Raw genomic sequence first — 41,417 nt, 5'->3', positions numbered from 1 at the left:
ACCCGCAAACGCCTCGAAGCCCTGACCGCCGGACTCTCGATTCCCGAGCCTCCGGCCGCCGCGAGCCCGGCCCCCTCGCAGGCGCCCGGCATCGCGCCGGCGACGCCCGTTCCGCCGGCACTGCCCGCTGCGGCCGCGGCGGAGACCCGGTTCCCGCCGGCCCAGACCGGCCAGTTCGCGCCACGCACCGGCCCCGGCCAGATGCTCGCATTCCGCGGCCAGATGCAGGCGGTCGAGGGCGAACTCGCCACGCTGCGCGAACGGCTGCGCCAGTACGACGGATCGACGCCGACGCGCAAGCTGGACCCGAAGACGATCCGCGTCTCGCGCTGGGCCAACCGCCATCCGGCCGCCTTCGAGAACGCCGATTTCGCCGGGCTCAAGGCCGACATCGAGCAGGCCGGCGGCAACGTCCAGCCGATCCTGGTGCGCGCGCTGCCGGACGAGCCGGATCGCTACGAGCTGGTGTTCGGCCACCGGCGCCACCGCGCCTGCCTCGAACTCGGCATCCCCGTGCTCGCGGCGATCTGGGTCGACGAACTCGGCGACGCCGAGCTGTTCGCCGCCATGGACCGTGAGAACCGCGAGCGCGCCGACCTGTCGCCCTACGAGCAGGGCGTGATGTACCAGCGCGCGCTCGAGGAGCAGCTGTTCCCGACGCAGCGGCAGATGGCCGAGAAGCTCGGCGTCAGCCACACCTGGGTGCGCAAGGCGCTGATCGTCGCGCAACTCCCGTCGGCGGTGGTCGAATGCTTCCGCAGCCCGCTCGAGATCCAGTACCGCCACGCCGAGCAGCTCAACGCGGCGCTCGACAAGGACCGCCGCAGCGTGCTGAAAAGGGCCGAAAAGGTCAGGGGCCAGAAGCTGCTGCCGGCGGTGGTGGTGGCCCGGCTGCTCGGCACCGAGCCCGGCGCCAAGCCGCAGAAGATCGCGATCCAGAGCGAGGGGCGGACCCTGGGTTCGTGCGTGCGCGCGACCGACGGCACCGTGACGCTGACACTGCTGCCCAGTGTTGCGGGCGAGCCGCCGTCGGACGCATTGATGAAGTCGCTGGCGCAGGCGCTGCAGAAGGTGCAACTGCTCGGCTGAGCACGCGGCCCTGCGGTAAATGTGAGTGCCGTTGGGATTTGCCGGCGCTCGTGAAAGCCGCCGCCGAGACCTGCGGCGCGGGCGCCTCACGCGGGATCTGTACCGCAGCGCTCGCGCCCGGTTCACGGTCACGCTACGCCGTTGGCGGCGGGAGGCGATCGAAGGGGGATCGTCGCACCGTCCGTCCAAGCGCGCAGGACCAACGAACTTCAACGCCGGCAACGACTTGGATGACATAGCCCAACGACTACCTTCAGACCCGCATGCAAGCGGCTGCGCGGCCCGAGCACGCCAGTTTGGCGGAGGGGGAAAGTCGAATGCGGACAACAACTTAGCTAAATTCCTGGCTGCTGCTTCTTGAATCCACGCCATAAATCATCCAGAATTCGCATTGATGATTATGCGATTGCACAATGTCGCAAATGAATGGGCAGGGGGCCCCCGATGCCGGGTTCCGCGCCGATAGCATCCATCCGCCGCCCCTATTGCATGCAGAGATGACCTTGAATCGGACCCCCCACCCGCGCGACCTGCCGGGAATCGACCGGTGCACCGCAGCGCCCGCCATGCCCGCCGGGAACAGCCCGCGCGTGGAGCATCCATGAGCCGTGCGCCGATACCGAGCGCCGACGAGCTGGCGAGCCTGGAGGACGCCGAGCTCGAGCAGCTGGCCGTGGCATGGCGGGGCCGCGCCTCGCGCGGCGACCGTGACGCCTATGGCGTCGCCCATGCCCTGGAGGTGGAGCTGCGCCAGCGCATCCGCGCGAGCAACCTGCAGCAGCTGCCGCCCGAAGCGCCGGCCGCGCCGCGGCCCTGGTGGAAGTTCTGGCAGCGGCCAGGCAGCGAACCGACGTCCGCCACGTGAAGAAGCCGCCGCCGCGCAAGCTCCATCGCGGCCACTTCGCGTTCATGCGGGCGCTGGCCCAGGGCGTCGACGAGCGCGCAAGCTGGGAGCGCTACCTGCGTCTCGAGGGCGAGCATGTGGACCTGCGCACCGTGCGGCGCACCATCGCCTGGATCCGTGATGCCTTCGCCGCCGCGGCGCGGCGCGAGCACAAGCCCGGCACCGCGCGGCTGATCCTGCTCGACCCCGAACGTTTCAGCGCCGCGCCGGCGCTGCCGAGCCTGGCCGAGTTCGCCGCGGCGCGCGGGCTCGAGGACTTCTCCGAAGCGGAGCAGGTCGAGGCCTATCAGGCCGCCTACCCGCAGGCGCGCGCAGGGCAGGGCGGCGCGAGCGCGCAGCCCTCGCGTCGGGCGCGCGTGATCGCGCGCCAACTCGAGGCGCTGCGCTGGCTCGAGAACCTCGTCGCGCAGAACCCCCGGCCCGGCGACAGCGTGGCCGCGTGGCTGCATCCGGCACTGGCGGAACGGCTCGAGCGCGCGGGCATTGCGACACTCGAAGCGCTCGTCGAGCGCATCAACGCACGCGGCGCACGCTGGTGGGTGCAGGTGCCCGGCGTGGGGGAGCGCAAGGCGGCTCGGATTCTGGACTGGCTGCATGCCAACGAGCAGGTGCTCGGCCTCCGGGTCGGTCCGCACGCGGTGCAGCCGCGCGCACAGGCGAGCGCCGAGGTGCTGGCGGCGGTGGTGCCGGCCGCGACCGCCCTGGTGCCCTACGAGAAGTTCGTGCTGCCGGCCGGGCTCGACGGCCGCGCGGGCTGCTTCCGCGCACCCACTGCGGCGTGCCGCCTGCGCGCGGCCAACGATCACGAGGCGATCGGCGCCTGGCTCGCCGCGAAAGGGAAGGGCGCGGGCACGGCCGTGCTCTCGGCCACGCAGCGTTCCTACCGCCGGGAGGCGGAGCGGCTGCTGCTGTGGGCGGTGCTCGAGCGCGGCAAGGCGCTGTCCTCGCTCACGCCGGAGGACGCGTTCGCCTACCGCGCCTTTCTTGCCAATCCGCCGCCCGCCTGGTGCGGACCCCGGCACCACCAGCGTTGGTCCTCCGGCTGGCGGCCGCTCGAAGGTGCGCTCACGCCGGTGGCGCTGCGCCAGTCGCTGGTCATCCTGCGCAGCCTGTTCGAGTTCCTGGTGAGCCACGGCTATGCCCTCGCCAACCCGTTCGCGCAGGTGGCACTGCCGGCGCAACGCCCGGTGCCGCTCGGTGCGCGCCGCATGCTGAGCATCGCGCAATGGGACCGCGTCGACGACATGCTGAGCCGCCATGCGGACACCCAGCCGGGACGCCGCCTGCGCCGCGCGATGCGCTGGCTCTATGCCACCGGCCTGCGGCTGGCAGAGGTCACGGCCCTGCGCTGTGGCGACCTGGCGCGGGTGGACGCTGCGGGCCACGGCGCCGAGGCGGGGTCGCGCTGGCAGCTGGCGGTGGCCGGCAAGGGTGCGCGCCGCCGCCAGGTCCCGGTGCCGGCCGAACTGGTCGAGGAACTCGGGGCGGAACTGGCGCGCCACGGCCTCGACCGGGAGGTGGACGCGGCCAGCAACCGCGAAATTCCGGTGCTCGCGCGCTTCGATGCCGAGCTGCGCCCCCTGTCCTGGTCGGCCTCGGGGCTTTATCAAGCCATCAAGGCTTTCCTTGCAAGGGCTGCCGAGGGCCTGGAAGAGTCGGAGGCGCAGCAGTTGAGGAAGGCCAGCACGCACTGGCTGCGCCATTCATGCGGCGCCCACGCCCTGCAGGGTCGCGACGGGCAGCCCGCGCTGCCGTTGAAGGTCGTGCAGGCGCAGCTCGGCCATGCGTTTGCTGGCACGACCTCGATGTACCTGCGTGCCGGCGCCGGCCCTGCGGAGCAGCCGCCCGGTCAGGGCGCGAGCTCGGGCGAGCGCGGTGAGCATGTTCGCGGGTAGATTCGCGTGAATGCGACGAACGGACACGGTCATATGGCGTTGCGAGCATCGGACATTGTTCCCATCAGCGAAGCGCGCGCCCGCCTTGCGGAACTGGCCGAGGACGTTGTCGGCAGCGGCTGCGAAAAGGTGCTGACCAAGAACGGGGCAAGCTACGTGGCGTTGGTCGATGCGCGACGGCTTGATTACTACCATGCGCTTGCCGCGGAGCACGCCAACCTCGTGCTGGCCGCGGACGCCCTCGTCGGCCTGCAGCAGGCCTCGGCGGGGCAGTTCGTGTCCGATGAGGCGTTGGACCGGGCACTCGGCGTCGCACCGCCGTCGTGAGCATTCCCGTCAACGCGCAAGTTCGAGCGGTTCGAGACATCCTGGCGTGCCTGCAAACTGCACGCGGCTTCATGGAGGAACAGGCCCGGCGCGCTTCGAGAAGCTGCAGATGGAAGTGATGAGAGCGCGGACACTTCTCTCCTTTGCGCCCGCAGGCGCCGGCCCGCCCGATCCCTTGAAGCCAGATGGGGTTGAGGACCATTGCCGCCCGTCTGAACCCTGGACCACCGGATACCGTTTCTCAGTAGGGGCTGGCCGTGGGCCGCACGATGATCTCGCTCGTGTCCACATCGGCCGGCTGCTCGATCGCGAACGCGACGGCGCGCGCGATCGCCTCGGGCGCGATGGCGATCCGACGGAAGTCGCGCATCACCTCGCGCGCGCCGGCGTCGGAGATGCTCTCGGCGAGTTCCGATTCGGTCACCCCGGGCGAGATCACAGTCACCCGGATGTCGCCGCCGACCTCCTGGCGCAGGCCTTCCGAGATCGCGCGCACCGCGAACTTGGTGGCGCAGTAGACCGCGGCCGTGGGCGACACCGTGTGCGCGCCGATGGAGGCGATGTTGACGAACTGCCCGCTCTTCTGCGCGCGCATGCGCGGCAGGCCCGCGGCGATGCCGTGCAGCACGCCGCGGATGTTCACGTCGATCATGCGGTCCCACTCGTCGACCTTGGCTTCCTCGAGCGCGGACAGCGGCATCACGCCCGCGTTGTTGACCACGACGTCGATGCGGCCGAACTCCCGCTGGGCGAAGGCGATGAAGGCCTCGACGTCCTCGCGGCGCGTCACGTCGAGCGCGCGGATGCGTGCCTGGCCGCCGGCGCGCTCGATGTCGGCCGCGATGGCCTCGAGCTTCGCCGTGCGGCGCGCGCCCAGCACGACCCGCGCGCCGCGCGCGGCCAGCAGGCGCGCGGTGGCTTCGCCGATGCCGCTCGAGGCGCCGGTGATGGCGACGACTTTGGCTTGGATTCCGGACATGAGAAATCTCCTGAAGGTGTGGGTGGGAAATGAGGTTCCTCTCGTGCTCGAAAGGATGGCTTCAGTCTAGGAACGCAGCGCGGGAACCGCTTGGCGTTTCCTCGCGCATGCTTGCCTGTTCCTCGCGAGCCCGGCCCGCGCCCGGCGCCTACCAGGGCTGCGTCGTCGGAAGGACGAAGACCTCCGCGACGTTGACATGCGCCGGCGCCTGGAGCGCGAACAGAATCGTGTCGGCGATGTCCTCGGCCTTGAGGAAGGTCATCTGGTCCTTGAGCTGCTCCATCTGTTCGCGGTACTTGGCATCGCTGATGTGCTCGAACAGTTCCGACTCGACCGCACCGGGCTGGATGCAGGTCACGCGGATGTTGTGCCGCGGTGCGACCTCCAGTCGCAGGCCCTCCGAGAAGGCGGTCACCGCATGTTTGCTCGCGCAATAGACCGACAGGCCCGGGAACACCTTGCGGCCCGCGATCGACGAGGTGTTGACGATGTGGCCGCCGCCCTGCTTCTTCATGTACGGCAGCACCGCCGCCGTGGTGTTCATCAGGCCCTTCACGTTGACGTCCATCATGCGGTGCCATTCGTCGGTCTTCAGGCTCTCGAGGTCCGAGATCGGCATCAGGCCCGCGTTGTTGAAGGCGATGTCGATCGCGCCGAAGGCCTGCGCCAGCGCGGCCACGCCGGCCGAGACGGCCGCGGGGTCGGTGACGTCCATCGCGATCGGGAGCGCCTCGCCGCCCGCGGCGCGGATCTCGGCCGCGAGCGCTTCGAGACGGTCCGTGCGCCGCGCGGCCAGGCCCACCTTGACGCCGCGGGCGGCCAGCCTGCGTGCCGTGGCGGCGCCGATGCCGCTCGATGCGCCCGAGACGAGTGCGACTTTTCCTTGGAGTTCCATGACAGTTCCTTTCTTCCATTGGTTGGTCGGGATGCGTGCCCCGACACCGTGTCGAAGGCACGGATGAATGGTCGCGGCGGGGCGCCTTCGGCGCGCTCGCCGGCTTGCGCAAGCTGTCGGGCTTTTGCGGTGGAAGAGGGCTCAGGCCCCTGCGCGGTACGCGCTCGGCGCGACGCCGACCTCGCGCCGGAACACCTGCGCGAAGTGGCTCGGGCTTGCATAGCCCACGTCGAGGCCGATCTCGATCACCGGCCTGTCGGTCTCGCGCAGCAGCCGGCGCGCCCGGTCGATGCGCAGGCGGATGAAATAGCGCGAGGGCGAGAAACCCGTGCTCTTCTTGAAGGCCCGGCAGAAGTGGAACTCGCTGAGCCCTGCCGCGCGCGCCAGCGGTGCGAGGCGGAACTCGCCGTCGAGGCGCTGCTCGAGCAGCGCGAGCACGCGGTGCAGCTTGAACGCCGGCAATCCGCCGCGCGGCGCCTGCGAATGCGCGCCCGCGTCGGCATGGGCGCGCACGAGGTGCACCGCCAGGGCCTGCGCGAGCGCCTGGACCATCAGCGCACTCGGCCGCGCCCCACTCACGAGTTCGCTGCGGATGCGGTCGAGGAACATGGACAGCGCCGGGTCGCTCGCGCCGGAGATCTCGCGCAGCGCCACCCCCGACGCCTCGCCGCCCTGCAGGTCGCGCTGCGCGCGCTTCATCAGGTCCAGCCCGAGGTAGACATGCATCACCTGGAACGGCTCGGCGCCCTCGGTGCGCCATTTGAGCTCGCAGGGCCGCGGCGAGTGGGTCAGGAAGAAGTCGCCGGCGCGCACGCGGTTTGCCACCCATGCGCCGCCGAGCTCGCGCTCCTCCACCACCGCGCTGCCCGAGAGCACCCAGACGATCAGCGGTTCGGGCACGGCCGGGATGATCAGGCTCTCCTGCACCGCGCGCCGGCGGAAGATCTGAACCAGCAGGTCCTTCCACGGCCGGCCCCTGCTGCTAGCGAGCAGTTCCCCGGGCACGCGCTCGTCGAGTGCCTCGGCGGTGGATCGTTCGTGCAGTGGGGTCATTCGCGTCGTGTGTGGATCGTGCGCCGGGCCTCAGCGGGTGGCGCTATATTTTGCGAGATCAACCATCGCGAAGGACGATAGATGCTCGACGGCGTTTCCATGGACCAGCTGCGGACCTTCATCGCGGCGGCCGACGAGGGCAGCTTCTCCGCGGCGGGCCGCAGGCTGCGCCGCGCGCAGTCGGTAGTGAGCCAGACGCTGGCCAACCTCGAAGGCCAGCTCGGCGTGCTGCTGTTCGACCGCAGTGCGCGCTACCCGCGCCTCACCGAAGAAGGCGCCGCGCTGCTCGCCGAGGCCCGGCTCGTGGTCAACGGCATGGACGGTTTCAAGGCGCGGGCGCGCACCATCTCCGAAGGGCTGGAGCCGGAGCTCTCGGTGGTGGTCGACGTGATGTACCCCATGGATTCGCTGACCGTGAGCGTGGGCCTGTTCCGCGCGGCTTTCCCGCACACGCCGGTCCGGCTCTACGTGGAGGCGCTCGGCGCGGTCCTCCAGCCCGTGCTGCAGAAGAGCTGCCGCATCGGCATCGTCGGATCGATGCCGCTGGTGCCGGAGCAGGTGGACGCCGAGAAGCTGACCGACGTGCCGATGGTCACCGTCACCGCGGCCTCCCATCCGCTCGCGGCCGCGAAGCGCGTCATCCGGATGCGCGAACTCGAGTCGCATGTGCAGCTGGTCCTGACCGACCGCACCTCGCTGACCAGCGGCAAGAACTTCGGCGTGTTCTCGCCATCGATCTGGCGGCTCGCCGACCTCGGTGCGAAGCATGCGTTCCTGCGCGCGGGCTTCGGCTGGGGCCACATGCCGCTCGCGATGGTGCAGGGCGACCTCGACGCTGGCACGCTGGTGCGGCTCCGGCTCGAGGCCTTCCAGCCGGCAACGCCGCCGATCGCGATGTTCGCCGTCTACCGCAAGGACGCGCCGCCCGGCCCCGCGGGCCGCTGGTTCCTGGACCAGCTCAAGCAGGCGGCCGCGCCGCGCTAGCGAGACACGCTGCACGGGGTGCTACGGCACGAGGATGGCCGCGTCGGTGCGGCGCCGCGCCGCGATGTCCGCGTGGGCGCGCGCGGCGTCCGACAGCGCATAGCGCGTGACCGCGAGCGTGCCCAGCGTGCCCGCGCGCAGCGCCGCGAAGACCGCGCCGGTCGCCTCCTCGCGCGCCGCGCCTTCGAGGTGCTGCGCCATCGGGCCGCCGCGCACCGTCACGCCGCGCGCGGCGAGCGTGGCAGCATCGATCTGCGGCGCGCCCGACGCCGCCCCGATGTTGACGATCGTGCCGCCGTCGCGCACCGCCTCGACCGAAGCCGCGAAGGTCGCCGCGCCGACGAATTCGTAGACCACGTCGACGCCCCGCGGCGCGATCGCGCGGACCTGTGCCGCGAGCGCGGGGTCGCTCGAGACCAGCGCATGGTCGACGTCGGCCGCAAGGGCCTCGCGCTTGTCCGCGCCCGCGGTGCCGATCACCGTGGCGCCGAGCGCGCTGGCCCAGCGCGCGACCAAGCGGCCCACGCTGCTCGAGGCGCCCTGCACCAGGACGACCTCGCCGGCCGCGAGCCTGTGAAAGCCGTGCAGCGCCGTCCACGCGGTCAGGCCCTTGGTCAGCACCGCGGCGGCCTGCTCGGCCGACACGTCGTCGGGCAGGCGGACGAGCTGCGCGGCATCGATCAGCCGCTCCGCGGCATAGCTCCCGGGCGCGAGGAAGTAGGCCACCCGGTCGCCTACCGCGAAGCCTTGCACGCCCTCGCCGACCGCATCGACGATGCCCGCGGCCTCGACGCCGGCCACCGCGGGCAGCGGCACCGGATAGATGCCGCGGCGGAAGATCGTGTCGACGAAGTTGACGCCGATCGCCTGCTGCCGCACGCGGACTTGGCCCGGCCCCGGCGCGCCGACGCGCTGGTCCTCGACGGCGAGGACTTCGGGTCCGCCGTAGCTATGAAAACGGATGACTGTGCTCATGATGTGCCTTGCTTGCCTTGGGATTGGATGTACCTGGTTTCAGATCACGGCCAGCAGGCCGCCGTCCACCAGCAGGGCGCTGCCGGTGACATAGCTGGAGAGATCGGAGCCGAGCCATGCGACCGCGTCGCCGATCTCGGAAGGCTGCCCCAGCCGGCGCAGCGGCGTGCGCTGGCGGAAGCCTTCGGCGGCCTCCGCAATGCCCGGGCTGGTGCGCAGAAGATGGGTGTCGATCGTTCCGGGCGCCACCGCGTTGACGCGGATGCCGTCCGGGCCCAGCGCGCCGGCCATGGCCTTGGCCATCAGGACGACGCCGCCCTTGCTGGTCGAATAGGCCACCGTCATCCCGGCGCCCGCGATGCCGCCCATGCTGGCCATCAGCACGATGCTGCCGGCCTTGCCGCGCGCCTTCATCTGGCGTGCCGCAGCCTGCGCGCTGAAGAGCGTGCCGTCGAGGTTGACGCTCATGAGCCGGCGGTAGTCGTCCTCCGCCACGTCGAAGCCGTCGGCGCGCAGCGTGATGCCCGCATTCGCGACCATCACGTCGGCCCCGCCGAATTCCTCGGCCGCTTCGAGCAGGGCGTCCACGTCCGCGCGGCGGCTCACGTCGGCCGGCCAGAATTTCGCGGGAACGCCGAGCTCGGCGATCTCCTCCAGCGTCGAGCGCCCGCCTTCGCGCGGCTGCGCATTCACGTCGGAGACGAGCACGGCTTTCGCGCCGTGGCGGGCCGCCTGCACCGCGACCGCCTTGCCGATGCCGCTGGCCGCGCCGGTGACCACCACGACCTTGTTCTCGAGAATGTTGGTCTTCATGCCTGCGCTCCTTCGATCCGGGGCCAGGCACCGAGCTGTTGGAGCACCGAGAACAGGTTCGCCACGCCCCAGTGCTCGGTGATCCTGCCGTCCTGCACGCGCATCGCGTCCACGGTCTCGAAGCTGACCGGGCGGCCCGTCGGCGCGACGCCGAGGAAGCTGCCCTGGTGCGTGCCGTGGTAGGTCTTGAAGGTGGTGACCACGTCGCCGTCGGCGCGCTGCCAGTGGATCTCGGCGCGGAAGTCCGGGAACGCCTGGCGCAGCGCGCGGTACAGGCCCAGCGCGCCGGCCTTGTCGGGCGTCCAGCCGGGCTGGGGCGTGTGGTCCAGAAAATCGTCCGAGAAGAGCTGGTCGAACAGCTGCCAGTCGCCGCCTCCCTGGACCCGTTCGGTGTTGCGGCGGACCACGGCCTTCGCCGCTTCGCCGGGATGGATGTCGTTCATGTCGTGCTTTCCTGTGATGTGAAGGTTCAGATCTCGAATCCGCCGATGGTCATGCCGCCGTCGACGACCAGCATCTGGCCCATGACGTAGCTCGCCGCGTCGGAGGCCAGCCACACCGCGGCGGCGGCGATCTCGCCCGGATGGGCGCCGCGCTTGGCGGGGATCGCGTTGGCGGCCAGCGCCGCGAAGGCCGGGTTCTGCGCGCTGGCCGCGGCGACCATCGGCGTCTCGGTCCATCCCGGCGCGAGCGCGTTGACCCGCACCTGGTGCGCGGCGTTCTCCATCGCCGCGACCCGCGTGAGTCCGTGCACCCCGTGCTTGGAGGCCGCATAGGCGCTCATGCCGCCCGGGCCGGTGAGCGCGGCGACCGAGGCGGTGTTGACGATGGCGCCGCCGCCGCTTTGCCGCAGCAGCGGCAACTGGTGCTTCATGCCCAGGAACACGCTGCGCAGGTTGATGGCGATCACGCGGTCGAAGTCCGCCGTCGGATAGTCCTCGATGCGGTGCGCCTGCCCGGTGATGCCGGCGTTGTTGAACGCCACGTGCAGTGCGCCGGCCTCGCGGCCGATCTGCGCCACCGCGCCGGCCACGTCCTGCTCGTTGCCGACGTCGAGCGGCAGCGCGCGCGCCTTGCCGCCCAGCTCGGCGATCAGGTCCACGGTCTCGGCGAGCCCGTGCTCGTTCAGGTCCGCGGCATAGACCAGCGCGCCGCGCGCGGCGAAGGCCCGGGCGGCCTCGCGCCCGATGCCCGAGGCAGCGCCGGTCACCAGCACCACCTTGTGGTTGAAGTCGTTGGCTGTCATGGGTCCTCCGCGGCGCCCGGGCCTCAGTTCGCCGGCGCGAAGAGGCGCGCGGCGGTGCGGGCGACGAGCTCGCCCTGGTGGCGCGCGCCCGCGAGGTCGATCTCCGTCGGCTGGCGGCTGCCGTCGCCGCCGGCCACCGTGGTCGCGCCGTAGGGCGCGCCGCCGACGATCTCCGAGACGCTCATCTGGCCCTGGTGGCTGTAGGGCAGGCCCACGATCGTCATGCCGAAGTGCAGCAGGTTGGTGATGATCGAGAACAGGGTGGTCTCCTGGCCGCCGTGCTGCGTCGCGCTCGCGGTGAAGGCCGCGCCCACCTTGCCGTTGAGCGCGCCGCGCGCCCACAGGCCACCGGCCTGGTCCAGGAAGGCCGCCATCTGCGAGGACATGCGCCCGAAGCGCGTGCCGGTGCCGACGACGATCGCGTCGTAGTGCTCCAGATCGGCGACGCTCGCGACGGGCGCGGCCTGGTCGAGCTTGAAGTGCGCGTTCTTCGCGATCGCCTCGGGGACGGTCTCGGGAACGCGCTTGATGTCCACCTGCGCGCCGCCGGCGCGCGCGCCTTCGGCGATGGCCTCGGCCAGCTTTTCGATGTGGCCGTAGGAGGAGTAGTAGAGAACGAGTACCTTGGTCATGGGAATCTCCGGGTTGGGCAGCTCGGCGAGCTGCATGGCCTGAAGATTAGGGACCGGCGACCCATCGAGGAAGCCTGTTTGTTTCGATGGAAGGTATCGTCCGAACAGATGGAGCGGACGGCGTGCCGCTCAGCGCTCGCGGTAGAGCACCATGCCGGCGTGGTACAGCACGCCGTCGCGGAACTCGCCGTCGGCGGTGAAGCCGGTGTCGTCCCAGTAGTCGATGTGGTCGCCCGTGACGACGTAGCGGCCCTGGTAGGCGCTGCGGCGGCGACCGCGCGCCTCGTCGTAGCGGCCGTTCGGCAGCAGCTCGTGGCGGATGTGGCCGTCGCGCGTGACCCACATGCCGACGTAGGGATGCGGTTGCGCGGCCTCCGGTTGCGCGGCGGCGCCGAGCGCGAGGCCGGCGAGCGGCGCGGTGGCAAGGGCGGAACGGATGAGAAGTCGGCGGTCCATGGGCACTCCTGGTGGCGGGTTTGTCCTCGCAGGGCCCGCCGGGGTGGCGGCGCCGTTGCGCTGCGAAAGCGCAGTCTAGGAATGCCCGCCCCGCACGGCTGGCCCGATCCGACGCCGTTCTTGCCTGAAATTCCAGAGCGCCGCGGCAGGGCAGGGCAGCGTCCGCCACCGCGACTCGCGGACGTGATCTACCATCCGGGGCCGGCGCCGCGACGCGCGCCGCAGCGCTTCCCCGCCACTGCCTGGAAACCGCCACCATGACGCTTGAAACCCACGGCTCGCATGACGCGCCGGCGTCCGCCGCTTCGTCCTCGTCCCTGCGCATCGACGAACTCGCCGGGCTCCTGGCCCGCAACACCCAGCGCGACGGCATCTGGCCGACCGCGATCCCGGGGCTCTCGGTGATCCGCTTCTCGGCGCCGAGCGAAGAGATCGCACATGCGCTGCACCAGCCCGCCGTCTGCATCATCGCGCAGGGCGCGAAGCGGGTGATGCTGCGCGACGAGGTCTATGGCTACGACGCCTCGCGCTTCCTGGTGTTCTCCGTCGACCTCCCGATCAGCGCCCAGATCACCGAGGCGACGCGCGAGGCGCCCTACCTGTGCTTTCGCCTCGACCTCGATCCGCAGGCCATCTCGCAGCTGCTGCTCCAGGCCGGCCATGCCGCGAGCTCGCGCGCGCCCGCGGAGCGCGGCCTCTACCTGAGCCGCGTGACCGAGCCCATGGTCGATGCGGCCATCCGCCTGATGAAGCTGCTCGATGCGCCCGACGAAGCCGCCCACCTCGCGCCGCTGGCGGTGCAGGAGCTGCACTTCCGGCTGCTGCGCAGCGAGCAGGGCGCGCGCCTCGCGAGCATCGCGCAGTCCGACAGCCATGCCCACCGGATCGCGCGCGTCATCGCCTGGCTCAAGGCGCACTTCTCGCAACCGCTGGACCTCGAGGCGCTCGCGCGCAGCGCGCACATGAGCACTTCGTCGCTGCATTTCCATTTCCGCAACGTCACCTCGATGAGTCCGCTGCAGTACCAGAAGCTGCTGCGGCTGCAGGAGGCGCGCCGCCTGCTGGCGGCCGAGACGACCGAGGTCGCCGACGCGGGCTACCGCGTGGGCTACGAAAGCCCTTCGCAGTTCAGCCGCGAGTACAGCCGGCTGTTCGGACTGCCGCCCTCGCGCGACGCGCAGCGGCTGCGCATGCAGCTGTCGGCGCCGGCGCCGGCGCCGGCGCCGGCGCCGGCGCTCGCGGCGGCCTGAGCGACCGTCAATCCACCCGGATGTTCCGCGCCTTCACCACCCGGCTGTAGAACTCCGCATCGCGGCGCACCATCGTGGCCATTTCGGCGCGCGTCACGCCGAGCGGCTCGCTGTGCAGTTCGCGGATGCGCTTCGCGAGTTCGGGGTCCCTGCTCGCTTCGACGAAGACCGCGTTGATGCGCTCGAGCACCGCGCCCGGCGTGGCGGCCGGCGCCCAGATGCCGTGCCAGGACATCATCGAGAAGCCCGGCATCGCCTCCGACAGCGTGGGCACCTCGGGCAGGGCGGGGTGGCGCGCCGGGCCCGAGTACGCGAGCGCCTTCACGCGGCCGCTGCTGATCAGCGGATAGCCGGTGGCGATGGGCTCCATCAGCGTGTCGACCTGGCCGCCGATCAGGTCGGCGACCGGGCTCGCGCGGTACGGCACGTGCAGCATCTGGATGCCGACCTCGTCCTTGAGCGACTCGACGATCAGCTGCGAGGGGCTGCCCGCGCCGTAGGAGGCGTGCGAGTAGACGCCGGGCTTCTCCTTCGCCGCAGCCACCAGCTCCTTGAGCGAGCCGGCCGGGAACTTCGGCGTCGCGATCAGCACCAGGCCCTGGCGCATGGTGGTCGCGACCGGCACCAGGTCCTTCTGCGGATCGAAGGGCAGCTTGCTGTAGATGAACGGATTGATGGTGAACGCGGTCGAGAGGTTGTAGAGCAGGGTGTAGCCGTCACCGGGCGACTTGGCGACCGTGTCGGAGGCGAGGTTGCCGGCGGTGCCGGGCTTGTTGTCGATCAGCACCGCCACGCCGAGCTTGCGGCTCGCGTAGTCGCCGTACATGCGCGCGAAGATGTCGGGCGGCGTGCCCGGCGCGAAGCCGACCACGATGCGGATCGGCTTGGCGGGCCATCCGTCGGCCTGGGCGGACGCTGGACCCGCGGCCAGCGCGCCCGCGAGGGCCGCTGCGAAGGCGAGCATCCTGATGAAGCTGGCAAGGGTGGAACGCATGCTTGTCTCCTGTCGTTGTATGTCGGTCGTCGGTGCCGGGGCGCGCCGGGCGGATCAGTCGACCTGCGCGCCCGAGCGGCGCACGGCCTCGCCCCATTTCTCGATCTCGGCCGCGGCGAAGGCGGCCATCTGCGGCGCGTCCATCGCCGCGGGCTCGATGCCCTGCGCCATCAGCCTGCGCTGCACCTCGGGCTCGGCAAGCGCCACCTGCGCGGCCTCGCGCAGCCGCTCGCGGCGGGCGGCCGCCGTCTGCGCCGGCGCGTAGAGCATGAACCACGCGACCAGGTCGAAATCGGCGATGCCCTGCTCGGCCAGCGTGGGCACCTCGGGCGCGGCCGCGCTGCGCTTCGCGCCCGAGGCGCCGAGCGCGCGCAGCGTGCCCGCGCGCACCTGCGGCAGCACCGCGGCCGGGTGATAGAACATGAACTGCACATTGCCCGCGACCACTTCGTTGAGCGCCTGCGCGCCGTCGCGGTAGGGCACGTGCACGAAGTCCTTGCCGAGCCGCAGCTTGAGCAGCTCGCCCGCGAGATGGCCCGAGGTGCCGTTGCCGGCCGAGGCGAAGCTCACGGTGCGGCCGCTGGCCTGGCGCAGGTCCGCCACGCTTTTCCACGGTGCCGCGGCGGGCACCACCAGCAGGGTCGGCGTCGCGCCGACGAAGCCGAGCGGCACGAAGTCGCGCTGCGGGTCGTAGCCGAGCCGCTTGTAGAGCGAGGCATTGATCGCATGGGTGCCCACGGTGCCGAGCAGCAGGGTCTGTCCGTCGGCGCCGGCGCGCGCCGCGAGCTCGCTGCCGATGGCGCCGCCCGCGCCCGGGCGGTTGTCGACCACCACCGGCTGCGCGAGCTGCCGCCCGAGCGCATCGGCGAGCACACGCCCCACGATGTCGGTCGAGGTGCCGGCCGCGAAGGGCACGATGAGCCTGATGGGCCGCCCCTGCACCGGCTGCGCCGCGACGGGGCGCAGCGCGAGCAGGGCCGCGGCCGGGCCCGCGCCGAGCAGCGCGCGGCGCCTCACCGGGCGCTCCCGAATCCCGCGGGCACCGGGCCGTCGTACTGCAGCTCGCGCGTGGCCTGGTAGGAAAGCGCGAAGCCGCTCGGCGTCTCGGCCTCCTCGGCGAGGTGCGCGATCAGGCCCGCGGTGCGCGCGAGGATCGGCACGCCGCGCAGCGATCCCACCGGAAAGCCCACGCCGAGCAGCACCGCCGGGATCGCGGCCGACACGTTCATGCGCAGCGGCTTGCCGACGATGTCCGGGATCGCATCCTCGATCGCCTGCGCGATGCGCACGTGGCGCAGGTCGGCGCCGGCCTCGGTCGCGACCGCGATCAGCCGGTCCACGCGCGGATCGCGCGCCTTGTGCAGCGGATGGCCGTAGCCCGGGATCGCGGCGCCCGCGGCGCGCAGTTCGCCCAGCGCCGCGCGCGCGGCATCGTCCAGTGTGGCGCCCGCGTCCATGCGCGCCGCGACGTCGACGAACAGGCGCCCGGCGGTTTCCGAGGCGCCGAGGATCACCGAGCCGCAGCCCAGGATGCCGGCCGCCACCGCGCCCTGCAGCGCATCGGGCGCGGCCGCGAAGGTCATGCGGCTGGCCTGCACGCTCGGCACCAGCCCGTGCTCCGCGATCGCGACCAGCGTGGCGTCGAGCACCGTGCGGCAGGTTGCATCGGGGCGGCGCCCGGTGAGCAGCAGGAAGAAGTACTCGCTGAACGAGAGCTTCCCGATCAGCGCCTCGCAGAGGTCTTCGCCGCGCACGACGATGGTGTGTTCGTCGGAGGTGCAGATCGCGGTGTGCGGGACGGTGGACTTTCCGATCTTCATGGCGGTCTTTCAGGGGTGGCGGGGTTCGAGGCGGAAGTCGTAGTGCGCCGACCAGTAGGGCCTCGCCATCTCGCGGCCGTCGGGCGCGCGGCCCGCGGGATGCGCCTCGAAGTCGACGACCAGCCGCGGCCGCACGCCGAACACCGCGTCGGAGTCGATGTAGGGGCTGCCTGCGACGAACAGGTGGGTTGTCAGCGGCACATGGCCCGGCGCCGAGACCATCATGTGGATGTGGCCGGGCCGGTTCGGATGCCGGCCCATGGCCTCGAGCATGCGGCCCACCGGACCGTCGACGGGAATCGGATAGAAGCTCGGCCGGATCGACCAGAACCAGTAGCGCCCCTCGTGGTCGGTGCGGATGCGCCCGCGCGCCGCCATCGCGGCGCCCTCGACCTGCATGTCGTAGACGCCCTCGCCGTCGCCCGACCAGATGTCGAGCAGCGCGCCCTCGAGCGGCCGGCCGTGGGTGTCGGTGATGCGGCCGCTGTAGAAGGTGGGCTCGCCGCGCGCGCCCTGCGCCACGTCGGCGCCGAGCGGCAGGTCGGGCGCGCCCTCCCAGTAGAAGGGGCCCTGCACGGTGGCGTGCGTGGCCTCGGCCAGTTCGGCAGACTCGGTCGCCGCCATCGGCGCGCCTGCTTCGCGTTCGCGCCGGCTCGCGGCCGCGCGCAGCTGGTCGAGGATCACCACCATCATCGAGGCGCCGAGCGTGTCCGACAGCAGGATGAACTCCTGCCGCTTGTCGGTGCAGGTGTGGCCCGTGGCGGTGAGGAACTCGATGCCCTGCATCCATTCGTCGGGCCGCAGGTCCACATCGCGGATGAAGGCATGCAGGTGCGTGACCAGCGATCGCATGAGCTGCGCGAAGCGCGCATCGCGCGCGCCGGCGAGGCTCTGCAGCACCGTCTGCGTCAGTTCGTCTTCGTTCGAAGGGGGCGTGGCGGGCATGGTGTCTTGTCTCCTGGCTTGTGGGTGATGCGAACGCTGGACGCGGCGCCTCAGCCTGCGGGGGCCGGCTGTCCCAGCCGCCGGCGGATCGGCTCGACAATCGCCGCGTTGTCCGCGCCGAGCACGGGCGGCGCCGTGACCTCGAGCGCGCGCGCGCCGTCGAAGCTCAACGGCGAGCGGATCGTGTGCCACTCGCCGCCCTCGGGATGGGCCGCGCTCACGCGCAGCTGCAGGTGCCGCGCCTGCGGGTCCTCCATCGCCTCGCGCGTGTCGTACATCGGCGCATGCGGCACGTCCTCGGCCTCGAGCCGCGCGCACCAGGCGGCGCGGGGCCGCTCGCGGAACAGGCCGCCGAGCAGCGCGACCAGGTCCTCCTGGTGCGCGATGCGCGCCTCGCGCGTGGCGAAGCGCGGATCGGCGAACAGCGCCGGCCGCTCGATCGCGTTGGCAAGGCCCTGCCAGAACTTCTCGGGCGAGGACATGTGCAGCGCGATCCAGAGCCCGTCGGCGCACTCAAGCACGTAGGACTGCGACACGCTGGGCCGGCTGAACGGCCCCATCACCTCCTGCTCGGAGAACAGGTGCGTGAAGGCATCGAGGTTGAAGTGGCACATGGCCTCGAGCATCGAGACCTCGACCGCGCGGCCGTGGCCGGTGCGCCCGCGCTCGATCAGCGCGCCGAGCACGCCGTAGGCGGCATAGAAGCCCGTCATCGCATCGGCGAGCGCCGGCCCCACCACGCGCGGATGGGCCGGGTTCACGAGCAGCCGCAGGAAGCCGCTCGCGGCCTGCGCCACCGTGTCGTAGGCCGGCCGGGACGCGGCCGGGCCGCTTTGCCCGAAGCCGCTGATCGCGCAGTACACGAGCCGCGGATTGAGCGCGCGCAGCCTGGCCTCGCCAGCGCCCAGCCGCTCGGCGGCGCCGGGGCGGAAGTTCTGGATGTAGACGTCGGCCTCGCGCACCAGTTCGTCGAACACCGCCGCGTCGCCGGGCTGCTTCGGATTGAGCGTGATGCTGCGCTTGTTGCGGTTGTAGGTCTGGAAGTGCGGGCTGTAGAGCCCGCCGCGGAAGGCGCGGAACGGGTCGCCCGCGCCGGGCTGCTCGATCTTGATCACCTCGGCGCCCAGGTCCGCGAGGAACATGCCCGCGGCCGGGCCGGTGATGAAGGTGCCTTGCTCCAGCACCCGGATGCCGCTGAGGACTCGATGCACCGCAAGCTCTCCTGTCGTTGGGGGTGGCGCGACTCTAGGCGGCGGGCGCGAATTCCAAAAATGATTGTTTTGCATCGTTACCATCGACCGCATCGATCATCCTCCGCGGCACCGCCATGGAACTCCGGCACCTGCGCTACTTCATCGCCCTGTCGGGCTCGCTCAACTTCACGCGCGCCGCCGAGCGGCTGCACGTGACGCAGTCGACGCTCTCGCACCAGATCAAGCAGCTCGAGGAGGAGCTCGGCGTCGCGCTGTTCGACCGCGTCGGCAAGCGCGTGGCGCTGACCGACGCGGGCGACGAGTTCCTGCACTTCTGCACCCGCGCGCTGCACGAGATCGACCTCGGCCTCGGCGCGCTGCGGCAGGACCGCTCGGAGGTGGCGGGCGAACTGCGCGTGGGTTCCACCCACACCTTCAACCTCGGCTTCATCCCCGACTGCATCGCGAGCTTCCATGCGCGGCATCCGCGCGTGAAGGTGGTGGTGGAGGAGCTCTCGGCCGACCAGATCGCCGCGCGGCTGCAGGCGCGCACGCTCGACCTCGGGATCGCCTACCGGCCGGCCGTGCCCGGGCCGCTGCGCTTCGAGCCGCTCTACAACGAGGAGATGGTGCTCGTGGTGGCGCGCCGGCATCCGCTCGCGCGGCGCAAGCGCGTGCGCATGGTCGAGCTGCACCGGCTGCCGATGGCGCTGCTGCCGGCGAGCTTCGCGACCCGGCAGATGCTCGACGAGTGCTTCCGCTCCTGCGGCGCGGAGCCGCACGTGGTGGCCGAGATCAACACGCTCGCGCCGATGATGGACCTGGTCGCGAAGACGCAGCTCGCCTCGATCGTGGCCGCCAAGGTGGTGAACCCGCAGGCGGGCCTGGTGATCGTGCGGCTCGAGAGCCCGACGCCCGTGCGCACGCCGGGCATGCTGTGGTCGCCGGCCGCGCGCGACGCCGCCACCACGCGCGCGTTCTCCGCGATCGTGCGCAAGCTGGCGCTGCGCAGCAGCCTGCAGGACGCGGCGGGCCGGCCGGCCTGAGCCGCGGCCTCAGACCTCGTCCCAGCGCAGCTGCGCCAGGCTCTCGCGGATGGTGCGCGCGACGAGCTGCTGGCGCTCGCGCGGCATGCGCGGCAGGGTCGAGGCGACGCTGATCGCCGCCACCGGCGCGCCGGCCGGATCGCGCACCGCCATGCCGACCGCGAGCACGCCGCGTGTCGCATGGTTGCCGATCACCGACCAGCCGCGCTCGCGCGTGGCGCGCACGAGGATGCGCATGCGCTCGGGCGTCATGCCGCCGTAGGCATGCAGCCGGGGCGCGTTGGCGGCGATGATCGCCTCCACCTCGGCATCGGGCAGCGCGGCCAGCAGCGCGAGCCCGGCCGCGCCCACGCCGAGCGGCTGCTGCGTGCCGACCTGGATCACCAGCACCTGCACCGGGTGCGTGCCGACCTGGCGCGCGATGCACTGCGACAGCGGCCCCTCGCGCACGATCGCGAAGGCCGCGTCGGCCGTGGCCGCGCTGATGCGCGCGAGCACCGGCTGCAGCCGCACCGCCATGTTGGGCACCGCCTTCGCCGCCGCGAGCGCCGCCACCCGCGCGCCGGGCCGGTAGCGGAAGCGGCCCTGCCGCACCGCGTAGCCGCTCTCGACCAGCGTCGCGAGCAGCCGGTGGACGGTGGCGCGCTCCAGGCCCGCGGCGCGGCACAGGTCGATCACGCGCACGCCCTCGGCGCCGCCCGCGAGCACCGCGTCGAGCAGTTGCAGGCCGCGCCGCAGCGTGCGGCTGCCGGCCTCGTCCGCCGATGCGGCGGGCGCCGCGGGCGCGGCCGGGGCGGGGCGCGCGCGCTTCTTCGCCGTCCGGGCGGGGCGGCGTGAAACGTCCGCTGAGCGGACGTTCTGTTTCGGCGATCGCGAGGCCATGGCGAAGAATCCGGGTGTCGACGGAAAGACCCGCGAGTGTGCCGCAGCCGCGCGGCGAGGCGGTCCGGCGACGTGGACGAATACCCAAGGAGACATGGACATGCGCCTCGAAGGCACCCTTACGCGCCGGCTGCTGCTGGCTTTCGCCGCAGGCCTGGCCTGCATCACCGCACCGCTCGCGCAGGCCGACACCGGCGCCTGGCCCACGCGGCCCGTGAAGCTCGTGGTCGGCTATGCCGCGGGCGGCGCGACCGACGTGATCGCGCGGCTGGTGGCCGCGAAGCTCGGCGAGCAGCTGGGCCAGCCGGTGGTGGTGGACAACCGCGCGGGCGCCAACAGCAACGTCGGCGCCGAAGTGGTGGCGAAGTCGCCACCCGACGGCTACACGCTCTACGTGTTCACCATCGCCAACACCATCAACGCCTCGCTCTACGACCGGCTCGGCTACGACCCGCGCAAGGACTTCGAGCCCATCGGCCTGATCGCGAAGATCCCCAACATCCTGGTGGTCAACAGCAGCTCGCCGATCAGGAGCCTCGCCGACTACCAGCGCTTCGCGCGCGAATCGAAGGATGGCATCACTTTCGCCTCCTCGGGCAGCGGCTCCTCGATCCATCTGTCGGGCGAACTGTTCAAGATGCAGGCGAAGCTGAACATGCTGCACGTGCCCTACCGCGGCAGCGCGCCGGCGCTGACCGACCTGCTCGGCGGGCAGGTGCAGTCGATGTTCGACAACACGCCCTCGGCGCTGCCGCATGTGCAGGGCGGCCGGCTGCGCGCGATCGCGATCACGAGCGCGAAGCGTTCGCCGCTGCTGCCCGAGGTGCCCACGATCGCGGAGTCGGGCTTTCCGGGCTTCGACATGGGTTCGTGGTTCGGGCTCGCGGCACCGGCGGGCACGCCCAAGGCGGTGATCGAGCGGCTCAACGCCGAACTCAACAAGGCGCTGGGCGCGCCGGACCTGCGCCGCCGCTTCCAGGAGATGGCTGCCACGCCCGAGCCCGGCACGCCCGAGCAGATGCGCGCCTTCGCCGCGGCCGAGACGCTGCGCTGGCGCGAGGTCGTGAAGGCCTCGGGCGCGAAGGTCGAGTGAGCCGCCGCGCAAGGAAAGCCGCCATGTACCCGATCGACTTCTTCTGGCGCGCCGCGGCGCGCTGGCCCGAGCGCATCGCGATCGACGCGCCCGAAGGCACGCTGCGCTACGACGCGCTCGCCGCGCGCGTGGCCGCGCTCGCCGCGGCGCTGACGGCCATCGACCCCGCCGCGCAGAGCCGCGTCGGCATCTGCGCGAACAACAGCACCGCGCACATCGTGGCGCTGCTTGCGGTGCTGGCCTGCGGCAAGGTGTGGGTGCCGCTGAATCCCAAGAGCACGCGGCCCGAGATCCGCCGCATCGTCGATGCGACCGAGCCTTCGATCCTGGTGCTCGATGCCGAATGCGCCGCGCTGCTCGACGGCGCACCCGGCGCGCGCATCCACACGCAGGGCCCTGGCGAGAACGGCACGCCCGACATCGCGGCGCTGGTCGCACGGCATGCGGGCGCGGCACGCCCGCGGCTCGCGCTCGCGGACGACGCCACGCAGGCCATCAAGTTCACGGGCGGCACCACCGGCGCACCCAAGGGCGTGATGCAGCCCTACCGCGCCTGGATGGCGAACATCGCGAACCAGATCCACGCCTGGGAGCTCGACGCGCAGGACCGCTACATCGTGGCCGCGCCGATCACCCACGGCACCTCGACCTACATCCTGCCGGTGCTCGCGCAGGGCGGCTGCCACGTGGTGCTGGCCGAGGCCGGCGCCGAGGCGGTGCGCACCGCGTTCCGCGAGCGCGGCGGCACCGTGTGCTTCATGCCGCCGACGCTGATCTACATGCTGATGGCGCTGCCGGGCGCGAGCCGCGCCGACTTTCCGCATCTTCGCCGCCTGATCTACGGCGGCGCGCCGATGCCGCCCGAGAAGATCCGCCAGGTGCGCGACTTTTTCGGCCCGGTGCTCGGCACCACCTACGGCCAGACCGAGGCGCCGCAGATCCTCACCGTGATGCGGCCCGAGGACTTCGAGGACGAACGCAACTGGGCCGCGGTCGGCCGCACCGCCTGGTTCAGCGACGTGGCCGTGATGTCGCCCGACGGCCGGCTGCTGCCGAGCGGCGAGGTCGGCGAGGTGGTCGCGCGCGGCGACCTCCTGATGACCGGCTACTGGCGCCTGGCCGGGAAGACCGCCGAAACGCTGGTCGACGGCTGGCTGCACACCGGCGACCGCGGCCTCGTCGACGAGCGCGGCTTCCTCTACCTCAAGGACCGGCTCAAGGATCTGGTCATCACGGGCGGCTTCAACGTGTACCCGGTCGACGTGGAGAACGCGCTCGGCCAGCATCCCGCGGTGCACGAGTGCACGGTGTTCGGCATTCCCGACGACAAGTGGGGCGAGGCCGTGCAGGCCGCGGTCCAGCTGCGGCCCGGGCAGCATGCGACCGAGGCCGAACTCGTCGCCTTCGTGCGCGAGCGGCTCGGGCCGGTGCAGACGCCCAAGCGCATCCATTTCCACGAAAGCCTGCCGCGCTCGCCCGTCGGCAAGGTGCTCAAGAGCGCGGTGCGCGAGCTCGCGCTCGCCAACGCCGCATCGCACTGAGGAGACCTGTCCCATGACATCGAAGAAGAACGCCGACACGCCCGTCACCCGCCTGTGCACCCACACGCTCACCAGCCTGCACTACGGCGATGCGGACCTGGTGAAGGACCTGATGGGTCAGCGCACCTTCACCGAAGTGATGCTGATGCAGATCCTCGGCCGGACGCCGCGCCCCGTGGACCTGCGCATCACCGACGTGGTGCTGATCGTGCTGATGGAGCACGGCCTCACGCCCAGCGCCATCGCCACGCGGCTCGTCTACATGAGCGCGCCCGAGAACCTGCAGGGCGCGGTGTCGGCCGGCCTGCTCGCCGTGGGCAGCGCCTTCGTCGGCACGATGGAGAACTGTTCGCGGCTGCTCGACCGCATCGCCGCCGCGGCCGACCCCGAGGCCGAGGCGCTCGCGATCGCGCGCCACCACAAGGAGACGAAGACGCCGACCCCGGGCTTCGGCCACCATCTGCACAAGCCGGTGGATCCGCGCGCCTACAAGCTGCTCGAGATGGGCCGCGCCGAAGGCGAACTGCGGGGCGACAAGATCCGCGCGCTCGAAACGCTCTCGAAGGCCGTCGACGCGGTGGCCGGGCGGCCGGTCACCATCAACGCCACCGGCGCCGTGGCCGCGCTGCTCGGCGAGATCGGCGTGCCCACCAACGTGATGCGCGGCTTCGCCGTGATCTCGCGCGCCGCCGGCCTCGTGGCCCACATCGTCGAGGAGCAGCAGAGCCCGTCGGGCCGCTTCATCTGGGACACGGTGGAGCATGCGATCCCGTACGTGGGCGCCGGCGGCAGCGAGCGCCAGGACCGCGCCTGAGTTGAACGCCGTGCATCCGGCGGATGCACCGATACCAGTTCCGTTCAAGTCGGCTTCTCCGCATGATCGTGTCCATGCCGCATGGCGCACGAACACCGCAAGGAGAACCCATCATGACCGAACACATGGACCGCCGGCTGCTGATGCTTTCGCTCGGCATGTTCGCGATCGGGACCGACAACTTCGTCGTCGCCGGCATCCTGCCCGGCGTGGCCGCGTCGCTCAACACCACGCCCAGCCTCGCGGGGCAGATGGTCACGGTGTATGCCCTCTCCTATGCGGTGATGGCGCCGGTCATGGCGGCGCTGGCGGGCAGCTGGCCGCGCAAGCGGCTGCTGGTGTCGGCGCTGGCGCTCTTCGTGGTGGGCAACGTCGTGAGCGCGGTGGCGACCCGGCTCGACGTGGTGCTGTTGAGCCGCGCGCTCGCGGGCCTGGGCGCGGCGATGTTCGCGCCGACCGCGCTCGGCGTGGCCGCCGTGCTGGCCGATCCCGCGCGCCGCGGCCGCGCGCTCGCCACGGTGACCGCGGGCCTTGCCGCGGCCACCGCGCTCGGCGCGCCCATCGGCACCTTCATCGGCGGCTTCGGCGGCTGGCGCACCACGCTCTGGTTCGTGGCCGCGCTCGGGCTCGCGTCGATGGCCGGCCTGTGGGCGCTGCTGCGGGACGTGCCGCAGCCCGCGCGCTTCACGCTGCGCGAACGGCTGGCGCCGCTGCGCGACATGCGCGTGGCGCTGATCCTGTCGACCTCGCTGTTCGGCTTCGGCGGCTTCCTGATGGTCTACACCTACGCCGGCCTGGTGCTGCACCGCGCGACCGGTGGCGACGAGCGCATCCTCGCGGCGCTGCTGCTGGTCTGGGGCGTCGCGGCGACCGCGGGCAACATGCTCGCGGGCCGCCTGGTCGACCGCTTCGACAGCCGGCGCGTCGTGGCGATCGGGCTCGCGGTCGCGATCCTCAACTTCTGGGCGCTGCCGTGGACCGGCGCGCACCTCGCCGGCGCCGCCGTCGCGCTCACGGTCTGGGGCCTGATCGGCTGGGGGCTGATCGTGCCGCAGCAGCAGCGGCTCATGAAGATCGCGCCGCAGGTCGCGCCGCTGCTGATGGCGCTCAACAACACGGCGACCTACGGCGGGCTCGCCGCCTCGGGCCTGCTCGGCGGGCTGGTGCTGCTGTTCGTCGACGCGCGCTACCTGAGCCTGTTCGGCGCCGCGCTGATCGCGGTGGCGCTCGCACTCACGCTGCTCGCGCGCGAGGCCACGGGCGGCCGCGAGGATGCGGCGCTGCCCGCGGCCGGTCCGGCCGGCGCGCGCTGAACGGCCTCACACGGGCGCGGGCAGCCCGCGCAGCAGCTTGTCGAGCGTGATCGGATAGTCGCGCACCCGCACGCCGGTCGCGTTGTGGATCGCGTTGGCCACGGCCGCGGCGGTGCCGCAGATGCCGAGTTCGCCGACGCCCTTGGCCTTCATCGGCGAGGAGACCGGATCGGTCTCGTCGAGGAAGATCACCTCCTGGTGCGGGATGTCGGCATGCACCGGCACCTCGTAGCCCGCGAGGTCGTGATTGACGAAGAAGCCGCGGCGGCGGTCGAGCGCCAGCTCCTCCATCAGCGCGGCACCCACGCCCATCGTCATCGCACCGATCACCTGGCTGCGCGCGCTCTTGGGATTCAGGATGCGGCCCGCGGCGCACACCGAGAGCATGCGGCGCACGCGGATCTCGCCGGTGGCCGCGTCGACGCCCACCTCGACGAAGTGCGCGCCGAAGGTCGACTGCTGGTACTTCTTGTCGAGATCGCCGAACTCGATGAAGTCTTCCGCCACCAGCCCGTCCGCACCGGCCGCGGAAGCGAGCGGCACCGCGCGGTCGCCCGCGCGGATCATGCCGTCGGCGAAGACCACCTCGCCCGAGGCGAAGCCGACCGCCCTGGCCGCCGCCTCGCGCAGCTTCATGCAGGCGGCATAGACGCCGGCCGTCGAACTGTTGCCGCCCCACTGGCCGCCCGAGCCCGCCGACACCGGGTACGCCGAATCGCCGAGCCGCACCGACACCTTCTCGATCGGCAGCCCCATCGTCTCGGCGGCAGTCTGCGCGATGATGGTGTAGGAGCCGGTGCCGATGTCGGTCATGTCGGTCTCCACCGTCACGCCGCCGCTGGCGTCGAGCCGCACGCGCGCGCCGGACTTCATCACGATGTTGTTGCGGAACGCGGCTGCCACGCCCATGCCGACGAGCCAGCGGCCGTCGCGCACCTGCGCCGGCTGCGCGTTGCGGCGGCTCCAGCCGAACTTCTCGGCGCCGGTCTGCAGGCATTCGATCAGGCGCCGCTGCGAGAACGGCCGCCCGGGCTTCTCGGGATCGTTCTGCGTGTCGTTGAGGATGCGGAAGCGGATCGGATCGATGCCGAGCCGCTCGGCCATTTCGTCCATCGCGATCTCGAGCGCCATCATGCCCGGCGCCTCGCCCGGCGCGCGCATCGCGTTGCCCTCGGGCAGGTCGAGCACCGCGAGCCGGTTCGCGGTCAGCCGGTTGGGCGATGCGTAGAGCAGCCGCGTCTGGTTGACCGCGAGCTCGGGCTGCCCGCCGGGCAGGTCGCCCGACCAGCCCTCGTGCGCGATGGCCGTGATCAGCCCGTCGCGGCCCGCGCCGATGCGGATGCGCTGGATGGTCGCGGGACGGTGCGTGGTGTTGTTCATCATCAGCGGGCGCTGCAGCGCGACCTTGACCGGCCGCTTCGCCGCGCGCGCGCCGAGCGCGGCCATCAGCGCATCGGCGCGCACGAACAGCTTGCCGCCGAAGCCGCCGCCGATGAAGGGCGAGACCAGCCGCACGTTGGCCTTGGGAATGCCGAGCGTCCTGGCCACGTCGCCCACGCCCCAGTCGATCATCTGGTTCGAGGTCCAGATCGTGAGCTTGTTGCCGTTCCACGCCGCGGTGGAAGCGTGCGGCTCCATCATCGCGTGCGACTGGTCGGGCGTGGTGTAGCTCGCATCGAGCTGCACCGGCGCCGCCGCGAAGGCGCGCTCGAAGTCGCCGACCGTGGTTTGCGGCGGGCCGGAGAAGGCGTCCTCCTTCGGGAACCTGGCCGCATCCTTCTCGGCGGCGAGATCGAAGCGGCCGCTGGTGCCCGCATACGTGATGCGCACCAGCTGCGCGGCGGCGCGCGCCTGCTCGAAGGTGCGGGCCACCACCACGGCCACGGCCTGGTGGTAGTGGTCGATCTCGGGGCCGCCGAGCAGCTTCGCCGTGTTCATCTGGCCCTTGCCGAGCCTGCCGGCATTGCGCGCGGTCACGATCGCGAGCACGCCCGGTGCGGCACGCGCGGCGCGCAGGTCCATCGAGGCGATGCGGCCCTTGGCGATGCCCGCGCCGACGACCCAGCCGTAGGCGGCGTCGGGCGCCACGTCGTGGCGCTCGTAGGCATAGGGCGCGCGGCCGGTGGTCTTCATAGGGCCGTCGATGCGGTTCAGGGGCTTGCCGACCACCTTGAGCTGGTCGATCGGGTTGGTGGTGGCGGGGGTGTCGAACTTCATGCTCAGCTCCTCGCTTGGGCCAGCACCGCGGCGAGCGTGCGTTCGGCCAGTTGCAGCTTGAAGGCGTTGTCGTGGGTCGGCTTCGCGCCCGCGAGCAGGCGCTCCGTCGCGGCGCTCGCCCCTTGCGCGAGCGCCGCGTCGGCGGCCTCCACGCGCCATGGCTTGTGGGCCACGCCGCCGAGCGCGACGCGCCCGGAGCCGTCGCGCTGCACCACGGCGGCCACCGACACGAGTGCGAACGCGTACGAGGCGCGGTCGCGCACCTTGCGGTAGACCTGCGTTCCGCCGGGCGGCCGCGGCAGCGTCACGGCGGTGATCAGCTCGTCGCGCTCGAGCGCGGTCTCGATGTGCGGCGTGCTGCCCGGCAGCCGATGGAAGTCGGCGATCGGTATCACGCGCGTGCGGCCGTCGGGACGCACCGTCTCGACGCTGGCGTCGAGCACGCGCATCGCCACCGCCATGTCGCTCGGATGCGTGGCGATGCAGGCTTCGCTGCCGCCGATGACCGCGAGCTGCCGGCTCACGCCGCCGATCGCGCTGCAGCCGCTGCCGGGCTGGCGCTTGTTGCAGGGCTGGTCGGTGTCGTAGAAGTAGGGGCAGCGCGTGCGCTGCAGCAGGTTGCCGGCGGTGGTCGCCTTGTTGCGCAGCTGGCCCGAGGCGCCCGCGAGCAGCGCGCGCGAGAGCACGCCGTAGTCGCGGCGCACGCGCTCGTCGGCGGCGAGCGCCGTGTTGCGCACCAGCGCGCCGATGCGCAGGCCGCCCTCGGGCAGCGGCTCGATGCGGTCGAGCTGCAGGCCGTTGACGTCCACCAGATGCGCCGGTGCCTCGATCTGCAGCTTCATCAGGTCGAGCAGGTTGGTGCCGCCGGCGATGAACTTGGCCGAGGGATGGCGGGCCACCGCCGCGGCCGCCTCGGCCACGGAGCGCGCGCGTTCGTAGGTGAAGGGCTTCACGAGCGCACCCCCGCGACTTCGGCCATCGCCTCGGCGATGTTGGAGTAGGCGCCGCAGCGGCAGATGTTGCCGCTCATGCGCTCGCGCAGTTCCTCGGCGGAGAGCAGCGGGCGTTCGTCGAGGTTGGCCGTGACGTGGCTCGGGATGCCCCTGCGCACCTCGTCGAGCACGCCCACCGCGGAACAGATCTGGCCCGGCGTGCAGTAGCCGCACTGGTAGCCGTCGTGCTTCACGAACGCGGCCTGCATCGGATGCAGGCTGCCGGGCGCCCCGAGCCCTTCGATGGTGGTGACCGCGGCGCCTTCGTGCATCACCGCGAGCGTGAGGCAGGCGTTGATGCGCACGCCGTCGAGCAGCACCGTGCAGGCGCCGCACTGGCCGTGGTCGCAGCCCTTCTTGGTGCCGGTGAGGTGCAGATGCTCGCGCAGCGCATCGAGCAGCGTGGTGCGCGTGTCCAGTTCGAGCGTGCGGCGCTCGCCGTTGACGACCAGCGACACCGGCATCGTCGTCGTGGCGGCCGCGGCGCCGGCGGCTGCGCCCGAGGCGCTCGGCGCCGCCAGCGCGCCGGTCGACGGCGTGGCGGCCGCGGTGGTCGCGCCGAGGATCAGCAGTTCCCGGCGCGACATGGAGGGACCAATGGGTTGTGTCATGGGGTCTGTTCTCGTGAGGCGGCGGCCTGGAACCCGGCGCGAAGACGCAGCAGTCGGCAACGCCGGGCTCGGAGCATTCGGCCGTCGAGGAAAGAGAGGGCTCCGAACGATTCCACTCTAAACGCCCCGGTCCGCGCCGATAAGCGGCCTGTGCCTGAACAGTCTCGTGAAATCCATTCATCAATCGCGGCGTTCGCAGCCCTCGGTTAATACCAAGGACCCCGCCTGCGGCGCGCGGCGTCGGACGGCGCCTACGGAGCCGCCCGCGCGCCCTGTCCGTCGCCGCCGCCGCCCGCGGCCATCGCGGCCGCGGCCACGCGTTCGCGCAGCCAGGTGTGCGCGGCATCGTGGTCGTTGCGGCGGTGCCAGACGGCGCGCAGCATCGAACGTCCGGCGGGGTAGGGCGGCTGCCGCATCAGCAGCTCGCCGCCGCTGCGCACGAGGGCCTGGGCCAGCGATGCGGGCACGATGGACAGCATGTCGCTGCCGCGCAGCAGCGCCGGGATCGCGAGCGAATGCGGCACCGTCACGCGCAGCCGCGGCGGCAGGCCGGTCGCGACCAGGCCCTCCTCGAGCGCATGCCGGTCGAACATCTCGGACTGGCGCGCCAGTCCGCGCTCCAGGATGAAGCCGTCGACCGCGCCTTCTTCCTGGCCGCCCACCGACATGGTGACGAGCGGATAGCGCGCGAGGTCCTTCGCCTGCAGCTTGCGGCGCGCGGCCGGATGGCCCCTGCGCATCAGGATCGCCTCGCCATGCGTGAGCAGGGTGCGCGTGTTCAGCCGCGCCGGCACCTGCGAGAAGATGCCGATCGCCAGGTCGATGCGCCCGAGGTCGATCTGCTCGGCCAGGTCGAGCCGCGTGGACGGGCGGATCACGAGGTCGACGCCCGGCGCCTCCTTCAGCAGCGCAGCGGACAGCGGCGCGAGCAGGACCACGGTCACATGGTCGTTGGCGGCGATCACGAAGCGGCGCGACGACTGCGCCGGCGAGAACGGCTCCACCCCGAGCGTGGCCTCGATGCGGCGCAGCGCATCGCGCAGCGCGGGCGCCATCGCGAGCGCGCGGCCGGTGGGCGCCATGCCCTTGCCGGTGCGCAGGAACAGCTCGTCGCCCACCAGCTCGCGCAGCCGCGTGAGCGCATGGCTCACGGCCGACTGGCTCAGGTGCAGCCGCCGGCCCGCGAGCACCAGGTTGCGGTCCTCGAAGACCGCGTCGAACACCTTCAGCAGATTGAGGTCCATGCGGCCGATGCTCATCGCCTGCGTCTCCGTGAGTTGAACGGCATGCATTCTGCGCTTGCAGGATGAGCAGTTCCATTCAATTCGGCAGCGGCGGATCATCCGGCCATCGCAGCCCTGCAACGAACGAAAAGAGGCAAGCCATGGATGCATCGTCGAGACTTTCGCGCCGCGCATTCGCGCAGCTGGCGCTGGCCGTTCCGCTCGCGGGCCGGCTGTTGCCCGCCGCCGCGCAGGGCGGCACCGCCCCCGGCAGGCTGCTCGTGGGCTATCCACCCGGCGGCACGCTCGACACCACCGCGCGCCAGCTCGTCGAGGCCTGGCGCCGGCAGGGCCGCAGCTACATGGTCGACAACCGCGTCGGCGCCGCGGGCCGGATCGCGAGCAGCCTGCTCAAGCGCGAGCGGCCCGACGCGGGCACGCTGCTGTGTACGCAGACCTCGGCGCTGACGATCTATCCGCATGTCTACACGCGCCTCATGTACGACCCGGCGAAGGACCTGCAGCCGGTGTCGCCCGTGGTCACCGCGACCTGCGCGCTCGGCGTGAGCGGCGCGGTGCCCGCGTCGGTGAAGAACCTGCAGGACTACCTCGCCTGGGTGCGGCATGCGCCGGCCCATGCGAGCTATGCATCGCCGGCCGCGGGCTCGGTGGCGCACTTCCTCGGCTACCGGCTGTCGGAAGCGGCGGGCCTGAAGCTCGAACACGTGGGCTACCGCGGCTCGGCGCCCGCGATGCAGGACCTGATCGGCGGCCAGATCCCGGCCTACTTCGGCTTCGTGGCGGACTTCCTGCCCTACATGGCGCAGGGGCGCATCCGCATCCTCGCGGTGTCGGGCGAGAAGCGCTCGCGCTTCCTGCCGCAGGTCCCGACCTTCGCCGAGCAGGGCTTCGCGGCCATCCGCGGCGCCGAGACCTACGGCATCTTCGCGCCGCCCGGCACGCCCGAGGCGACGCTGAACGCGCTGCATGCGTCGATCGAACGCGCGAGCCGCGACCCCGCGCTGGTCGCGGCCTTCGAGCAGGTCGGCCTCGAGCCCGGCACGCTCGCGCCCCGCGACTACGCCGCGCTGATCGAGCGCGAGCGCGAAGCCTGGGGCCCGGCGGTGCGCGCCTCGGGCTTCCGCTTCGAGGAATGAACAACCCCAGGAGACCACCCCCATGACCGCCTTCACCGACATCGACGCCGAAGCCGACCGCGAGGCCCTGATCGCGCGCAGCATCCCCTTTCTCGAGGAAGTGCGCGACATGACCGCGGGCACCGAGACCGAGCGCTGGCTCAACCGGCAGTACGGCCCCGACAGCGAGCTCTACCGCACGCTCGCGCGGCTCGTGACGCAGGGCGTGCGCGACGGCTGGGCCGCGAACGTCGCGCTCGACGGCCCCGTCTACCGCCGCAGCCGCATCGCCGAGCCTTCGGCGCGCACGCTGCACTTCAGCATCACGGCCGTCTACATGGACAGCCGCGGCAACACCCAGGGCAACCCGGAGGGCAGCTACCGCGGGCAGTACCACGCGCATCCCTACGGCGAGTTCAACATGGTGGTGCCGCTCACGCCGGGCGCCGCGCTGCGCGGACCCAACGGCTGGTGCGAAGCCGGCTGGACCGCGCCCGGCCCCGGCAGCCACCATCATCCCGAGGCGAAGGGCGCGGGCGGTGATCGCGCTGTTCTTCCTGCCGGCGGGGCGCATCGCCTACCACCCCGCGCCGCAGGACGCGTGAGCACGCCATGCCGATGCAGCCCGACGCACTTCGCGTGGACGACGTGCTGCGCGCACGCCGCGCGGTGCGCGCCTACCTGCCCGAGCCGCTCGCGCAGCAGACGGTGCGCGAGATTCTCGAGGTGGCGGCGAGCGCGCCGAGCAACTCCAACACCCAGCCCTGGCGCGTGCATGCGCTCGCGGGCGCGCCGCTGCAGGCCCTGAGCGTCGACCTGCTGGCCGCCTTCCGGCGCGGCGACTTCGCGCCGCCCGCGCATTTCCCCGACCCGCTGCCGGATGCCATCGGCACGCAGCAGGCCGACTTCGCGGCGCGCTACTACCGCACGCTCGGCATCGACCGCACCGACGCCGCGGCCCGCGCGCGGCAGACCGAACGCAACTACCTGTTCTTCGGTGCGCCGGTGGGCCTGGTCTTCGGCATCGATGCGCGCCTGAACCGCCACAGCTGGCTCGATCTCGGGCTGTACATCCAGAACGTGATGATCGCGGCCCGGGCGCGCGGCATCGACACCTGCCCGCAGGTGTCGCTGGCGCCCTTCCATCGGGTCATCGCGGCGCACCTGCCCATGGTGCCGGAAGAGATCACGGTCTGCGGCATGGCCATGGGCATCGGCGATCCGCGCGCCGCGGTGAACCGCATGGGCATGCCGCGGCGGCCGCTCGAGGCGTTCGCGCGCTTCGCGGGGTTCGACGCATCGCAGTGAACGGGACGGGCGGCGCGCGTCGAACGCTGGCGCTTCGTCCTTCCTCCTTCAGAGGCCCGACGATGCGCCCGGGGCGCCGGTGCCGCCCGCCAGCCCGCGCCATCCGCACTGCGTCCAGCGCAACGAGACGCAGGTGCCTTCGCCCGGGCGGCTGTCGATGCGCAGCCGCGCGCCGATCGCCTCGGCCTGCTCGCGCAGCCCCACGAGCCCGTAGTGACCCGCGGCGCCCGCGCCGGGGTCGAAGCCGATGCCGTCGTCGGCGATCTCCAGCGCGACTTCGTCGTCGGCCGCCGGTTGGTCGCCGTCCGGGGTCGCGCCCCGCAGCCGGATCGAGAGCCTCCGCGCGCCCGCATGGCGCTCGACGTTGCGCAGCACTTCCTCGCACATGTGGAACACGGTTTCCGCCGGCTCGGCCGCGAGGGCCGCGAGGGCGGGTTCGATCCGGCAGTCGAGCTCGAGGCCGGAGCGCTCGCTCAGGCTCTTGGCCAGCTCGGCGAGCGCGGCGCCCAGGCCGATGTCGCGCACCGGGTTGCTGCGCAGTTGCTCGATCGCGCGGCGGGCCTCGTCGAGCCCGTCGCGCGCGGCGCGCTCGGCGCGGACCAGCTCGTCGGGCAGCGCGTCGGGCCGGCTGGAGGCCAGGCGCTTGAGCACGCGGATCTCGGTGAGCATCGCCATCATCGAATGCGCGAGCGTGTCGTGCAGTCCGCGCGCCAGCCGCAGGCGCTCGCGCACCACCGCCGCATCGCGCGACTCGCGCGCGAGCCGGTTGATCTCCTCGGTGCGCTGCCGCACGCGGTCGTCGAGTTCGGCGTTGAGCTGGCGCAGCTCGTCGCGTTCGCGCTGCAGCGTGTGCAGCAGCCGGTCGAGCGCGCTGCCCAGCCGCGCGGCTTCGTCGGCACCCTGCGGCACCTCGATGCGGGTGGCGCTGCCGGCCAGCACCGCGTCGGCCGAATGGGCGATCACGCTCACACGGCGGGTGAGGCGGTGCGCCACGATGATGCCGGTGACGGCGGCGGCCATGCCGAGCAGGCTCAGCACGATCGAGATGCGCCATTCGATGTCGGTCGCGAACGCCACCACCGAGCCGACCGGCTGGATCACCACGCCCTGCCAGCCGAGCCGGCGCAGCGTGCCGTCGCGCGTGGTGGGCGGGGTGGCGATCAGGTAGGGCCGGTTGTCCAGCGGGAGCCGGCGCGTGAGGATGCGCGTGGGCAGGTCCGAGCCGTCGTTCCCGAGGCCGGCGACGGTGGGATCGAAGGGCGTCACCGGGTCGCCCACCTCGCGCCAGCGTTGCCCGAGCAGGCCGCCCGGGCCGTGGCGCACGATGCCGTCGCGATCGATCAGCAGCCATTCGCCCGGAGCGGCGCGGATCTCCGAGACGATCTTCTGCACCCAGCTCCAGCTCAGGTTGGCAGCGACCACGCCGATGATGGCGCCGTCGGCGTTGCTCACGGGCGCGGTGAGCTTGAGGAAGCGTTCGTGCGGCGAGCGGCCTTCCTCGATCCATGCGGCGTCGAGGCCCTGCGAGATCCATGCGTGCTGGTTCACGTTCTGCCCGATCACCTGCTCGTCGGTGGCCGCGACGATGAAGCCGTCGGCATCGGTCACCGCGAGCCAGATCAGGTCCGGCACGCCGCGGCGCACCGCTTCGAGCGAGCGCTTCAGGCGCTCGCCCTCGCGCTGCTGCACGTCCTCCGACAGCATGGCCGCCACCACGCTGACCGCCTGCAGGCGCAGCAGAAGGGCGGTGTCGAGTTCGGCGTTCACATGCTCGGCCGCGGTCTCGAGCCGCTGGCCGTGCTGCTCGAGCAGCGTCGCGCGCACGAAGCTGCGCAGCCACAGGTTGGCTGCGAGCGCCAGGCACAGCGTGAGCGCGATCATCAGCCAGCCGATCGCCGCGGCCATGGAGCGCCGGGGGTCGATGCGTCGTGCGATGTTCATGGCGACGGCATTCTCGCAAACGCCGGCTGTGACTTTCGGCATGGGTAGTTCCCCTGAGGCATCGGGGTTTGTCTCGATCTTCCGCGTGACTTCCGGCAGGCGCGCCGAAGCCCGATCGCGGCAACAGTTGCACCCATCGCGATCCGTGCCTGCCGCGCGACCCTTTCCAACCCTGCACGTGCCGCAACGCGATCGGCGCGTCACCCCAAAGATTGAACGGAGACGAAGCGAATGAACCCCACTGCCTCGACACTGACCTCCTCCGGCAGGCCGCCGCGCCTGATCGACAACCGCTGGCTGCAGCTGGTGGTCGGCATCGTCTGCATGATCGCGACGGCCAACATCCAGTACGCATGGACGCTGTTCGTGCCGGAGATCCAGGGCAAGTTCGGCTGGGAGCGCGCCTCGATCCAGATCGCCTTCACCATCTTCGTGCTGGTGCAGACCTGGCTGGCGCCGATCGAAGGCTATTTCATCGACAAGTTCGGCCCGCGCCTGATCGTCGCCTTCGGCGCGCTCTTCATCGGCGCCGCCTGGGTCATCAACTCGCAGGCGACGACGCTGATGGGCTTCTACATCGGCGCGGCCGTCGGCGGCATCGGCGTGGGCTCGATCTACGCGACCTGCATCAACAACGCGCTCAAGTGGTTCCCGGACCGCCGCGGCCTCGCGGTCGGCCTCACGGCCGGCGGCTACGGTGCCGGCTCGGCCGCCACGATCCTGCCGATCGCCGCGATGATCGAATCCTCGGGCTTCCAGCAGGCCTTCCTGTTCTTCGGCCTGCTGCAGGGCACGCTGGCCTTCCTCGCGGCCTGGTTCCTGCGCGCGCCGAAGCACGGCGAAGTGCGCGGCTCGACCAAGCTCGCGCAGAGCCGGCGCGACTACACGCTGGGCGAGGCGCTGCGCACGCCGCTGTTCTGGCTGATGCTGCTGATGTTCTCGTGCGTCGTGACCGGCGGCATGATGGCCGTGGCGCAGCTCGGCGTGATCGCGCAGGACCTGGGCGTGAAGAGCTTCAAGGTCGACCTGTACTTCTTCACCATGGCCGCGCTGCCGCTGGCGCTGATGCTCGACCGCGTGATGAACGGCATCTCGCGTCCGCTCTTCGGCTGGATCTCCGACCACATCGGCCGCGAGAAGACCATGGTGATCGCCTTCACGCTCGAAGGCATCGGCATCATCGCGCTCGGCTACTTCGGCCACAACCCGTGGGCCTTCCTGATCCTCTCGGGCGTGGTGTTCCTGGCCTGGGGCGAGGTGTACTCGCTGTTCTCCGCGCTGGCGGGCGATGCCTTCGGCACCAAGCACATCGGCAAGATCTACGGCGTGCTGTACTGCGCCAAGGGCATCGGCGCGCTGTTCGTGCCGCTCGGCAACCTGATGATGGAAGCCACCGGCACCTGGTCGACCGTGCTCTACACGGTGGCGGCGCTGGACCTGCTCGCCGCCTTCCTCGCGATCGTGGCGCTGCGGCCGATGTTGGCCCGGCACACGGCCGGCAACGCGGCTGCCGCTGCGGCTGCCTCGACGTCGCACATGCCGGAGCCGATCGCGATGCCCGGGCTGTCGCCCGCAGGCCGCTCGGCCTGAGAGAAAGACGGTCGGGATTTCGTGCGGCCGCCGTGCCGCCACGATGCATCCCGCACCCCGTGCACCCGCGGCAGGGCCTCGCCCGCCGCCGGGTGCACTGTGCGTTGGGGTCAGTCCTTCTTCGCGAGCACCCGCACCGCCAGTTCGGTGCGGGTGTTCGCGTGAAGCTTTTGCATGATGCGGCTGACGTGGTTCTTCGCCGTTCCCTCGGCCAGGTTCAGCGCCGTGGCGATCTGGCGGTTGCCGTAGCCCTTGGCGATCAGATCGAGCACCGCGGCCTCGCGCTCGGTCAGCGGCTTGGTCGCATCGACGCTCGCTGGCGGCAGCTCGGTCGCCGCGGGCTGCGTACCGGCGCGGGCGTCGGGCAACGGCGGTGCGGACGGCTCCTGCGCCACGCGGTCGGCCAGCAGCCGGAACTGGTCCATCACCTTGCGCGCGATCTGCGGCGTGAGCCGCGACTCGCCGCGCTGCACCGCGCGGACGGTGTCGAGCACTTCCTCTTCCGACGCGTCCTTCAGCAGGTAGGCCTGCGCGCCGGCGCGCACCGCATCGAAGACCAGGTCGTCGCGATCGAAGGTGGTCAGCACCATCACGCGCGTGTGCGGCAGCGCGGCCGAGATCTCGCGCGTCGCGAGCACGCCGCCCTTGCGCGGCATGTGCAGGTCCATGAGCACCACGTCGGGCAGCAGCCGGCGCGCGAGCTCCACCGCCTCCACGCCGTCGGCCGCCTGGCCGACCACCTCGATGTCGGGCGCCGCATCGAGCAGCATGGCCATGCCGCGGCGGATCAACGCCTGGTCGTCGGCGATCAGCACGCGAATGCGCGGCGCGGCTTGCGAAGGGCGGGGCGACGGTTCGGCAGTGGTGCTCATGGCAGGCCGATTGTGCCCCGAGGCGCGCCCGCGGTGCGCGTCGTTTGCGACGGCGTGAAGAGCTCGACCGAATTCATCTCGTCCGCGTTCCGCTGCCAAAAAAACGGCGGCGCACCCGGGCGACAAGGGCGTGGCGGGCGCCGCGCTAACATCTTCGCCATGTCGCCGCGCGCCCGCTCTCTGGCCCATGTGTTCCCACTCCTGCTGGCAGCAGCAGCATGGGCGCCCGCCGGCCCCGCGCACGCGCAGGCCGCGGGCGACGCGATCGCGCTGAGCTTCGACGCGGCGCGCGCGCGCATGCGCGAGCGCTCCGACAAGCTCGCGGCCGCGCGCGCCGCCGTCGAGTCGAAGGAGCTGCAGCGTGAAGGCCTCAAGGGCCTCGGCGGCCCGGTGGTGAGCGTCTCGGGCTTGGCCTATGCCTACAACGCCAACCTGAACCTCGACCTGGATCCGCTCAACCAGCGCATCGGCCGGATCGGCCAGGCGCTGCCTTCGTCGCTGCAGGGCCTGGTCGCGCGCGTGCCGATCCCGCAACTGCCCAACAGCTACACGCTCAACCGCCACGACAGCGGCGTCAACGCGTCGGTGTCGGCGGTCTGGCCGCTCTACATGGGCGGCGCGTCCGAGGCGGTGCGCGGCTTCGTCTCGGCCCAGGCGCGCGAGGCCGAGGCCGACGCCGACCAGGCCAGCCACGAGGTCGAGACCGTGCTGGTGCAGCGCTACTTCGGCGCCCAGCTCGCGCAGCGCGCCGCCGTGCTGCGGGCGCAGGCCGAGCGCACCATCGCGCAGCACGACGCGGCGGCGCAGAAAATGCTCGCGGCGGGCGTGATCTCGCGCGTCGAGCGGCTGCAGGCCAGCGCGACCTACGAAGAGGCCCGGCGCAATGCGCGCAAGGCCGAGGACGACGCCGCACTGGCCGCCGTGGCGCTCGCGCGCACCGTGCGCGCCGAGGGGACCGTCGTGCCGCAGACGCCGCTTTTCGTGTCGAGCCAGCCGGTCGAGCCGCTCGCGTACTTCATCGATGCGGCGCTGGTGCGCCACCCGGGCCTCGGCAAGGTGGCGGCCAAGACGATGCAGGCCGAGCAGCTGCACGAAGGCGAAGAGGCGCTGCGCCGGCCGCAGGTCATCGCCTTCGGCACGCGGCAGCTCAAGAGCGGCAATGCCGACTGGGTGGCCGGCCTGGGCGTGCGCTGGACGCTCTACGACGCGGTCGACCGCGACGCGCTCGCGGCCTCCTCGCTCAAGCAGGTCGAGCAGGCCGAGCGCACCGGCGCGCAGGCGCGCAGCGACATCTCGCTCCTGGTCGAGCGCAACTGGCGCGCGCTCGAGAACGCGCGCCGGCACTACCTGGGCATGCAGGCCGCTATCGACCTGGCGGAGGAGGTGCGCAGGCTGCGCGTGGCCGGGCTGCGCGAGGGCACCAGCACCACGCTCGACCTGATCGACGCCGAGACCAACCATGCGAAGGTGCTGACCGAACGCGCGCAGGCCGCGAACGACTACGTGCAGGCGCTGGCGCAACTGCTCGAGAGCGCGGGCCTTTCCGAGAAGTTTTCCGACTACATGGCGCGTGCCGACCTGAGGGTGAACGACCGATGACAAGTGCCAAGACCCGCCGACTGATCGCCCTGGGCCTGGCGCTGGGCCTCCTCGTGCTGCTGGTGTGGGGTTTCTGGCGCGCGGCGCAGCCGGCCCCCGAGGTTTTCCAGGGCCAGATGGAAGCGCGCGAGACGGACATCGCCGGCAAGGTGACCGGCCGCGTCGCCGAGGTGCTGGTGAAGGAGGGCGACCGCATCCAGGCCGGTGCGCCGCTGATCCGCATGGACAGCCCCGAGGTCGCGGCCAAGATCGAGCAGGCCACCGCGGCGCAGCAGGCCGCCGAGGCCGTGGCGCGCAAGGCGCAGAACGGCGCGCGGCCGCAGGAGGTCGAGATGGCGCGCATGCAGTGGCAGCGCGCGGAGACCGCGGCGCAACTCGCGCAGACCTCGTTCCGCCGCGTCGACGGCCTGGCGCGCGAGGGCCTGGTGGCCGAGCAGAAGCGCGACGAGGCCGAGGCCAACTGGAAGGCTTCGCGCGACGCGGCCCTGGCCGCCAAGGCCCAGTACGACATGGCGCGCATCGGCGCCCGGCCCGAGGACAAGGCCGCGGCCGACGCGCAGGTGCGCCAGGTCGGCGGCGTGCTCGCCGAGGCCGAGGCGGCGCGGGCCGAGACCGCGCTGCGCAGCCCCGTGGCCGGCGAGGTCGCGAAGGTGCTGGCCAGGGTCGGCGAGCTCTCGCCGCAGGGCGTGGCCGTGGTCACGGTGGTCGACCTCGACGACCAGTGGGTGGTGCTCAACGTGCGCGAGGACCGGCTCGCGCGCTTTGCGGTCGGCAGCGAGTTCGACGCGGTGCTGCCCGCGCTGCCCGAGGCCGCGCGCAAGGCCCGCTTCAAGGTGCACTACAGCGCCGCCCTGCCCGACTTCGCCACCTGGCGCGCCACGCGCGGCGGCACGGGCTTCGACGTGCGCACCTTCGAGGTCCGCGCCCGGCCGCTGCAGCCGATCGCCGGCGCGCGTCCAGGCATGAGTGTGCTGGTCGAGTAAGCGGCCGACGCGATGCGCGGGTTCGCTGCAGCCAGTGCCCGGCGCGAGTTCGCGCTGCTGCGCGCGCGGCCCTGGGACCTGGCCATGGTCACCTGGGTGCCGCTGCTCGCGGTGGCGCTCATCTGGTGGATCTTTTCGGCGGGCCTGCCGAACCGCCTGCCGATCGGCGTGCTCGACCAGGACCACTCTGCGCTCTCGCGCCAGCTGGTGCGCTTTCTCGAGGCGACCCCCGGCCTGCGCGTGACGCAGCAGTACGCCGACGAGGCCGCCATGGCGCGCGCGCTCACCAGCGGTGCGGTCGACGCCGCGGTGCAGCTGCCGCGAGGACTCAGCCGCGACGTGAAGCAGGGGCACGCCGGCCGCGTGGTGCTGCTGCACAACGCACAGCTGGGCACCCACTCGAGCCTGATCCAGCGCGACGTGCGCACCGCGGTGGCCACCGTGTCGGCGGGCGTGGAGCTGACCGTGCGCAACAAGCGCGGCGAGTCGATGGCCGGCGCGCACCGCAGCGTGGAGCCGATCCGCGCCAGCACCGTGGCGCTGTTCAACACCTCGCTCGACTACGAGCAGTTCCTCGGCGCCGCGCTGATCCCGGCGCTGCTGCACATCCTCGCGATGACCGCGGGCGCCTGGGCAGTGGGCCGCGAGCTGCGCGACCGCAGCCTCGGCGCATGGCTCGGCGCCGCGCCGCGCTGGCACGAAGCGCTGGCCGCGCTCGCGGGCAAGCTCGCGCTGCCCTTCGCGAGCCTGGCCGCCGTGGGCGTCGCGGCCATGCTGTGGATCACCGGCGGTCGCGGCTGGCATCCGGCCGGCTCGCTCGGATGGACGCTGTTCGCGCTCGCGGTGTTCCTGGCGCTGTCGATCGCGCTCGGCGCCTTCGCCGCCGGCCTCACGCGCTCGCTGCGCACCGCGCTGTCGGCCACCGGCTTCATCACGGCGCCGGCCTTCGCGTTCGGCGGCGTGGGCTTCCCGCTCGCCGCGATGCCTTTCCTCGCGCAGGCCTGGGCGCTGCTGCTGCCGTACACGCACTACATCCGCGTCCAGATGGAGCAGCTCCAGATGGGCGCACCGCTCATGCACTCGGTGGCGGCGCCGCTGTGGATGGTGCTGGCCACCGCGCTGCTGCTGGCCGCGTCGGCCGCGGCGCTGGTGCGTGCCGCGCGTGCGCCCGCCACCTGGGGAGGACGCTGATGATGATGCGCGAGGCCTTCCGCGACACCGCACTGGCCGTGCTGCGCGACAAGGGCGTGCTGCTGATCATGCTGCTCGCGCCGGTGATCTACGGCTTCTTCTATCCATGGCCCTATGGCGACCAGGCGGTGACGCGCGTGCCGGTGGCGGTGGTCGACCAGGACCACAGTTCGCTGTCGCGCCAGGTCAAGCGCTTCGCGCAGGCCAGCCCGCGGCTCGACGTGCGCTTGCTCACCGGCGACCTGCACGAGGCACAGCAGGCGCTCTGGCGCGGCGAGATCGAGGGCTACGCGCTGCTGCCCGCCGACCTCAAGCGCGACGTGTTGCGCGGCGCCGGCGCGGTGGTCACCATCGAAGGCAACGGCGCCTATGCGCTGCTGAACAAGGCGGTGCTGTACGGCTTCTCGGAAGCGGTGGGCACGGTGTCGGCCGGCGTCGAGATCCGCAAGCTGCAGGCCGGCGGCCAGGGCGCGCTGCAGGCGGCGGCGAGCCGCAGCCCGCTCAACACCGAGCTGGTGGCGCTGTTCAATCCGACCGAGGGCTACGGCAGCTACGTGGTGCCGGCCGTGGCCCTGCTGATCCTGCAGCAGACGCTGCTCATGGGCTGCGCGATGC

Annotated in this window: 39 protein-coding genes and 1 pseudogene (1 of these 40 only partly in view); 19 read left to right on the top strand and 21 right to left on the bottom strand. The window is 71.9% G+C overall.

Annotation, left to right across the window (positions count from 1 at the left end; all coding sequences use genetic code 11):
- From M2165_RS02805 to M2165_RS02790, 4 genes are all read left to right on the top strand, one after another.
- On the top strand, positions 1 to 1,089 hold a 1,089-nt coding region (locus M2165_RS02805; RefSeq protein ID WP_280813141.1), incomplete at its 5' end, for a ParB/RepB/Spo0J family partition protein.
- Between the two features lie 601 nt (positions 1,090 to 1,690).
- Entirely contained in the window at positions 1,691 to 1,954 is a 264-nt protein-coding gene (locus tag M2165_RS02800) for a hypothetical protein (RefSeq protein ID WP_280813140.1), read from the top strand.
- On the top strand, positions 1,951 to 3,888 hold the full coding sequence (locus M2165_RS02795; RefSeq protein ID WP_280813139.1) for a phage integrase family protein: 1,938 nt from the start codon (positions 1,951 to 1,953) through the stop codon (positions 3,886 to 3,888). The genes M2165_RS02800 and M2165_RS02795 overlap by 4 nt, the downstream gene beginning before the upstream one ends.
- 6 nt (positions 3,889 to 3,894) lie before the next feature.
- Complete coding sequence (locus M2165_RS02790; protein ID WP_280813138.1) at positions 3,895 to 4,215, top strand: type II toxin-antitoxin system Phd/YefM family antitoxin; 321 nt, start codon at positions 3,895 to 3,897, stop codon at positions 4,213 to 4,215.
- A gap of 241 nt (positions 4,216 to 4,456) precedes the next feature.
- Here M2165_RS02790 and M2165_RS02785 read toward each other — a convergent pair whose 3' ends face one another.
- From M2165_RS02785 to M2165_RS02775, 3 genes are all read right to left on the bottom strand, one after another.
- Positions 4,457 to 5,194 (bottom strand): SDR family oxidoreductase, encoded by a 738-nt coding sequence (locus M2165_RS02785; protein ID WP_280813137.1) that lies wholly within the window; start codon positions 5,192 to 5,194, stop codon positions 4,457 to 4,459.
- A 148-nt stretch (positions 5,195 to 5,342) separates the two neighbouring features.
- A complete protein-coding gene (locus M2165_RS02780) occupies positions 5,343 to 6,089 on the bottom strand; it encodes an SDR family oxidoreductase (protein ID WP_280813136.1) in 747 nt (248 codons plus the stop codon).
- Positions 6,090 to 6,230: 141 nt separating this feature from the next.
- Complete coding sequence (locus tag M2165_RS02775; protein WP_280813135.1) at positions 6,231 to 7,142, bottom strand: AraC family transcriptional regulator; 912 nt, start codon at positions 7,140 to 7,142, stop codon at positions 6,231 to 6,233.
- An 81-nt stretch (positions 7,143 to 7,223) separates the two neighbouring features.
- Here M2165_RS02775 and M2165_RS02770 point away from each other — a divergent pair, with 81 nt between their 5' ends.
- The gene (locus M2165_RS02770) at positions 7,224 to 8,126 is read left to right on the top strand and encodes a LysR family transcriptional regulator (RefSeq protein ID WP_280813134.1); all 903 of its coding nucleotides are present in this window, start codon (positions 7,224 to 7,226) and stop codon (positions 8,124 to 8,126) included.
- A 21-nt stretch (positions 8,127 to 8,147) separates the two neighbouring features.
- Here the strand turns inward: M2165_RS02770 and M2165_RS02765 are convergent, their stop codons facing one another.
- From M2165_RS02765 to M2165_RS02740, 6 genes are all read right to left on the bottom strand, one after another.
- Positions 8,148 to 9,101, bottom strand: coding sequence for a zinc-binding dehydrogenase (locus tag M2165_RS02765; RefSeq protein ID WP_280813133.1), 954 nt, complete (start codon positions 9,099 to 9,101; stop codon positions 8,148 to 8,150).
- Between the two features lie 39 nt (positions 9,102 to 9,140).
- Positions 9,141 to 9,914, bottom strand: a complete 774-nt coding sequence (locus M2165_RS02760) for an SDR family oxidoreductase (protein ID WP_280813132.1) — start codon at positions 9,912 to 9,914, stop codon at positions 9,141 to 9,143.
- Positions 9,911 to 10,357 (bottom strand): ester cyclase, encoded by a 447-nt coding sequence (locus tag M2165_RS02755; protein WP_280813131.1) that lies wholly within the window; start codon positions 10,355 to 10,357, stop codon positions 9,911 to 9,913. The genes M2165_RS02760 and M2165_RS02755 overlap by 4 nt, the downstream gene beginning before the upstream one ends.
- A 26-nt stretch (positions 10,358 to 10,383) precedes the next feature.
- The gene (locus M2165_RS02750; protein WP_280813130.1) at positions 10,384 to 11,160 is read right to left on the bottom strand and encodes an SDR family NAD(P)-dependent oxidoreductase; all 777 of its coding nucleotides are present in this window, start codon (positions 11,158 to 11,160) and stop codon (positions 10,384 to 10,386) included.
- Positions 11,161 to 11,183: 23 nt separating this feature from the next.
- Complete coding sequence (wrbA, locus tag M2165_RS02745) at positions 11,184 to 11,792, bottom strand: NAD(P)H:quinone oxidoreductase (RefSeq protein ID WP_280813129.1); 609 nt, start codon at positions 11,790 to 11,792, stop codon at positions 11,184 to 11,186.
- A 129-nt stretch (positions 11,793 to 11,921) separates the two neighbouring features.
- On the bottom strand, positions 11,922 to 12,248 hold the full coding sequence (locus tag M2165_RS02740) for an Atu4866 domain-containing protein (protein WP_280813128.1): 327 nt from the start codon (positions 12,246 to 12,248) through the stop codon (positions 11,922 to 11,924).
- Between the two features lie 257 nt (positions 12,249 to 12,505).
- Between M2165_RS02740 and M2165_RS02735 the strand changes: the two genes are divergently transcribed.
- A complete protein-coding gene (locus M2165_RS02735) occupies positions 12,506 to 13,498 on the top strand; it encodes an AraC family transcriptional regulator (RefSeq protein WP_280813127.1) in 993 nt (330 codons plus the stop codon).
- Between the two features lie 7 nt (positions 13,499 to 13,505).
- On the opposite strand, the gene M2165_RS02730 is transcribed toward M2165_RS02735, so the two are convergent.
- Genes M2165_RS02730 through M2165_RS02710 form a run of 5 tightly spaced genes read right to left on the bottom strand, consistent with a single transcriptional unit; the run spans position 13,506 to position 18,468 of the window.
- Positions 13,506 to 14,492, bottom strand: coding sequence for a tripartite tricarboxylate transporter substrate binding protein (locus M2165_RS02730; RefSeq protein WP_280813126.1), 987 nt, complete (start codon positions 14,490 to 14,492; stop codon positions 13,506 to 13,508).
- A gap of 54 nt (positions 14,493 to 14,546) precedes the next feature.
- On the bottom strand, positions 14,547 to 15,509 hold the full coding sequence (locus M2165_RS02725) for a tripartite tricarboxylate transporter substrate binding protein (protein WP_280813125.1): 963 nt from the start codon (positions 15,507 to 15,509) through the stop codon (positions 14,547 to 14,549).
- On the bottom strand, positions 15,506 to 16,312 hold the full coding sequence (locus M2165_RS02720) for a citryl-CoA lyase (RefSeq protein WP_280813124.1): 807 nt from the start codon (positions 16,310 to 16,312) through the stop codon (positions 15,506 to 15,508). Before M2165_RS02720 ends, M2165_RS02725 begins: the two co-directional genes overlap by 4 nt.
- 9 nt (positions 16,313 to 16,321) lie before the next feature.
- On the bottom strand, positions 16,322 to 17,257 hold the full coding sequence (locus tag M2165_RS02715) for a dioxygenase (protein WP_280813123.1): 936 nt from the start codon (positions 17,255 to 17,257) through the stop codon (positions 16,322 to 16,324).
- A 50-nt stretch (positions 17,258 to 17,307) separates the two neighbouring features.
- Positions 17,308 to 18,468, bottom strand: a complete 1,161-nt coding sequence (locus M2165_RS02710) for a CoA transferase (protein WP_280813122.1) — start codon at positions 18,466 to 18,468, stop codon at positions 17,308 to 17,310.
- Between the two features lie 116 nt (positions 18,469 to 18,584).
- Here M2165_RS02710 and M2165_RS02705 point away from each other — a divergent pair, with 116 nt between their 5' ends.
- Positions 18,585 to 19,496 carry a LysR substrate-binding domain-containing protein gene (locus M2165_RS02705; protein ID WP_280813121.1) on the top strand — a complete coding sequence of 304 codons (912 nt, stop codon included), beginning with the start codon at positions 18,585 to 18,587 and terminating at the stop codon, positions 19,494 to 19,496.
- A gap of 9 nt (positions 19,497 to 19,505) precedes the next feature.
- Here the strand turns inward: M2165_RS02705 and M2165_RS02700 are convergent, their stop codons facing one another.
- Positions 19,506 to 20,378: an IclR family transcriptional regulator C-terminal domain-containing protein gene (locus M2165_RS02700; RefSeq protein ID WP_280813120.1), complete on the bottom strand. Its 873-nt coding sequence runs from the start codon at positions 20,376 to 20,378 to the stop codon at positions 19,506 to 19,508.
- Positions 20,379 to 20,478: 100 nt separating this feature from the next.
- Between M2165_RS02700 and M2165_RS02695 the strand changes: the two genes are divergently transcribed.
- From M2165_RS02695 to M2165_RS02680, 4 genes are all read left to right on the top strand, one after another.
- Complete coding sequence (locus M2165_RS02695) at positions 20,479 to 21,471, top strand: tripartite tricarboxylate transporter substrate binding protein (RefSeq protein WP_280813119.1); 993 nt, start codon at positions 20,479 to 20,481, stop codon at positions 21,469 to 21,471.
- A 23-nt stretch (positions 21,472 to 21,494) separates the two neighbouring features.
- Positions 21,495 to 23,012, top strand: a complete 1,518-nt coding sequence (locus M2165_RS02690; protein ID WP_280813118.1) for an AMP-binding protein — start codon at positions 21,495 to 21,497, stop codon at positions 23,010 to 23,012.
- 13 nt (positions 23,013 to 23,025) lie between these two features.
- Positions 23,026 to 23,826 (top strand): citryl-CoA lyase, encoded by an 801-nt coding sequence (locus M2165_RS02685; RefSeq protein ID WP_280813117.1) that lies wholly within the window; start codon positions 23,026 to 23,028, stop codon positions 23,824 to 23,826.
- Between the two features lie 125 nt (positions 23,827 to 23,951).
- Entirely contained in the window at positions 23,952 to 25,139 is a 1,188-nt protein-coding gene (locus M2165_RS02680) for an MFS transporter (RefSeq protein WP_280813168.1), read from the top strand.
- Positions 25,140 to 25,145: 6 nt separating this feature from the next.
- Here M2165_RS02680 and paoC read toward each other — a convergent pair whose 3' ends face one another.
- The 4 genes from paoC to M2165_RS02660 all read right to left on the bottom strand — a co-directional run bounded on the left by paoC (position 25,146) and on the right by M2165_RS02660 (position 30,218).
- Positions 25,146 to 27,356 (bottom strand): aldehyde oxidoreductase molybdenum-binding subunit PaoC, encoded by a 2,211-nt coding sequence (paoC, locus tag M2165_RS02675; protein WP_280813116.1) that lies wholly within the window; start codon positions 27,354 to 27,356, stop codon positions 25,146 to 25,148.
- 2 nt (positions 27,357 to 27,358) lie between these two features.
- Positions 27,359 to 28,309 (bottom strand): xanthine dehydrogenase family protein subunit M, encoded by a 951-nt coding sequence (locus M2165_RS02670; protein WP_280813115.1) that lies wholly within the window; start codon positions 28,307 to 28,309, stop codon positions 27,359 to 27,361.
- Positions 28,306 to 28,959: an aldehyde dehydrogenase iron-sulfur subunit PaoA gene (gene paoA, locus M2165_RS02665; RefSeq protein ID WP_280813114.1), complete on the bottom strand. Its 654-nt coding sequence runs from the start codon at positions 28,957 to 28,959 to the stop codon at positions 28,306 to 28,308. Before paoA ends, M2165_RS02670 begins: the two co-directional genes overlap by 4 nt.
- 251 nt (positions 28,960 to 29,210) lie before the next feature.
- A complete protein-coding gene (locus M2165_RS02660) occupies positions 29,211 to 30,218 on the bottom strand; it encodes a LysR substrate-binding domain-containing protein (RefSeq protein ID WP_280813167.1) in 1,008 nt (335 codons plus the stop codon).
- A gap of 125 nt (positions 30,219 to 30,343) precedes the next feature.
- Here M2165_RS02660 and M2165_RS02655 point away from each other — a divergent pair, with 125 nt between their 5' ends.
- The 3 genes and pseudogenes from M2165_RS02655 (at position 30,344) to M2165_RS02645 (ending at position 32,626) form a co-directional block, all read left to right on the top strand.
- On the top strand, positions 30,344 to 31,339 hold the full coding sequence (locus tag M2165_RS02655; protein WP_280813113.1) for a tripartite tricarboxylate transporter substrate-binding protein: 996 nt from the start codon (positions 30,344 to 30,346) through the stop codon (positions 31,337 to 31,339).
- A 22-nt stretch (positions 31,340 to 31,361) separates the two neighbouring features.
- A pseudogene (locus tag M2165_RS02650) lies at positions 31,362 to 31,923 on the top strand (DUF4863 family protein).
- 103 nt (positions 31,924 to 32,026) lie between these two features.
- Positions 32,027 to 32,626 carry a nitroreductase gene (locus tag M2165_RS02645; RefSeq protein WP_348541040.1) on the top strand — a complete coding sequence of 200 codons (600 nt, stop codon included), beginning with the start codon at positions 32,027 to 32,029 and terminating at the stop codon, positions 32,624 to 32,626.
- Between the two features lie 48 nt (positions 32,627 to 32,674).
- On the opposite strand, the gene M2165_RS02640 is transcribed toward M2165_RS02645, so the two are convergent.
- On the bottom strand, positions 32,675 to 34,567 hold the full coding sequence (locus M2165_RS02640; RefSeq protein WP_280813112.1) for a histidine kinase: 1,893 nt from the start codon (positions 34,565 to 34,567) through the stop codon (positions 32,675 to 32,677).
- Between the two features lie 231 nt (positions 34,568 to 34,798).
- On the opposite strand from M2165_RS02640, the gene oxlT reads away from it, so the two are divergent.
- Positions 34,799 to 36,157 carry an oxalate/formate MFS antiporter gene (gene oxlT, locus M2165_RS02635; protein WP_280813111.1) on the top strand — a complete coding sequence of 453 codons (1,359 nt, stop codon included), beginning with the start codon at positions 34,799 to 34,801 and terminating at the stop codon, positions 36,155 to 36,157.
- 110 nt (positions 36,158 to 36,267) lie between these two features.
- On the opposite strand, the gene M2165_RS02630 is transcribed toward oxlT, so the two are convergent.
- A complete protein-coding gene (locus M2165_RS02630) occupies positions 36,268 to 37,029 on the bottom strand; it encodes a response regulator transcription factor (RefSeq protein ID WP_280813110.1) in 762 nt (253 codons plus the stop codon).
- A 159-nt stretch (positions 37,030 to 37,188) separates the two neighbouring features.
- Between M2165_RS02630 and M2165_RS02625 the strand changes: the two genes are divergently transcribed.
- The 4 genes in view from M2165_RS02625 to M2165_RS02610 are tightly spaced (at most 12 nt apart) and all read left to right on the top strand, a layout consistent with a single transcriptional unit that may run on beyond the window.
- Positions 37,189 to 38,628 (top strand): TolC family protein, encoded by a 1,440-nt coding sequence (locus tag M2165_RS02625; RefSeq protein WP_280813109.1) that lies wholly within the window; start codon positions 37,189 to 37,191, stop codon positions 38,626 to 38,628.
- On the top strand, positions 38,625 to 39,611 hold the full coding sequence (locus M2165_RS02620; protein WP_280813108.1) for an efflux RND transporter periplasmic adaptor subunit: 987 nt from the start codon (positions 38,625 to 38,627) through the stop codon (positions 39,609 to 39,611). The genes M2165_RS02625 and M2165_RS02620 overlap by 4 nt, the downstream gene beginning before the upstream one ends.
- 12 nt (positions 39,612 to 39,623) lie before the next feature.
- Complete coding sequence (locus M2165_RS02615; RefSeq protein WP_280813107.1) at positions 39,624 to 40,802, top strand: ABC transporter permease; 1,179 nt, start codon at positions 39,624 to 39,626, stop codon at positions 40,800 to 40,802.
- Positions 40,802 to 41,417: the 5' portion of an ABC transporter permease gene (locus M2165_RS02610; protein ID WP_280813106.1), read on the top strand. 503 nt of this gene lie beyond the right edge of the window; 616 of the gene's 1,119 nt are visible here — the first part of the coding sequence; the start codon lies at positions 40,802 to 40,804; the stop codon falls past the right edge of the window. The genes M2165_RS02615 and M2165_RS02610 overlap by 1 nt, the downstream gene beginning before the upstream one ends.

Source organism: Variovorax sp. TBS-050B (assembly GCF_029893635.1).
Classification (GTDB): Bacteria; Pseudomonadota; Gammaproteobacteria; order Burkholderiales; family Burkholderiaceae_C; genus Variovorax.
This window is presented reverse-complemented; position numbering and strand designations above follow the sequence as displayed.

What these genes read in the sequence shown, in the direction of transcription:
- M2165_RS02800 (WP_280813140.1), top strand. Translation starts at nt 1,691, where the DNA reads ATGAGCCGTGCGCCGATACCGAGCGCCGACGAGCTGGCGAGCCTGGAG.
- M2165_RS02785 (WP_280813137.1), bottom strand. Translation starts at nt 5,194, where the DNA reads ATGTCCGGAATCCAAGCCAAAGTCGTCGCCATCACCGGCGCCTCGAGC.
- M2165_RS02780 (WP_280813136.1), bottom strand. Translation starts at nt 6,089, where the DNA reads ATGGAACTCCAAGGAAAAGTCGCACTCGTCTCGGGCGCATCGAGCGGC.
- M2165_RS02775 (WP_280813135.1), bottom strand. Translation starts at nt 7,142, where the DNA reads ATGACCCCACTGCACGAACGATCCACCGCCGAGGCACTCGACGAGCGC.
- M2165_RS02770 (WP_280813134.1), top strand. Translation starts at nt 7,224, where the DNA reads ATGCTCGACGGCGTTTCCATGGACCAGCTGCGGACCTTCATCGCGGCG.
- M2165_RS02765 (WP_280813133.1), bottom strand. Translation starts at nt 9,101, where the DNA reads ATGAGCACAGTCATCCGTTTTCATAGCTACGGCGGACCCGAAGTCCTC.
- M2165_RS02760 (WP_280813132.1), bottom strand. Translation starts at nt 9,914, where the DNA reads ATGAAGACCAACATTCTCGAGAACAAGGTCGTGGTGGTCACCGGCGCG.
- M2165_RS02755 (WP_280813131.1), bottom strand. Translation starts at nt 10,357, where the DNA reads ATGAACGACATCCATCCCGGCGAAGCGGCGAAGGCCGTGGTCCGCCGC.
- M2165_RS02750 (WP_280813130.1), bottom strand. Translation starts at nt 11,160, where the DNA reads ATGACAGCCAACGACTTCAACCACAAGGTGGTGCTGGTGACCGGCGCT.
- wrbA (WP_280813129.1), bottom strand. Translation starts at nt 11,792, where the DNA reads ATGACCAAGGTACTCGTTCTCTACTACTCCTCCTACGGCCACATCGAA.
- M2165_RS02740 (WP_280813128.1), bottom strand. Translation starts at nt 12,248, where the DNA reads ATGGACCGCCGACTTCTCATCCGTTCCGCCCTTGCCACCGCGCCGCTC.
- M2165_RS02735 (WP_280813127.1), top strand. Translation starts at nt 12,506, where the DNA reads ATGACGCTTGAAACCCACGGCTCGCATGACGCGCCGGCGTCCGCCGCT.
- M2165_RS02730 (WP_280813126.1), bottom strand. Translation starts at nt 14,492, where the DNA reads ATGCGTTCCACCCTTGCCAGCTTCATCAGGATGCTCGCCTTCGCAGCG.
- M2165_RS02720 (WP_280813124.1), bottom strand. Translation starts at nt 16,312, where the DNA reads ATGAAGATCGGAAAGTCCACCGTCCCGCACACCGCGATCTGCACCTCC.
- M2165_RS02715 (WP_280813123.1), bottom strand. Translation starts at nt 17,257, where the DNA reads ATGCCCGCCACGCCCCCTTCGAACGAAGACGAACTGACGCAGACGGTG.
- M2165_RS02705 (WP_280813121.1), top strand. Translation starts at nt 18,585, where the DNA reads ATGGAACTCCGGCACCTGCGCTACTTCATCGCCCTGTCGGGCTCGCTC.
- M2165_RS02700 (WP_280813120.1), bottom strand. Translation starts at nt 20,378, where the DNA reads ATGGCCTCGCGATCGCCGAAACAGAACGTCCGCTCAGCGGACGTTTCA.
- M2165_RS02695 (WP_280813119.1), top strand. Translation starts at nt 20,479, where the DNA reads ATGCGCCTCGAAGGCACCCTTACGCGCCGGCTGCTGCTGGCTTTCGCC.
- M2165_RS02690 (WP_280813118.1), top strand. Translation starts at nt 21,495, where the DNA reads ATGTACCCGATCGACTTCTTCTGGCGCGCCGCGGCGCGCTGGCCCGAG.
- M2165_RS02685 (WP_280813117.1), top strand. Translation starts at nt 23,026, where the DNA reads ATGACATCGAAGAAGAACGCCGACACGCCCGTCACCCGCCTGTGCACC.
- M2165_RS02680 (WP_280813168.1), top strand. Translation starts at nt 23,952, where the DNA reads ATGGACCGCCGGCTGCTGATGCTTTCGCTCGGCATGTTCGCGATCGGG.
- paoC (WP_280813116.1), bottom strand. Translation starts at nt 27,356, where the DNA reads ATGAAGTTCGACACCCCCGCCACCACCAACCCGATCGACCAGCTCAAG.
- paoA (WP_280813114.1), bottom strand. Translation starts at nt 28,959, where the DNA reads ATGACACAACCCATTGGTCCCTCCATGTCGCGCCGGGAACTGCTGATC.
- M2165_RS02660 (WP_280813167.1), bottom strand. Translation starts at nt 30,218, where the DNA reads ATGAGCATCGGCCGCATGGACCTCAATCTGCTGAAGGTGTTCGACGCG.
- M2165_RS02655 (WP_280813113.1), top strand. Translation starts at nt 30,344, where the DNA reads ATGGATGCATCGTCGAGACTTTCGCGCCGCGCATTCGCGCAGCTGGCG.
- M2165_RS02640 (WP_280813112.1), bottom strand. Translation starts at nt 34,567, where the DNA reads ATGAACATCGCACGACGCATCGACCCCCGGCGCTCCATGGCCGCGGCG.
- oxlT (WP_280813111.1), top strand. Translation starts at nt 34,799, where the DNA reads ATGAACCCCACTGCCTCGACACTGACCTCCTCCGGCAGGCCGCCGCGC.
- M2165_RS02630 (WP_280813110.1), bottom strand. Translation starts at nt 37,029, where the DNA reads ATGAGCACCACTGCCGAACCGTCGCCCCGCCCTTCGCAAGCCGCGCCG.
- M2165_RS02625 (WP_280813109.1), top strand. Translation starts at nt 37,189, where the DNA reads ATGTCGCCGCGCGCCCGCTCTCTGGCCCATGTGTTCCCACTCCTGCTG.
- M2165_RS02620 (WP_280813108.1), top strand. Translation starts at nt 38,625, where the DNA reads ATGACAAGTGCCAAGACCCGCCGACTGATCGCCCTGGGCCTGGCGCTG.
- M2165_RS02615 (WP_280813107.1), top strand. Translation starts at nt 39,624, where the DNA reads ATGCGCGGGTTCGCTGCAGCCAGTGCCCGGCGCGAGTTCGCGCTGCTG.